Consider the following 57,671-nt stretch of genomic DNA (forward strand, 5'->3'; position numbering starts at 1 on the left):
GCGACGTACCGCGGCAAATGCCGATGCCCACGGCGCAGCCTCCGTTGCTGCGGGACGAGCCCGCCGCCTCGATGCCGGCCGTGCCGTCGCTTGGACCGGCCTCGGACTTGCCGCCGCTAATTCAAACGCCCGGCCAGCCGCAACCGGACTTTCAGCAACTCGACCAGTTGCCGCGCATTCCAGCCGATCAGGGCGGTGGCGGATACGGACCCGCTACGTCGGTTCCGCCTGCACAAACGGTGCCGTCCGCGCAGCCACGCATGCCGGGAGCTCCGGGGGCGCCGGGTGCTTCAGGCACTCCCGGCACTCCCGGCACGCCCGCAAGCTCAGTGCAGCGTGGGCCCTGACTTGCCGCCTTCGTCGTCTGCCTCGTCGTCTTCGTCGAGAACTTCGAGGCCGTCGGCGCCATGCGCGTGTTCATGCTGGATTTCGTCTTCGGTCGCGGGACGCACGTCTTTGACCGTCAACGCAAAACGCAGCGCCATGCCGGCTAGCGGATGGTTGCCGTCGAGCACGACTTTGTCTTCCGCGACGTCGGTCACGACGTAGACAAGCGAGTCGAGGTCTTCGTCGCCCTCTTCCGGCGTGCCTTCGAACTGCATGCCGACCTCGAGCGGTTCCGGAAAGCGATTACGCGGCTCGATCTTCACGAGGTCCGGATCGTACTCACCGAATGCATCTTGCGGCTCGAGCTGGATCTGGGTCTCGAAGCCGGCCTCGTGGCCGTCGAGCTCTTCCTCGATCTTGGGGAACGTGCCATCATAGCCGCCGTGCAGATAGACCATCGGCTCGTCGCTCTCTTCAATCAGATTGCCCTGCGCATCCGACAGCTTGTAGGCGACCGACACGACGGTGTTCTTTGCGATTTTCATTCGATTCTCCAGAATACAACTCACATTATACGATGCCCAAGCGGCCCACTGACCACCCGGCCGAAGCAGCTTCGGCACGCAATTCGTCATCGGCTAAAAAGCCGGCTACCGCGATTCTTCCGCCTTCGCCCGACACCCCCACGCCGTTGCTCGGCAACCTTTCGCCGTCGCAATTCATGCGCCGGTACTGGCAGAAAAAGCCTCTACTGATCCGCCAGGCAATTCCTGATGTCGAGTCGCCGCTCTCGCGCGACGAATTCTTCGAACTGGCGGACCAGGATGAAGTCGAAGCACGCCTCATCACGCACTTTCGCAATAAGTGGCAGCTTGAACACGGACCTTTTGCGCCGGACGAACTGCCGTCGCTGAAGCAGCGCGCGTGGACTCTGCTCGTGCAGGGCGTCGATCTCTACGACGATCGCGCGCGTGCCCTACTGGACCGCTTCCGCTTCGTCCCCGATGCGCGTCTGGACGATCTGATGATCTCTTATGCGACAGACGGCGGCGGCGTAGGCCCACACTTCGATTCCTACGATGTGTTTCTTTTGCAAGTAAAAGGCAAGCGGCGCTGGCGCATCAGTTCGCAGAAAGATCTGACGCTGCAGGCAGGACTGCCGTTGAAAGTTTTACAGAATTTCGAAGCGGAACAGGAGTGGGTGCTCGAGCCGGGCGACATGCTGTATTTGCCGCCTCACATTGCCCATGACGGCGTCGCCGAAGGCGAGTGCATGACGTGCTCGATCGGCTTTCGCGCGCCGTCAGCCGGTGAGCTGACGGCCCAGTTTCTCTACCATCTGGCCGAGCGCGGCGAAGAGAACGGTCAGGCGGGAGCGCTTTACCGCGACCCACAGCAACCTGCTGTGGACCGGCCGGCGGAACTGCCTGCCGCGCTGGTGGAACGCGTTGGCGCAATCCTTGCTGGCATCAAATGGAATGAGCAGGACATTGCGTCGTTCCTTGGCACGTACCTCAGCGAACCCAAGCCGAGTGTCGTCTTCGATCCGCCGCAAAGGCCGCTCAACGAAGCACGTTTCATTAGCCAGGCGTCGCGCTCAGGTGTGCGACTCGACCGCAAGACGAATATGTTGTACAACCGCCGTTTTTTCTTCGTAAATGGAGAGAAAACGTCGATCGACGGCGCGAAAAAATGGTCGTTTGATCTCGCCGATCACCGGTGTCTGAGTGCGAAACGCTTTGTAACACTCTCACACGATTCGTCGGTGACAGCACGGCTACACGAGTGGTATTGTGCGGGCTGGATACGGATGGGCGAGCTTGCCTAGCCTCGCGTGTCTGTTATACACAGTACATTGAAATTTTGTATGAGAAAGACAACGTATTGACCCCGGATTTATGGATTGTCAGTACGAAAGTGCATATAATTTCCGCCCAAGCCGTAGGGAAGATTCCTGCTCGTCAAAAGAGCGTCTCCACCAGCGGCCCAGGTCGGTGTTGGAGCACATTACCGGTATTATTTTGCGCTGTTGCTTACCTTTAACCATAAAAGGACGTGATCATGAAGAAATCCCTCCTCGTAGCATCCCTGTTGGCAGCTGTGGCACTGGCTGCATGCAACAAGAGCAACGACCAAGCCGCTGCCCCGGCTAGCGACGCAGCTGCCGCTTCGGCACCGGCTGCTGCTGCAGCTTCGGATTCGGCTGCTGCTGCTTCGGGTGCGGCTGCTGCTGCGAGCGACGCTGCTGCTTCGGCTACGACCGCTGCTTCGGACGCAGGCGCTGCTGCTTCGGCTGCTGCTCCGGCTTCGGGCGCAAGCCAGTAAGCTGTCGCGTAGGGTTCGCCTTAGGGCGAAAACTGCATCGGGAAATCGTCTCGGTTTCCCGAGCAGTAAAACAAAACGCCACGGGCTCACGTCCGTGGCGTTTTGTCATTCAGGCGCCGATTTCGTTAAAGCATTAGCGCAATCGAAGCCGCTTATCGCAACGACATTCGGCTTTGAAGCGCCGCTATTGAAGCGCGGCTATTGAGCAGCCTGGCCGCTCTCCTCGAAAAACTCACGCACCACCTCGATTTCACGTGTGCGCTTGAACGGCGGCAAGCTTTGCCAGATTCGGCGTCCATAAGGTTTATCAACGAGACGCGTGTCGCAGATCATCAAGACGCCACGGTCGGTTTCCGCGCGGATCAGTCGGCCGGCGCCCTGCTTCAGCGTAATAACAGCCTGCGGCAGCTGATGAACCGCAAACGGACTCAGACCTTTCTTCGTCAGCGCGTCGAGACGCGCCGACAGAACCGGATCGTCGGGCGGCGCAAACGGCAGCTTGTCGATGACGACGAGCGACAGCGCGTCGCCACGCACGTCGACACCTTCCCAGAAGCTCTGACTCCCCACCAGAATCGCATTGCCATACGCGCGGAAGCGGTCGAGCAATTCCGTACGGCTTGCGTCGCCCTGCACGAGCAGCGGATAGTTCCAGCCGCGCGCTTCGATCACATCTCGCAGCTTGGCGGAGATTCGGTCCACGGCGCGCAACGTCGTACACAACATGAATACGCCCCCACCAGACGCTTCGATCGCCGGCAAGGCTGCGTCGAACACAGCGTCGGTGAATGTGGGCGACGACGGTTGCGGCAAATTGCGCGGCACATACAGAAGCCCTTGCGACGGGTAGTCGAACGGGCTCGGCAACGTCATAGAACGTTTGGCGTTGAGTCCCATTTGCGCGGCGTAGTGCGTGAAGTCGCCGCGCACCGACAACGTGGCCGACGTGAAGATCCACGCACGCGGCACACCTGCGCGCTGCTTGGCGAAGATCGGCGCGACCGAGAGCGGCGTTTCGTGCAACTGCACGGTATGCGCGAATACTTCGATCCAACGCACCTTCTCGTTAGGATCGGCACGCTCGCCCTTGCCTTCCGCGGAGCCGTTCTGAGCCGCATCGACCGTCTGACGTTCCAGCTCGGTAGGCGGCGTCGTCCAGCCGGCGAGCACGCCCTGCAGCTCGCGAGCGCGGCGCAGACACGCGCCGATCGACTCCGCGCGTTCGGCTTGCGTTGCGAGCGCGGCAGTCAGCGCGTCAAGTTCGGTTTCGAGCGCTACGAGCGCATCAAACAACGGATGATCGTCCGGCAACTGACCGATCGACAAACGCACGGAGTCTTCCTTGAACGCGAGCCGCACGTCACGCGCGGCGCGTTCCACCGTGGAGCCGAGTTTGACCCAGTCGACTGCGTCACGTGCATGACCCAAACCTTCGGCGACGCAATCGCGCGCGAGCTCCAGAAACTGCGCGGTGGAAAGCGTCTCGCCGAAAAACAGCGTGGCGGTTTCGGGAAGCTGGTGCGCTTCGTCGAAGATGACCGTGTTGGCCGTGGGCAGCAGTTCCGCCATGCCGGTATCGCGCAACATGATGTCGGCGAAAAAGAGGTGGTGATTGACCACCACGATGTCGGCCTGCTGCGCTTCGCGGCGCGCCTGCATTACGAAGCAGTCCTTGTAATGCGGACACTCCTGGCCGAGACAGTTATCGCGCGTGGACGTGACCATCGACCACACCGCCGCGGTTTCCGGCACGCTCGCGAGTTCGGCCTTATCGCCCGTGCGCGTGATCTTTGCAAACCGGACGATGTCCTGCAGATACGACGTTTCCTGTCGCGACGGCAAACGGCCGTTATCCGCCGTGCGCTGCAGATAGTAATGACACAGATAGTTCGCGCGGCCTTTGAGCATGGCGACCGACACCGGCACCGCAAGCGCGTCGCGCACGGTCGGAATATCGCGCTGAAAGAGCTGGTCCTGCAGGTGCTTGGTGCCCGTCGAAACGATCACCTTGCCGCCCCACAACATGGCCGGCACAAGATACGCATAGGTTTTGCCGGTACCCGTGCCTGCCTCGACGATCAGCGTGTTCTCGCCGCCGTCCAGGGCCTGCGCTTCGTCGGCTTCTACCGTGTCGGCTGCGGTCTCGGCGGCGCCCGTTTGCAGGCGCCGCGCCGGACGCTTTTGCGCCTCGAACATGGCGGGCTCGGGCATTGCGCGGCCCGACGCTTCCATCGCGGCCGCGACGGCGCGCGACATTTCGATCTGCGACGCGCGCGAGCGATAGCCGTCGATTTGCCTGGCCAATAAACCGTTATCGGCGAAGATCTCGTTGAGCTCCGCGGCGCGGCGTGGATTGAGCGATGCGCTCAGCGCGGACGCGGCCGGACGCGGCGCGGGTGTGCCGGTTTGTGATGCCTCGTCGGCGGCCGACGCGCGGCGGGAAGTTTCAAGCGGTGAATTCAAGGCAAGCGTTTCCTGCAAAATCCGGCTCGCGCGGCGCGCGCCCGGCGCCTGCCAGGCCGCGAACTCAGGCGCGTACGTCCGGTTCGAGCTGCAATTGCAGCAAGATGATGGTGTCCTTGACCTTGAGTTTGCGCTTTTTCAGGCGCTGCAACTCGAAGTCGTCGATGCCGGGCTCATCCGACATTCGGCCGATCAAACGGTCGAGCCCACTGTGCTCCGATTCCAGTTGCAGAATCCGGTCGCGAAGTGTGTCCGCGTTGATGACGTGATGTTGATCGCGCATGCTCGCCTCCGCTCGACTATTGCGTGGGCTGCATGTTCGCCATGTTCAGCCCGTTGCCTGAGGTTGCTGTCCGGCTTAAAACGCGCTACGACTACCTGCACCGATGCGTGCACTACTGCGATACTACAACCGCGCAGGCGCCCGCCACACGAGCGCTACGTCGCGCGCGGCTTACTGTTGCTGCTTCTGCTGCTCTTCGAGTTGCTTCTGCTGCTTCAACTGGTCCTGACGTTTCTGCTCCGCTTTTTCGGCTGCCTGCTTCTGACGCGCCTCGACGTCGGCTTTGTGCTGAGCCGCTTCGGCCTGCTTTTTCTCGAAGCTCTGCTGCTTCTCTACGCGTTCCTGAGCCTTCTGCGCGCCCTGCTGACGAGCTTCGTCGAGCTTGCGTTGGAAGTCGGCCTGCTTCTGATCGTAAGCCTGCTGATTGGCCGCGGCCTTCGACGGGCTGATGCCGCGCTTCGCCTGGTCGATCGCGTGCTGGCGTTGCTTTTCCTCATAGGCCTGCGCGTTCGCGGCGCGCTGCGGCGCCTCTGCATTGCGCTGTGCCTCGTTCAACTGATGTTGACGCTGTTTCTCTTCATAAGCCTGGGCGTTGCGCGCGTCTTCGGCGGCGCGCTGCGGCGCGCCAGCTTCCTCCTGCGCGCGCTTGAGCTCCGCCTGCTCGTCACGTTTGCGGGCGCGTTGCGCGCGCTCTTCGCCGTCCAACGCGAGCTGTTCCTTGCGAATCTGCGCCTGCACCGTGCGCATCTGATCGCGTGCCTTGTTCAAGCAGTGATTGACGAAGAACGTGCTGTAGCAATTATGCTCGGCGACGCCATAGCGGTAGTTGTTTTCGTCGCTGCGCTGGTTCAGCACCTTCTGCCGCGCGTCGAACTCGCTCTCTCCAGAAGTGGCGCTGTCGCCGCTCGCTGTGCTATCAGCTCCGGCATTCACTGAGCCATCCGCTTCGCCACTGACGCCATTGCCTTGATCCGCCGACGCTGCGCCTCGGGTCACCGAGCCCGCGGGCTTTCCGGCAGGCGCACTAGCGCCGCTTTCAGGCGCCACCGATTGCGCCGAAGCAGGCGCCGATAACACGAGCGCGGCAGCCATCACACACGCCGCACACGACACCGCGAACGCTCTGCCCGAAACCGGCGCGCTCGCTTCGACGCCGCGCGTCACCCGTCCACGGAACGTGAACGGCCAGCGCACTGCGGACAGCGGCAAATGTGGCGTACGGGAGACCGGGTTCGAGCTCAGGCGGTTGAAAGAAAAGGAGATTGGCAACGTCGTAGAGGGGCAACGGAACATGCCCGAAATTCTATCACCCCCGGCGGTTGAGCCCTTTGGCATTTGTGGCAAAATGCCCCGCTCTAGCAACCTGGTCGCAGCGCGCACGCACTGCGTGCCCGGCGCCGCAAGGCGCCGCCGGCGCACGGCCCTTGACCGAGTCCGCAGGAAACCCAAGAGCTTATGACGGAAACCGTAGCACTCAAGATCGTACAGCGCATCGCCGCCGAACTGTCCGTACAGCCGCGCCAGGTCGCGGCCGCGGTGCAACTCCTCGACGAAGGAGCGACTGTTCCGTTCATCGCCCGCTACCGTAAGGAAGTGACCGACAATCTCGACGACACGCAGTTGCGTAATCTCGAAGAACGCCTGCTGTATCTGCGCGAACTGGAAGACCGGCGCGCGGCGATCGTCGCGAGCATCGACGAACAGGGCAAGCTCACCGACGAGCTGCGCAACGCGATCGAAGGCGCCGACAGCAAGCAGGTGCTCGAAGACCTGTATCTGCCGTATAAGCCGAAGCGGCGCACCCGCGCGCAGATCGCTCGCGAAGCCGGCCTGCAGCCGCTCGCCGACGCGCTGCTCGGCAATCCGCTGCTCGACCCGCAAACGGAAGCCGCCGCGTACGTGGACGCGGAGAAAGGCGTCGCCGACGTCAAGGCCGCACTCGACGGCGCCCGCGACATCCTCTCCGAGCAATTTGGCGAAACCGCTGATCTGCTCGGCAAACTGCGCGATTACCTGTTCAATCAGGGCGTAGTGTCATCGAAAGTGGTCGAAGGCAAGGAAACCGCTGAAGAAGAAAAATTTCGCGACTATTACGACTATGCGGAAACGATTCGCACGGTGCCGTCGCATCGTGCGCTCGCGCTTTTCCGCGGCCGCAATGCGGGCGTGCTGATGATCAAGCTGGGTCTCGGCGAAGAACTCGACGCACAGGTGCCCCATCCGGGCGAAGCGCTGATCGCACGTCACTTCGGTATTGCCAATCAGAACCGTCCGGCCGACAAGTGGCTTTCCGACGTTTGCCGCTGGTGCTGGCGCGTGAAGGTTCAGCCGCACATCGAAAACGAACTGCTGACCAACCTGCGCGACGAAGCCGAGCACGAAGCGATTCGCGTATTCGCGCGCAATCTCAAGGACCTGCTGCTGGCCGCACCCGCGGGACCGAAGGCCGTGATCGGCCTCGATCCAGGCATGCGCACCGGCGTGAAGGTCGCGGTGGTCGATCGGACCGGCAAGGTACTCGTCACCGACGTGATCTATCCGCATGAGCCGCGCCGCGACTGGGACGGCTCCATCGCGAAACTCGCGCGCATCTGCGCGCAGACGCAGGCCGAACTGATCAGCATCGGCAACGGCACGGCGTCGCGGGAAACGGACAAGCTCGCGAGCGAACTCATTGCGCGCCATCCGGAATTCAAGCTGCAGAAAATCGTCGTGTCCGAAGCCGGCGCGTCGGTCTACTCGGCTTCCGAACTGGCCGCGAAGGAATTCCCCGACATGGACGTATCGCTGCGCGGCGCGGTGTCGATCGCGCGGCGGCTGCAAGACCCGCTCGCCGAACTCGTGAAGATCGAGCCGAAGGCGATCGGCGTCGGGCAATACCAGCACGACGTGAATCAGCGCGAACTCGCGCGCTCGCTCGACGCGGTCGTCGAAGACTGCGTGAACGCCGTGGGCGTTGACGCGAACACGGCGTCGGTCGCCCTGCTCGCGCGCGTGTCCGGGCTGAACGCCACGCTGGCTCGCAACATCGTCGATTATCGCGATGCAAATGGTCCGTTCCCATCGCGCGACCATCTGCGCAAGGTGCCGCGTCTCGGTGACAAGACGTTCGAACAGGCTGCGGGTTTTCTGCGCATCAACAACGGCGAAAATCCGCTCGACCGCTCGTCCGTGCACCCGGAAGCGTACCCGGTCGTTGAACGGATCCTCGCGAAGATCAACAAGCACGTTGGTGAAGTGCTCGGCAATCGGGATGCGCTGCGCGGCTTGTCGCCAAGCGAATTCGTCGACGAACGTTTCGGCCTGCCGACCGTGCGTGACATTCTGCTCGAACTCGAAAAGCCGGGCCGCGATCCGCGCCCGGAGTTCAAGACGGCGACGTTCCGCGAAGGCGTCGAAAAAGTCAGCGATCTGACGCCGGGTATGGTGCTCGAGGGCGTCGTCACGAACGTCGCGGCGTTCGGTGCGTTCGTCGACATCGGCGTGCATCAGGATGGGCTCGTACACGTGTCGGCAATGTCGACAAAGTTCATCAAGGATCCGCACGAGGTCGTCAAGGCCGGACAGATCGTCAAGGTCAAGGTGCTCGAAGTCGATGTGAAGCGTCAGCGTATCGCGCTCACCATGCGCCTCGACGACGAGTTCGGCGCGGCGGCGGCCCGCAGTGGCGGCGGTGCACAGCAGGATCGCGGCAACTTTGGCCGCTCGGGTGGCAATGGACGCGGCGCGCCGCAACAGCGCTCACGCGAACCGGAAGCAGGCGGCGCAATGGCTGCGGCATTCGCGAAGTTGAAGCAAAAGTAAAAGTCTCTGTGTTCAGTGGACGAAGCGCTTATGCACCACTGAACACGCACCTTCTACCACGCGTCAGCCAATAAAAAACCCACGCATTTGCGTGGGTTTTTTGTTTCCGCAGAAGCATTCTGCGATGCAAACGGGCAAGGCACGCCCTGCGCCGTCATATCTCGATCTTCGTACCCAACTCCACTACGCGATTAGCCGGAATACTAAAGAAGTCCGTCGGCTTGGCGGCGTTCTGGTGCATCCATGCGAAAACACGCTCGCGCCACACCGACATGCCTGGCAATTGTGTCGGCACCACCGTTTCGCGCGCGAGGAAAAACGACGTATCCATCAACTCGAAGGTCATGTCGTGCGTACGGCCGATTTCGGTGAGCACTGCTTTCACGTCCGGCGTTTCGTTGAACCCGTATGCGGCCTTGACCAGAAACAGACCACCGTCGATATTCTTCACCGTCACCCGCTCGGCGTCGTTCACATACGGAATGTCGCGCGTGACGAAGGTCAGGAAGATCGTGCGCTCATGCAACACCTTGTTGTGCTTCAGATTGTGCAGCAGGCTGACCGGCACCAGCGAATCGCTGCCCGTCAGATAGATCGCCGTACCCGACACACGATGCGGCGGGTGCGCGAGCAGACCCTGCAGGAACGGCATCAACGGAATACCGTCGGCGGCCGTGCGCTCCTTCACGATCATCCTGCCCTTGAACCATGTCATCAGCAGGAAGAACAGCAGCGCGCCGATGCCGAGCGGTAGCCAGCCACCCTCTTCCACCTTCAGCAAGTTCGCACCGAAAAAGCCTAAGTCGATCGTAATGAACACGGCGATGATCAGCCCGACGAGGAACTTGTTCCAGTTCCACACCTTCACCATCACGACACAAGCCAGAATGGTCGTGATGACCATGGTCGCGGTCACCGCGATGCCGTATGCGGCCGCGAGATTGTCCGAGCTTTTGAACGCGATCACGATGCACAGAATGATGAACAGCAGCATCCAGTTCACCACCGGCACATAGATCTGGCCGATTGCGAGTTCGGATGTGTGCAGGATCTTCATACGCGGCACGTAGCCGAGCTGGATCGCCTGGCTCGTCAGTGAATACGCGCCTGAAATCACCGCCTGCGAAGCGATCACGGTCGCGACCGTCGACAGCACGACCAGCGGCAGCAACGCCCATTGCGGCGCGAGCAGGAAGAACGGATTCTCGATCGCTTTCGCGTCGTGCATCAGCAACGCGCCCTGGCCGAAATAGTTCAGCACCAGCGACGGCATGACCAGCACGTACCAGCCCATGCGGATCGGCTTGGCCCCGAAGTGGCCCATGTCCGCGTAGAGCGCCTCAGCGCCGGTCAACACCAGCACCACCGAACCAAGCACGACATACGCTTGCAGCACATGCGCGGCCATGAAGGTGTACGCGTAATACGGGTTCAGCGCACGGATCACGTTCGGCGATTGCACGATATGCCACAGCCCGAGCGCAGCAAGCACCACGAACCACACCAGCATGATCGGGCCGAACAACCGGCCAACCGTGGCCGTGCCGTGCCGCTGGATCCAGAACAGAAGCACAAGGATCACCATGGTCAGCGGCAATACGAGATGCGACAGATGAGGCGCCGCAATCTCCAGCCCCTCGACTGCGGAAATCACGGAAATGGCCGGCGTAATGACTGCGTCGCCATAAAACATGCAGGCGCCGAAGATGCCGAGCATCATCAGCAATCCGGCCATTTTCGATTTCTCGTCGAGCGAACGCAGCGCCAGCGCCATGAGCGCAAGCACGCCACCCTCGCCGTTGTTGTCCGCGCGCATCACGAACAATACGTACTTGATGCCCACCACGATCACGATGGCCCAGAACAGCAGCGAGATGACGCCCAGGATGGATTGATCGGTAAGCGGGATGCCATGCGACGGGCTGAAGGCTTCTTTCAGCGCATACAACGGGCTCGTGCCGATATCGCCGAACACCACCCCGATCGCGGCGACCGCGAGGGAAGGCAGTGGCTGTTTGTGCACGTGATTGTTATCTGTCATAAACGCGAGGAAATCCGTTCCCAGGGCGGAAAAAGCGACCGCTATTCTAAACCGCCTGTCTGAAGCCGCCCGGCTTGTTGTGGATACACCACGTGGATGGTCCGCGCAGTGTAGCACTGCGGTATGTGCGCGTCTGCTGTACGAATTGCTATGCGGCGGATGTCATCGCAGGCTGCGAAGCGTAGGTGCCGGTGACTGCGCGCACATAAAAAAACGGAGCCCAATCGGGCTCCGCTTTTGGATGCGTTGCATAGCACGGTGCAGCGCTGAGTGCCGCTAAACGTTGCGGTGCCCGCTCAATTTCCCGAGGACTCCTGTGCTTGCGCGACGCCGCGCTTGATCCACGCGCCGAGGTTATGCGGACGAACCGTGTCCCACTCCTCGAACGGCTGATGAATCCACGGATTCGTAGGCAGATACTGCACGTGATAATCGGGCTTCACTTTCGAGCAGCCTTTGTACCAGAGCACTGCGGAACGCACTGCCGTGATCGCCGGGTAGCGCTCTTTCAGATGCTGCTGAACCCGTGCGAGCGTGACGCCCGAATCGACGAGATCGTCGACGAGCAGCACGTTGCCGTGCAGTTCACCGCGCGTCATCGTGATGTATTGCGCGATGTCCAGTTCGCCCTGCTCCGTGCCGGCCGCTTCACGATACGAACTCGTGGCGAGAATAGCCAGCGGCAGATCGTAGATACGCGAAAGCTGGTCGCCCACGCGCAAACCGCCACGCGCGAGGCACAGGATCTTGTCGAACTTCCAGCCTGATTCATGCACCGCCATGGCGAGCAATTCGATCAGCCGGTGATATTCGTCCCAGCCGACCCACAGGTTCTTGTCGTCGTTGCGCGGATCTTTCATCGCAATCATGGGGAGACCTTGCACCATCGCTTAAGCCTTGAACGGATGACGAAGCAGAATGGTCTCGTCGCGATCCGGACCCGTGGACACCATGTCGATAGGAATGCCCGCCACTTCCTGGACGCGCGACAGATACGCACGTGCGTTCGCCGGGAGCTTGTCCCATTCCTTGATGCCGACGGTGCTTTCCTTCCAGCCCGCGAAGGTTTCGTACACCGGCTCGCAGCGCGCGACTTCCGACGCGCCGCGCGGCAGCAGATCGACGTTCTTGCCGTCCACCGTGTAGCCGACGCAGAGCTTCACTTCTTCGAGACCGTCGAGCACGTCGAGCTTGGTCATGCACAGGCCCGACACGCCATTGATCTGGATCGAGCGGCGCAGTGCTGCAACGTCGAGCCAGCCGGTGCGGCGCGGACGGCCGGTAACCGAGCCAAATTCCTTGCCGACGGTGGCGAGTTCCAGACCGATCGCTTCCTGACGCGCGGCGTTGTCCGCGTCGTACAGTTCGCTCGGGAACGGGCCCGAACCGACGCGTGTGCAGTACGCTTTGGTGATGCCGAGAATGTAGTTCAGCTTCTGCGGACCGACGCCCGCACCCGCAGTCGCTGCGCCCGCGACGCAATTGCTCGACGTGACAAACGGATAGGTACCGTGGTCGATATCGAGCAGCGTGCCTTGCGCGCCTTCGAACAGCAGGTTGCTGCCGGCGGCGTTCGCGTCGTACAAACGGCGCGACACGTCGGTGACCATTGGCTTCAGACGGTCGGCATAGCCCAGCATCGTGTCGAGCGTTTGCTGGAAATCGACAGCGGCGACGCCCAGGTACTGCGTCAGCACGAAGTTGTGATAGTCCAGGTTTTCGCGCAGGCGTTCAGCGAAAGTCTCCGGCTCGAAGAGGTCCTGCACGCGCAAGCCGCGGCGCGCCACCTTGTCTTCGTATGCGGGGCCGATGCCGCGGCCGGTCGTGCCGATTTTGCTCGCACCGCGGCGCGCTTCGCGGCCCTGGTCGATAGCAATGTGGTACGGCAGAATCAGCGTGGTGGCTTCGGAAATGAACAGGCGTTTCTGAACGTCGACGCCGGCGGCTTCGAGCTCGCCAATTTCCTTGAACAGCGCTTCCGGCGACAACACGACGCCATTGCCGATGTAGCACGCGACGCCGGGATGCATGATGCCCGACGGAATCAGACGCAAGATGGTTTTCTTGCCGCCGATGATAAGCGTGTGACCGGCATTGTGACCGCCCTGGAAGCGAACGACGCCGTGGGCGTGGTCCGTCAGCCAGTCGACGATCTTGCCCTTGCCTTCATCACCCCACTGGGTCCCCACGACGACGACGTTACGCCCGGGGTTCACATTCACTGCGCTGGCAGACATGTTGTTTCGTAAGCTGGTTAAAAACGTATTCTACCTAGGTTCGCGGAAGCATCCGGAATTTTTCCGTTTCCGCTCAACGGTATGCACGTTATGGTGGGTATCGCGAAGAAGCGCGGTTCGTATCGGAGCGCGCTCAGGAACGCGGTTCAACCGTCCATGCGCCGTTGCGCTCGACCAACACGCGGTCGAACGCGAATTCATCCAGGTCGTGCTCGTGGCCAGGCAGTGCCTGAATCACCACTTCGCCGGCATCGCGCAACGCGGCGACGCTCACACGCAACGCGTCGTCGTGCTGCCACGGCGCGAGGATCGCGCTGCTGCGCGCTTCGACAGGCGAGATGCGCGCCACTTCGCGCAGATCGAGCGAAAAGCCGGTCGCCGCCCGTGCGCGCCCATAGGCCTGCCCGACATGGTCGTAACGGCCGCCGCGCGCCACGGCATTCGGCACGCCGTCCACGTAGGCCGAGAACATGACGCCGCTGTGATACGCGTAGCCACGCAGATCGGCGAGGTCGATCATGACTTCGGCGCCTTCCACCTGGCTCGCGAGGAAGGCGAGGTCGTCGAGCGCACGCGCGATAGCGGGAGCATTCGGCAAGCGGGCGCGTGCCTCCTCGAGCACCGAGGCGTCCCCGTAAAGCGAGGGCAGCGAGCGCAACGCATCGCGTGTCACGGCCGTGAGGTTCGCGGTCAATTCAACGAGCCGCGGCACGTCCTTGCCCGCCAGCGCGTCGTACAGCGATTGTCCCAGCTCGGCCGCCGCCGGTTCTGCTTCGATCAATGCGGCGAGCACGCCCGCGTGGCACAGGTCGAGACGCACCTTGGCAAGGCCCGCGAGACGCAGCGCATCGAGCATTAGCTGCTGGATTTCGAGATCGGCCTCGAGCCCCGCATGACCGTAGATTTCGGCGCCGATCTGAATCTGCTCGCGCGTCGCATGCAAGCCGCGCGGCCGCGTGTGCGCGACATTTCCGGCATAGCAAAGACGCGTGACGCCCTGGCGGTTCAGCAGATGCGCGTCGATACGCGCGACCTGCGGCGTGATGTCGGCGCGCAGGCCGAGCGTGCGTCCGGACAACTGATCGACGAGCTTGAACGTGCGCAGATTGAGGTCGTGCCCGCCGCCCGTCAGCAGCGACTCGATGTATTCGAGCATCGGCGGCATCACCATCTCGTAGCCGTACGAGCGGAAACGGTCCAGCAGATGGCGCCGCAACTCTTCGATCTTGCGGGCTTCCGACGGCAGCACGTCGGCAATATTCTCGGGAAGTAACCAGGTCGACATCGATACAGTCCTACGACGTTGAACACGGCGGCTGAGTGCGCCGGTAAGTGAGAGTGTTTGGCGGGCCAGGGCTCGATTCTGGCGAGTTCGGCGGCTTTCCGGATGCGCCCGGCTTGCGTGGGACCGGCAGTGCGCGTTTCACAGCGAGCCGCCGCGCAAATGTGCGACCTTGGTCACACCCGAACTCGCGCCGCACGCGGCATCGCGCTAACCGGCGTGCTGTCTCAGGTCACGAAAAACAGCAGAATCAGCCCGAGCAGCATCACGATCAGCCCGCCGACACGAATCTGATGCGCCGGTCGTTCCGCTATTCTACGGAACGTGTCGCGCCAGGCGCTCGGAAAAACGAACGGGAACATCCCCTCGATAATCAGCATCAACGCGATCGCGAGCAGTAACGAGCCGACTATATCCATGCTAAAGAAGGGGGCCGCGATGCGAATGCCGCGGCGTTCCGGGTTATTAGTGTTTGCGCGGAGCCGCGGAAGCGTCCGGGGCGAGGCCGCCGGTCGAACTACGCATGAAGCGGAAGAACTCGTTGCTCGGATCGACCACGATTACGTCGCCTGGCTTGAAGGTCTTCCGGTACGCCTGCATGCTTTGGTAGAACTGATAGAACTCCGGGTCGCTGCCGTACGCTTGCGCGGCGATCTCGGCGGCGTTTGCGTCGCCCTCGCCCTTGATGGTTTGCGCCTGACGGTAACCGTCCGCGAGAATCGCCTGTTGTTGCGCGACCGCGTCCGCCCGGATCTTGTCGGCCTCGGCGGCACCCTTCGCGCGCTCGTCGGCCGCGGCCTGCTCGCGTTCGGCGATCATCCGCTTGTAGACCGAGTCAGCCATCGAGGCCGGAACATCGACCCGCGTCAACTGGACATCCACGACCGACACGCCCAGCGACGCCGCACTCTTCGCCATCGCGGCCCGGGCTTCGTCGGCGAGTGCCTGCTGTTTGGCCAACGCGTCCGATAACGTGTACTTGCCGAACGCGTCGCCGAGCGCACTGCGCGCAACGAGGGCAATGCGGTCCGGCAGGCTCTGCACGTCGCCCTTCGTTTCGGTCAGCAGCTTCAGCGGATCGGTCACGCGATATTTGACGACAGGGTTCGCGAGCAGATCGTTCTTGTCCGACGTGACGTAGCGATCTTCGTCCGGCGCGTCGAGCGACTGGATGCGGTTATCGACGAGCGTCACCGTTTGCAACGGCGGCGGCAACTTCACGTGCAAGCCTGGACCGAGCAAGGTGGGAGCGGCGTCGCCACGCGGGGACAACACTGCCATATGACGCTGGTCGACAACGAATACCATCGACGAAGCAGCAAACAGCACGATGACAACGGCAATGACGAGCGCAATGATCTTGTTCATGATGTGCGCCCCTTATTGAACGTCGTCTTCACGCGTACGGCTGCGGAAGGAATCGCGTGAGCGCAGCGCGTCGCTGCTGGCCGCCGCCCGGCTGGCGGGTGTGGCGGCTGAGGCAGACGCAGACACTGCAGGCGCTGCCGCCGTCGATCCGCCTGCGGCGGGCGCATTGGAAGTCGCTACCTGCGGCGCGCTGGCGGCCACGCCGCCCGATGCCGCCGTGGCGGCTGCAGCAGCATCGGCCACCCGTTGACGAGTCTGCTCGACCAGCTTGTCGAGCGGCAGATACAGCACATTGTTGCCGCTCTTGCTGTCCACAAAAACCTTTGTCGTATTCGAATAGATCTGCTGCATGGTTTCCAGATACATGCGCTCGCGAATCACCGCGGGCGCTTTCGAGTACTGCGCATAGACCTGTTTGAAGCGTTCGGCGTCGCCTTGCGCCTCAGCCACCGTTTTGTCGCTGTAGGTTTTCGCGTCGTCGATCTGGCGCGCCACATCGGCTTGCGCGCGCGGCAGCAGATCAGCGGCGTACGCCTGCGCGTCGCGCTTCGCACGCTCGTTCTCCTGCCGGACCTTGGCAGCGTCGTCAAACGCGGCCTGCACCCTGTCGGGAACCTGCACGCCCTGGATCGTCACACCGGTGACAGCGAGGCCGGACTGATACTCATCGAGCGATTGCTGGATCGCCGCCATTAACTGCTGACGAATTACTTCGCGATCCTGACCAAGAATTTCGTCTGTGCTGCGCGCGCCGACGATGCCGCGCACCGCCGCCTGCGCGGCCTGCATCACGCCCTGATCGGGATCGACGCTGCGGAAAAGGTAATCGGTCGGCTTGCGGATCTGGTACTGCACCGCAAAGCGCACGTCGACGATGTCCGCGTCGTGCGTGAGCATGGACGCGTCTTTCACATTCGCGAGACGCACCACGTTATTGCGGCCGATTTCCACCTGGCGAACCTGGCCGATATTGACGAGTTCATGCGCTTCGAACGGATAAGGCAGGCGCCAGTGCACGCCTTGCCCTGCCGTGTAGCGATATTTGCCGAACTGCATCACAACGCCGGCCTGGCCGTCTTGCACCACGAACACACCACTGCCGAGATAGATTGCGATCAGCACGCCGATGACGATGCCCACGCCGATGCGCGCGCCACGGCCGTTGTCGGGACGCCCGCCGCCGACACCGCCGCCCTTGCGGCCGAACATGCGGCTCAGACGGCGGTTGAAATCCCGCCACATCTCGTCGAGATCGGGGGGACCTTCACCTTCCTTGGTCTGAGGACGCTTGGGCTCACCCGGCCGCTGACGCTCGCCATTGCCGTCGCCACGGCCCCAGCGGGGATCGTTCAGTGAAAACATGGCGCGCATGCGCAGCCAGATACTCCGCTCGTTGTAATCGTTCACCTGTGTTCGTTCACCAGAGTAGACAGCGGGTATGCAATTGGAACGGGTCAGTGCCCGAGTTCTGAGACCTTGCGCTCGTCGCGCGGTGCCGCCGACCGGTCTTCTTCCGAGGAGTCATGCGGCGTGTCGGACAGAGCTTCCGCAGTAGCGATCTCAGCGATGGCAGCGCGCAATGTATCCAGCCCCTGCCCCGTGCGCGCGCTCAAAAAGACGCGCGAAATATTACCATACTCGTCCCGCTCGACCGCGTCCCCGCGGGCCGCCAACTCCGGCACTGCGTCGATTTTGTTGAACACGAGCACCTGGCGGATTGTGTCCGCACCGATCGCGTGCAACACCTCGTTGACCTGATCAATCTGGTCGAGTCGCACCGCGCTCGACGCGTCGACGACATGCAGCAGCAGATCGGCGTGAATTGTTTCCTCGAGCGTGGCGCGAAACGCCGCAACCAGTTGGTGGGGCAGTTCGCGAATGAAGCCGACCGTGTCGGACACCACCACCTGCCCTGCTTCGTCGCCGAGATAAACGCGACGGGACGTCGTGTCGAGCGTGGCAAACAGCTGGTCGGCCGCATACGCCTGCGCCTTCGTGAGCGCGTTGAAGAGCGTGGACTTGCCCGCGTTCGTATAGCCGACCAGCGACACCGACATGGTCTGATTGCGCGAGCGCTGGCGGCGCTGCGTGCCATGCTGACGGCGCAGTTTTTCGAGCCGCGTCTTGAGCGCCTTGATACGCTCGCCGATCAGCCGGCGGTCGGTTTCGAGCTGCGTTTCGCCTGGACCGCGCAAGCCGATACCGCCTTTTTGCCGCTCGAGGTGGGTCCATGCGCGGATTAGCCGCGTCGACAGATACTGCAATTGCGCGAGTTCCACCTGCAGCTTGCCTTCATGGCTGCGGGCGCGTTGCGCAAAAATATCGAGGATGAGACTCGTGCGGTCGACCACGCGCCGATTAAGCGCTTGCTCCAGATTGCGCTGCTGGGCAGGCGCAAGAGCGTGGTTGAAAATAACGAGTTCGATGTCGTTCGCCTCACACGCGAGACGCAGTTCTTCGGCCTTGCCGCTGCCGACGAACATCTTCGCATCGGGACTGGCCCGGCGCCCGGTGAGGGTGACTAGAGGATTCGCGCCCGCGCTTTGCGCGAGCAGGCTGAGTTCTTCGAGACTGGCTTCGAAATCGATCTTACCGAAGTCGATGCCGACAAGCGCTGCATTGATCAAATTGGAGGGTATCAAAATGAGGCGGCCGGAGGTGATCGCCAACGGGCGACGCTACGCCGGCCGCGACGGGGGTTTAGGACTGTTCAGAATCCGGGTGGAAATTCACCGGACGGGCTGGCACGACAGTCGAGATTGCGTGCTTGTAGACCATCTGGGTGACCGTATTCCGGAGCAACACGACGTACTGGTCGAACGATTCAATGTTCCCTTGAAGCTTGATGCCGTTGACCAGGTAGATCGACACCGGCACATGCTCTTTACGCAGTGCGTTCAAAAACGGGTCTTGTAACAATTGCCCTTTGTTGCTCATAGCAAACTCCGTATTTTTTTGCAGGTTGACTAAATTGACGACAGAAGAAAAAGGTATCCGCCGTCAACCGCTACACTATAGCCGATTTTCGTTTTCGCGCGGGCACCCTGCCCAAGCGGCCAAACCCAACGCACATGCGGGTTTCAGCCTTTGTCCGCGTAAGGGTTGGTCGACGATCTGAACTCTATTCGCAATGGAGTCCCGGTCAGCTTGAAAGTTTCACGGAAGCGGTTTTCAAGGTAGCGTTTGTACGTTTCGGTGATCGCATCGAGTGCGTTGCCATGAATCACAATGATCGGGGGATTCTGTCCACCCTGGTGCGCGTAACGCAATTTCGGCCGCACCGGACCACGGCGACGCGGCTGCTGAAACTCCACTGCATCGATCAGCGCACGCGTGAGCTTCGGCGTGGGCAGCTTCGCCATTGCCGCGGCGTACGCGTCGTCCACCGAGCGCATCAGCGGACCGATACCTGTTTTTTCCGCTGCAGAAATGAAATGGAACTTGGCGAAGTCGAGGAATTTTAGTTTGCGTTCGAGATCCGCTTTGGTGCGCTCGCGCACATGCGAATCGAGCCCGTCCCACTTGTTTACGCCGACGACCAGCGCACGACCTTGCTCCACCACGAAGCCGGCGATATGCGCGTCCTGTTCCGAAATGTCCTGACGCGCGTCGAGCAGCAGAATCACGACATTCGCGTCCGAAATCGACTGCAGCGTTTTCACCACCGAGAACTTCTCGATCGCTTCGAACACCTTGCCGCGACGGCGCAAGCCCGCCGTATCGATCAGCGTGTACGGCTTGCCCTGGCGTTCAAAGTCGACGTAGATCGAATCGCGCGTAGTGCCCGGCATATCGAACGCGATCACGCGCTCTTCGCCGACCAGTGCGTTGATCAACGTCGACTTGCCGACGTTCGGACGGCCGACGATCGCGATCTTTACGCCGCGCGCTTCCTTCTCGTCGTCGCTTTCTTCGGGCTGGCCCGCGTAAGCGACGCCGAGCGCCTCATTGATCATCTCCGTGACGCCGTCACCGTGTGCAGCCGAAATTGCGCGCGGATCGCCGAGACCGAGCTCGTAGAAGTCGGCGGCGACCGTGCTGTACTTCATCCCCTCGGCCTTGTTGACGACGAGGAAGATCGGCCGGCCGGTCTTGCGCAAGTAGTCGGCAATTGACTTGTCTTGCGGCGCAAGGCCATTGCGACCGTCGACGATGAACACGACGATGTCCGATTCCTCCACTGCCTGGCGCGTCTGGCGCGCCATTTCATGGAGAATGCCGTCTTTCGCGACGGGCTCGAAACCGCCGGTATCGACGACCAGGTACGGCCGCTCGCCCGTACGCCCTTCGCCGTAGTGGCGATCGCGTGTGAGGCCGGGCAGATCGGCAACGAGCGCATCACGCGAACGCGTGAGACGATTGAAGAGCGTGGATTTCCCCACATTGGGGCGCCCTACGAGGGCAATAACGGGTTTCATCAGATGTTGTTCACAGTGAAACGCGGATCGGAATCGACCGTCCGCGTTGCGACGCCATTGCGCCGCTAGACGGCAGCGTTTGACGAAAATTATCACGAATTCGGCCAGCCCCGGCTGCGCTGTCCATATGCGCGCCGAGGCGGACGGGGGTTTGACTGTATGCGCAGCGCGGCGAGGCTACGAGGCTTCGTTTTGCTGCGGGCAGTTCGCTCGCGAATTGCGCTGCCCGTCTTGCAACGGCCAAGAACGGCGCCGCGAGCGGTGAACAAGCCACATTGGGCGTTTCTGTTGGCCCGTGTGCGTCACCGCTGTACGCTGCCACTGGTCGCCGCTTTGTTTGCCGCCTTCGCTGAGTGGCTTTCGCAGCTGGGTTTCTCGGCCGCGTTGGTCGGCCGCTGTTTTTCAGCCGCCGCTTGTAGCCGCTTCATTGGCCGTTTTCGTTGGCTGCTTTTGCCGGCCGTTGCCGTTGGCCGCTTTCATTGGCCGCTTTCATTAGCCACTTCATTCAGCCGTTCTTGTCGGCCCGCCGACCCAGCCAGTGCGGCGGAATTCCATTTCCATACTGACTTGCAATGCCGCCTTGCGGGACAACACGTTCGCCGAAGAACGCAAAGAACACGGCACCTGCATTCGTCACAAAAAAGCGCTCGGCCGGTAAAGCCGGGCCGCCAGCTTGGGCGGCGTTCCCGCAAAATCAACGCGGACGATAACCGTACAGGTCGCCGTCGCGCGTTTGCACGACGAGCGTCTCGCCGGCCAGCACCGGTGCCGCCGAAATCGCGCTGCCGTCAGTCTTCATGCGCGCGACTAGCGTTCCGTCGTCGCGCGACAGGAAGTGCACGTAACCCTGGTAGTCTCCGAGCACGGCCGCATGACCGAGGATGAACGGCACGCCCAGTTCGCGATTCTTAAGCTTGTCGTTCTTCCACAACTGCGTGCCATTCGTGACGTCGAACGCGGATACGACCGACCAGTCGTCCGCCGCGACAACCGCGCGGTCGTCCTGCGCGAGACCGCTCGCGCTCGAGAACGCCTTTTCCCACAGCGCACGGCCAGAGTTCGCATCGAAACAGCCGATCTGCCCTTGGAACGTCACCGCACAGGTTTCCGAGCCGACCAACGTGGGCGGTCCGGTCACGTCGTTGATGCGCTCCACTTCGGTCACGCCCTTCGGATAAGAAACCGGCGTTTGCCAGTAGTTCTCACCCGTCTGCAGATTGATCGCGGCAAACGCGCCGCCGGGGAACCCGGCCAGCACAGCGGCGTCGCCGGCGAAAGTCATACCCGAGGACACGCGCAGGTTGAGCGGCACCGCGCGGTTGCGGTAGTTCCACTTCTGCTCGCCGGTTTGCGCATTGAATGCGACGATCTGTCCGTCCACGGTACGCACGACCACCAGACCGTTGCCGACGAGCGGCGGCGAAATGATTTCGCCCGGTGCCTTGGCCGTCCACAATTGCTTGCCGTCCGCGCCGAGCACATAAACGTCGCCCTTCAGGCCGCCGACCGCCGCCAGCGTGCCGTCGCTGCCGACACCTGCGGAAATGTCGTCGTGCAGCTTGACTCGCCAGATGTCTTTGCCGGTTTGTGCGTCGATCTTCGCGACCGAGCCGTTTTGGCCGGCCGCATAGACGGCGTCGCCGACCGCAACCGGCGAGAACAGATAACGACCTGCCTTACCGACGCTCGTCTTCCAGGCTTGCTGCACGTCGAGCACGGGTTTGAACTCGGTGAGCGGCGTCGGCACGCGGCGCTCGTCTTTCGTGGATGAGCATGCCGCGAGAGCGAGGACGGTCATCGCACAGACAACGGGCACAGCGTAACGTTTCAGCAGATTCATCGGTGGACGAAGCATTCAGGAAATAGGTTAAAGAAAGACCGGTTGGTCGTTGCACGCGGTGCACCGCACCCGGCGCTTAGCCGCCCAGCGCGTCGAGCTTGAACTGGATCAACTGACGTGCGGAGCTGTCATTCTTCGACAGCGATTCGAGCGCGAGCTTGTAGGCCGCGCGCGCGTCGTCACGCTTGCCCTGAGCGGCGAGCAGATCGCCGCGGCCGTTTGCGACGATGCCTTTGAACGCATCGGACTGCGGCTCGGCGAGCAGTGCGAGACCCTGGTCGTAAGCCTTTTCGTCGAGCAGCAGCGAAGCGAGCCGCAACTTGGCGATCTGCTTGAACTCGTCGTCCTTCGCGTGATCGATGGTCCACTGCAGCTGGGCTTTTGCCGCGGCTTCGTCGCCTGCCGCATAGAGCGCCTTGGCGGCGCCGAGTGCGGTCATTTGCGCGTAGGCCGTGCGGCTGAACTTGTCTTCCATGTCTGCAGCGACCCGCGTGATCTTCGCCTTGTCGCCCGACGCCACAGCCTGCTGCACCTGGTCATACAACACCGCGGCTTCCGCTGCCTGACGCCGCTGCCAGAAATTCCAGCCGTTCCAGCCTGCCGAGACGACCAGCGCCACTAGCACGATCCATGTGGTGGCATTACCCCATTGCGCCCACCAAGTCTTCAGACCTTCAATCGATTCTTGTTCGTCGTGGTAACTCATTGCCCGGCGATTTCCTCTTTCTTGCTACGTGTGCGTGTCGAGCCTGATTGATCACCAACCGGCTCGACGACATCGCGATCAGTCGTCGCCGTCTTCGGCGGTTGCAACCATCGCATTGATTAGAAATTCGGTCAAGTCTTCGGCGGGCACGTTTTGTTGCTCGTTTTTACCGCCGCTCGCCTGCGTATCTCGCAGCGGTTTGACCCCGACCGTACCGTTCGCGATCTCATCTTCGCCGAGCACCACCGCGAACGCGGCGCCGCTTGCGTCGGCGCGTTTCATCTGCGATTTGAAGCTCGCCGACTGGCCGTCAGCGCTGCAATGCAGGATCACATCAAGGCCGGTGTCGCGCAGCCGCTCGGCGATAATGAAAGCCTGCTCGCGCGCGGCGTCGCCTTGATGGACTACATAGACGTCGCAACCTTCGTCTTCAGGCACGAGCTTATCTTCCTTCAGCAACTCGAGAATTCGCTCGATGCCCATCGCCCAGCCGCAAGCCGCCGTGGGCTTGCCGCCTAGCTGCTCGATCAGCGGATCGTAACGGCCGCCCGCCGCGACGGTGCCCTGCGCGCCCAGCTTGTCCGTCACCCATTCGAACACGGTCAGATTGTAGTAATCGAGACCGCGCACGAGACGCGGATTGATCTTGAACGGAATGTTGTTCGCTTTCAGAATGCGCTGCAAACCTTCGAAGTGCGCGCGCGACTCTTCGCCGAGGAAATCGATCAGCTTCGGCGCGTTCTGCGCGACTTCCTGCAGCGCCGGATTCTTCGTGTCGAGCACGCGCAGCGGGTTCGTGTAGAGACGGCGTTTCGCGTCTTCGTCGAGCACGTCCATGTGCTTTTCGAGGTAAGCGATCAGTTCCACGCGATGCGCCGCGCGTTCTTCCGCGAGACCGAGCGAATTGATTTCGAGCTTGATGCCAGTCAAGCCCAGGTCGTCCCACAAGCGCTGGCACATCATGATGATTTCAGCGTCCGCGTCCGGACCGGCAAAGCCCAACGCTTCCACGCCGACCTGATGGAACTGGCGATAGCGGCCGCGTTGCGGACGCTCGTGACGGAACATCGGGCCGATGTACCACAGGCGCTTCGGGCCGTCGTACAACATGTTGTGCTCGATCGCCGCGCGCACCACCGCCGCCGTATTTTCCGGGCGCATAGTCAGATTCTCACCGTTCAACGCGTCGGTGAAGCTGTACATCTCTTTCTCGACGATGTCGGTCACTTCGCCGATGCCGCGCGTGAACAGCTGCGTATGTTCCACGATCGGCGTACGAATATTCTGGTATCCGTACGAACGCAACATCGACTTGACGGTGGTTTCGAAAAATTCCCACAGCCCGGCGTCCTGCGGAAGGATGTCGTTCATGCCCTTCACGCCCGACAGCTTTTCGAGCTTTTTCTTCTGTTCAGTCATCTGTATCCGATAGCCGATGTTTAGTTGAGCGCCTCGGCGCGGCCGTACCGGCGCTCGACGTAGTCACTCACGATTTGCTGGAATTCTTGCGCAATGTTTTCGCCGCGCAGCGTCTTTACCTTCTCGCCGTCGATGAACACCGGCGCCGCCGGGTTCTCGCCCGAACCAGGCAGGCTGATACCGATGTTCGCCTGCTTCGACTCGCCCGGACCGTTGACGATGCAGCCCATCACCGCGACGTGCATTTTCTCGACGCCAGGATACTGATCGCGCCACACCGGCATCTGCGTGCGCAGATACGTCTGGATTTGCGACGCGAGTTCCTGGAACAGCGTGCTCGTCGTGCGGCCACAGCCGGGGCACGCGATCACCATCGGCGTGAATGAGCGCAGGCCCATGGTCTGCAGAATTTCCTGGCCGACGATGACCTCGCCGGTACGCGACGCGCCCGGCTCCGGGGTCAGCGAGATACGGATCGTGTCACCGATGCCTTGCTGCAGCAGCACCGACAGCGCCGCCGTGGACGCGACGATGCCCTTGGAGCCCATACCCGCTTCCGTCAAGCCCAGGTGCAGCGCGAAATCGCAACGGCGCGCGAGTTCGCGATACACCGCGATCAGGTCCTGCACGCCGCTCACTTTGCACGACAGAATGATCTTGTTGCGTGAAAGGCCGAGTTCAACCGCGCGCTCGGCCGAGCCGATCGCCGACTGGATCAGCGCTTCGTACATGACGCTTTGCGCTTCCCACGGCGTCGCGCGGGCAGCGTTTTCGTCCATCATTTTCGCGAGCAGATCCTGGTCCAGACTGCCCCAGTTGACGCCGATGCGTACCGGCTTGTCGTACTTCACCGCCGCTTCGATCATCTGCGCGAACTGGGTATCGCGTTTCGCGCCGTGCCCAACATTGCCAGGATTGATCCGGTATTTCGACAACGACTCCGCGCACGCGGGGTAATCACGCAGCAGCTGGTGGCCGTTGTAGTGGAAATCGCCGACGAGCGGCACCGACACGCCCATGCGGTCGAGCTGCTCGCGCACCGCCGGCACGGCCGCGGCGGCCTCCGGCGTATTGACCGTGATACGCACCAGTTCCGAGCCGGCTTGCGCCAGCTCCTTGATCTGGATGGCCGTGCCAATCGCGTCGGCGGTGTCCGTGTTCGTCATCGACTGGACGCGCACGGGCGCATCGCCCCCGATGGTGACGAGCTGGCCACCCCAGCGGACGTCGACCGCATGCGACTTGCGCCGCGCAGCCTGTCCGCCGAACACCGGCTCGTTTGACACGATCTTGCTACTGGATTGGGATTGAGCTTCGGATTGCATCGAAAAACCCATTTACGCCACGCGCGTCACACAAAGATGCGACGCCTCAATTGAAAAAGCGCCGCGGTCCGGTTGGCCGCGGCGCACACCGTCTGTATCAAGGCAGCGCAAAGCGCGCCACATTGCCTTTCGCCGCCGCATATTTCGACGGGTCGACCGGCTGACCGTCCAGCGTCAACGACTCAAGACCGGCCTTGTTGCCAACCGTGACCTTGAAAGGCGCCTCGCCCGTCACTTCCTTTGTATCGCCAGCATGCACGAGGCCGGAGAACACTTCTTTGCCGTCCTTGCCGCGCACACTGAACCAGCTATCTTTGGTCACGCGCAGCGCAATGATTGCGGACCCCGCGACCGGCGCCGATGCTGCCGCCGCCTTCGTCGAGTCACCGGCGACAACCGCCGGAACGCTAGCAGCAGGCGCCGCCGTGACGGGCGGCGCGGAAGCCGGCGCGGTCCCGGCCGCAAGCGGCACGGGCATCGGCGTAGCCGACGCTCCGCTCTGGCCGGCAGCCTCCGCCTCGGACTCGGACGCAGCCTCTTGCGAAATTGCTTCGGAACCCGCTGCCGGACCTTGCGCGACAGTGCCCGACGCGCCCGTGGCGCCACCGGCCCCACCATTCGCGCTCGCCTTCAGGCGCGCGAGCCATGCTGTTGAATCCCCCCCGTTGGTGTGCCACATGGCGAGCGAAATCACCGCGACGATCACCGCCGCCACGCCCCACAACCACGAGCGGCTTTTTTGTGCGCCGCCGCCAAGCGACAGCGACACCCGGCCGCGCGGCAAGTCCTTGCCTGAGGATGCGGGCATTGACAGGTCCGGCGCCGCCACACCCTTCTCGCGGCGCAATGCCTGCGTGAACGGAGCAGGATCGGCGCCGAGCATCTTGGCGTAACTGCGCACCACGCCGAGAGCGAAAGTGGTGTCCGGCAAGTGGCTGATGTCGCCCGATTCGAGCGCGCGCAACTTGGCGGGCGCCACTTTCAGCCGGGCCGACACGTCTTCGATCGACCAGCCCTTCGACTCGCGCAGTTGCGTCAAGCGCGCGCCAACCGCCGCAAGCGAGTCGAGGCCCGGCTGAGCAACAGGCTGTACGACAGGCTGCAGCGCCGCCCGCGCGGCAGATGCCGGGTGGCTCTCGTTCGTGTCTGTGTCCTGCGGCTGCGGGTGCTGCGGCTCACTCATCCCAAATCCTTTCGCGTCGATTCTTTTTCACTCGTGCGACCGGACCGGTCCAAACTTCATGTCCGAATCGCAGACCGTTTATAACAAAATGCGCGGCCTCATGTGCCGCTTCCGATCGATTCTGCAAACTTTCTTTTCAATCGCCGGCATGCCTGGCGCTTTAGAGTATTGACGGGCATTTCGCGCCCTAATACCCGCAGGCGCCGCCCTTGCGACCTACACGGCACGAACTTCAATGATCTTCGCTGCCTTCCCGGTGCGCTCAGCAAGGCGCGTGCGGTCTTTCACCGCACCGGCCAACTGACCACAGGCAGCGTCGATATCATCGCCGCGTGTTTTACGCACCGTGGTGACGACGCCCGCGTCCATCAACACTTGTGCAAACCGCTTGATCTGTTCCTGTTTCGAGCGCACGAGGCCCGACTCGGGGAACGGATTGAACGGAATAAGGTTGAACTTGCATGGCACGTCGCGTGTGAGTGCCAGCAGCTCGCGCGCTTGCGCTTCGCTGTCGTTCACGCCGTCGAGCATGCAATATTCGAAAGTAATGAAATCGCGCGGCGCGACTTTCAGATAGCGCTGGCAAGCCGCCATCAATTCGCGCAGCGGATATTTTTTGTTCAGCGGCACCAGCATGTCGCGCAACGGATCGCTCGGCGCATGCAGCGAGACAGCCAGCGCAACGGGCAGATCGGCGCCAAGCCGGTCCATCATGGGCACGACGCCCGAGGTCGACAGCGTCACGCGCCGGCGCGACAAGCCGTACGCGTTGTCGTCGAGCATCAGGCGCATGGCAGGCACGACCGCGTCGTAGTTCAGGAGCGGCTCGCCCATACCCATCATCACGACATTCGTGACGACGCGCTCGCCTTTGCCGTCGCCACCCGAGGCGCGACCCCCGTCCACCCCACGCGACGCCCGCAGCGCGAACTCGGCCATGCGCAACTGGCCGATGATCTCGCCAGTCGTGAGATTGCGGGAGAAACCCTGCTTGCCGGTCGAACAGAAGCGGCAGTTCACCGCGCACCCCGCTTGCGACGACACGCATAGCGTGCCACGCGTTTCTTCCGGGATGAAAACGGTTTCGACTGCATTGCTGTTGCCGACGTCGATCAGCCACTTACGTGTGCCGTCGGTCGAAATATGGTCGCTGACGATGCCCGGCATCGAGATCGTAGCGCGGCCTTTCAGCTTTTCGCGCAAGGACTTCGCAAGATCGGTCATGCCGTCGAAGTCTGCAGCGTTGTACTGGTGGATCCAGCGCTGCAATTGCTTGGCGCGAAACGGCTTCTCGCCCAGGCTGTCGCAATAGGCGACGAGCCCTTGGGCGTCGAGGTCGAGAAGGTTGACGGTGGAACTGCTCGTCATATCGAATCCTGCCATTTCAGTGCGAGACTGCGTTCATGCAACAAGCTGCATGAACGCAAAGCCGTTCGCGCCCATCCCTGCTGCTTTTACCTTACTACTTTGCCCAGCGATTCGTGTGACTAAACGAAACCGGCTGCACAACCGCCGGGGCAATCCAGCATTAGCGCGAGTAGACGTTCACTTGCGGGAAGAAAAATGCAATTTCAACTGCAGCCGTTTCAGCGGCGTCGGAGCCGTGCACTGCGTTTGCGTCGATGCTGTCAGCGAAGTCGGCGCGGATCGTGCCCTTTTCCGCCTTCTTCGGGTCCGTTGCACCCATCAGGTCACGGTGCTTCAGGATAGCGTTTTCGCCTTCCAGCACCTGAACGGCCACCGGGCCCGAAATCATGAATTCGACCAGGTCCTTGAAGAACGGACGTGCAGCGTGCACCGCGTAGAACTTCTCAGCGTCGGCGCGCGACAGATGAACCATGCGCGAAGCCACGATCTTCAGGCCAGCGTTTTCGAAACGGCTGTAGATCTGGCCGATCACGTTCTTGGCCACTGCGTCCGGCTTGATAATCGACAGGGTGCGTTCGATCGCCATAAAAACTCCAAAAAATTAAGAGGTTACAGATTCAAATGAATCCGCTATTGTAGCATGTTCCCGTGTATGATTGCGATTGAACCCTTACAGCATTGAAAGACTCAAAGCAGGAGTTTCTGAATACTGGTAGCGTAGGCCTCGTGAGCACTTTTTAATGCACTTTAAGTTGGTAGACGGCATTGAAACTCCCTGCCGCCGCACCGATCATAGGAACGAGTAGTCCGCGACCGGGGCGAAAAGCTTCCGGCACGGCCCGCTGCAAGAGCGCTGGATAAACCGCTGATACCACCACGCAACACGCTTCTGACGTAAGGAGAGACCATGAACGATCATCCGTATAGCTTTGGCCGCACTGGCGCGGTCAGCACGGTGGAAACGCGTAACCGCGTGCTACGAAACACCTACTGGCTGCTCGCGCTGTCCATGATTCCGACAGTGCTTGGCGCGTGGGTAGGCTTGGCCACTGGGTTCTCGCTGTTCGCCGCCACAAGTCCTGCCATGAGCATGCTGGCGTTCTTCGCGATCGCCTTCGGTTTCATGTTCGCGATCGAGAAAACGAAGGAGAGCGCCGCCGGCGTATTCGTGCTGCTCGGCTTCACCTTCTTCATGGGCTTGATGCTGTCGCGCATTCTTGGCTTCGTGCTGGGATTCTCCAACGGCCCGTCGCTGATCATGCTCGCCTTCGGTGGCACCGGTGTGATTTTCGCGTCGATGGCAACCATTGCGACCGTCAGCAAGCGCGACTTCTCCGGTCTCGGCAAGTGGCTCTTCATGGGCGTGATCGTGCTGCTGCTGGCGTCCGTCGCGAACGTGTTCCTGCACCTGCCGGCGCTGATGCTCACGGTTTCCGTCATGGCCATCGTGATTTTCTCGGCGTACATGCTGTTCGACGTCCAACGCGTCGTGAACGGCGGTGAGACGAACTACATCACGGCAGCGCTCGCGATTTATCTCGACCTGTACAACGTGTTCGTGAACCTGCTTGCGCTGCTCGGCATCTTCGGCGGCAACCGCAACTAAGTTCTACGCGCCGAACCTAGGCGCGGCATTGCTTGGCCCCACCAGCCGCCGCGCCGTAGAAAAAGCCCATAACGATTGCTCGTTATGGGCTTTTTTCTTTGGGCAATACCGCGACGCTCACAAATCGAGCCACTCAAACCCTTCGGCCTGCGACGCCACTACGACGTCAGTCGGCGCCGCGCCCAACACGCTTGCCATGGCAGCCCGCGCCAGTTCCGGCAGATTGTTCTGCTGACTTAAGTGTGCGGCCACCAGATGGCGCAGTCTGGAGCGATCGAGCGAAGCCAGAATTTCGGCTGCGGCGTCGTTGTTCAAATGCCCATGATTGCCGCCGATGCGCGCCTTCAGCGATTGCGGATAGCGGCTGCCGGCAAGCATTCGCACGTCGTGATTGCATTCGAGCACGAGCGCGTCGCAACCGCTCAACACGGAACTGATATGCGGCGTGGAAGTGCCCACATCCGTCAATACGCCAAGGCGGCTCGCGCCATTTGAGAACACGTATTGCAACGGCTCGCGGGCGTCGTGAGGAACCGTGTACGGAAGAACGCTCAGGTCGCCGATCGCCACAGCCTCATCGCCCCACAGCACTTGCAGGTCGACATTGGCCTCGTCGGCACCCACTGCGCGGGCGGTGCCCCAACTCATGTACAGCGGAATCGACCACTTGCGCGCCAGTGTCAGCGCGCTGCCGATGTGGTCGCTGTGTTCGTGAGTGATCAGGATGGCGTCGAGACCTTCGGCGCTACAATCGAGCCGCGTCAGGCGCCGTTCGACTTCCTTGGCGGAAAAGCCGCAGTCGAGCAGCACGCGCGTGGTGGTCGCACCGCTTTGCGCTTCCACCAACAGTGCGTTGCCCTCACTGCCACTGCCAAGACTTGCGAATCGCACAGCCCGTTAGTTCAGTTGCGCGTGCAGGAGCGTCACGATGCGCTGCGCGTCGGATGAATTGTCGATCTGCCCGTTCGCGTCGAGCACCGCCACTTGCGTCACCGTGTCACCCTTCGGGCGCACGTTGACGAGAAACTCCTGCCCCGGTTTCTTCGACGAATTGCCGCTGTAGAACAGCTTACCGAGGAGGCCTTCTTTCTTCAGTTCCTGCATCGAATCGGCGTAACGCACGTAGTAAATGCCCTTCGCGCGGTCGCGGTTGTCGACAGTGAAATTCGTGCGGTCAAGCGCGAGGCCGACGCGCAGCCATGCACGGTCGAACGATTCCTGCAGATCCAGCGTGGAAGTGCCCGCGCTCTTGTCGAGCGTAGCCGGCGCGGTGGCCGGGTGCGCCTCCGTCAGCAGCTGCTTCGACTGCGCTTCGGTCAGGCCGAATTTCTGCATCAGCTTGGTCAGAAACAGCGCTTCCAGCGCCGGATCGCGCGGACGCTCTTCCCAACGCGACGACGTCTTGTCCTGCCCCGTCAACACCTCTTCCATTGCGCTATGCGTGACGGAAATGTCGGTGGTGTCTGACGGACCACGCGACACGAGCGTGCGGAAACTGTCGCGGGTGCCCGACGAATAAGCGAAGTCGATCACCTTGCCGACCGTACGGCGGAACCAGTCGTCGGGAATGTTGGCGCGATTTTCAGCCCAGTCGGTCACCATGATGCCGGTGGCCGGCGCGTCGGTCTTCAGCGCGAAGCCGTTCTCCTGCCAGAACTCCTGCAACTGCGGCCAGAGTTGTTCCGGCGAGCGGCCGTCGACCACCAGCCAGCGGCGGTCGCCGTCGCGCTCGATGTGCATGCCATACGGGTCCTGCGCGGTCGGCTGACCTTCCGTGGAATTGCCGGCAGCCGTAACCGCGCGCTGCGTGGCGCCGCCCAGCGCCAGATTAGCCGGAGGTGCGACGTAGCGCTGATCGGTCGGCGTGGTGGTCAGATCGCCGGGCACGGCCAGCGGCGGCGCACTGCCCGCGCCTTTGTAATTCACGCGATCGGAGGCAAACCAGTCGTTCAGGGTGTCACAGCCGGCGAGCGTCACCAGGGCAAGCGTCAGCGCCGCCATGCGGGTTGCGTGGAGGGAAAGTGCGGAACGTTTCATGAGGTCCTTCGTGATGCTGGAACGCGGTGCCTGGTTCTGTGTGCCGGGAACGTGGGCTGGATCGACGTCGGTTAAGGGAATGCCAGTGGACTGGGTGAGCGCCGAGGGTACGCGGACGGGCCGCCTAGCCGAGCAGGCCCGCTTCGCGCAGCGCGCCGCGCACCACCTCATGGTATTGCGCGTCGAGCGGCGTAAGCGGCAGGCGGATTCCGCCCTGCACACGACCCAATTGCTGCAGTGCCCATTTCGCGGGAATCGGATTCGATTCAACGAACAGGTTCTTATGCAGCGACAGGAGCTTCAGATGAATCTCGCGTGCGGTCTTTGCGTCCGCAGCCAGCGCGGCCTTGCACAGTTCGCTCATGGCGCGCGGCGCGACGTTCGCGGTAACCGAGATATTGCCGTGACCGCCGAGCAGCATCAACGCGATTGCCGTGGGGTCGTCGCCGCTGTAGATGCCGAAGTGAGCCGGTGCCGACTTGATCAGATGCGCGGCCCGATCGATATTGCCCGTCGCTTCCTTCACACCGATGATGCCCGGCACCTGCGCGCAACGCAGAATCGTCTCGTTGCTCATGTCCGCGACCGTGCGGCCCGGCACGTTATACAAAATCACCGGAAGGTCTACCGTTTCGGCGATTTTTGCGAAATGGCGATAGATGCCTTCCTGCGTCGGCTTGTTGTAGTACGGCACGACCTGCAGCGTGGCGTCGGCCCCCACTTCCTTCGCCTGGCGCGTGAGTTCGATCGCCTCAGCAGTCGAGTTGCCGCCCGAGCCCGCGATCACCGGAATCCGGCCCGCTGTGTGCTCCACCGCAGTCTTGACCATGAGCACGTGTTCTTCGACCGACAACGTAGCCGACTCGCCGCTCGTGCCGACGACGACCAGCGCATTCGTGCCTTCCGCGACGTGCCAGTCGATCAGTTTGCGAAATGCCGGCAGATCGAGGCTGCCGTCTTCGACCATCGGGGTGATGATGGCAGGAATGCTGCCGCGAATCTGAACGCCGTCGTTGCCGCGCGGGTTGCCGGATTGATTGCCGTTAGTCATGAAACGCCATGAATTTGATCAGGTAAACCGCGATTGTAGCGGATTAGCCGGGCAACTCGTAACAAGGCGGGGGCGCCGCCTGTGTGGAGTCGTCTGAGCAATCCGCCTCCAGAATTGCGCAAATGCGCTGGACGTAAGCCGGGCGTGGCTGCGCGACAAACCCGTCCTGAAAGGCCACCACCCGCAACCGGGCGCGCACCACGTCGAGCAGCTCGCCAGGCGCGAGCAGGAACGCCGGATTAGAGGGCTTGCCCACCCTTTCGTTTCCTTGCGCGAACGTCTCGTAAACCAGTACGCCGCCGGGCGCGAGTGAGCGAATCAACTGGGGAAAAAGCGGCCGGTGCAGATAGTTAGTGACGACCACTGCGGCGAACTGTGCGTCCGCTGCCAAAGGCCAACCCGCGTTTTCGATGTCGGCCGATATCTGCGTAACGAGCGGCTCGTCGGCCAGAGCGTTCAGCGCGGCCGCGTCGCGGTCGATTGCCGTTACCGGGTGGCCGAGCGACGCAAAAAAGCGCGCGTGCCGTCCCGCGCCAGAAGCGACGTCGAGCACCGCACCGTGCGCCGCGACCAGATGCGCCCATTGACGCACCCAGCGCGACGGCTCGCCCAATCCATGCAAGACAGCGGTCGTGCTCATCGCTTTGGCGCAGTCGTTCAGTTGTACGACAGGCCCATGGCCTCGCGCACGTCGCGCATCGTTTCCGTGGCGAAGCGGCGGGCCTTGTCACAGCCGTCGGCGACGATCGCGCGCAGCAGCGACGGATCGTCCATGTACTTCTGCGCCCGCTCGAGCATCGGCTGCTGTTCGCGCAGGATGCCTTCGATCACTGGCTGCTTGCATTCGAGACAGCCAATGCCCGCCGAGCGGCAACCTTTCTGAACCCACTCGTGCGTGGCTTCGTCGGTATAGACCTGATGCAGTTGCCACACCGGGCACTTGTCCGGATCGCCCGGATCGGTGCGGCGCACGCGCGCCGGATCGGTGGGCATGGTGCGCACTTTCTTCGTGATGGTCTCGGCATCTTCGCGCAGACCGATCGTGTTGCCGTACGACTTCGACATCTTCTGACCGTCGAGGCCAGGCATACGCGACGCTTCGGTCAGCATGGCCTGCGGCTCGACCAGAATGATCTTGCGCGAACCTTCCAGGTAGCCGAACAGACGCTCGCGGTCGTTCATCGACAGGCTCTGCGATTCCTGCAACATGGCGCGCGCCTGTTCAAGCGCTTCGTCGTCGCCGTCCTGCTGATACGCGTTGCGCAGTTCGTGATAGAGCTTCGCGCGCTTGCCGCCAAGCTTCTTCGCGGCTTCGTTGGCCTTCTCTTCGAAGCCCGGTTCACGGCCGTACAGGTAATTGAAACGACGCGCGATTTCGCGCGTCATTTCGACGTGCGGCACCTGGTCTTCGCCCACCGGCACGAGCGAGCCGCGATACAGCAGAATGTCCGCCGCCATCAACACCGGATAGCCGAGGAAGCCGTACGTGGACAAATCCTTGTCCTTCAGCTTTTCCTGCTGCTCCTTGTAGGTCGGCACGCGTTCGAGCCAACCGAGCGGCGTGCTCATGCCGAGCAGCAGCGCAAGCTCCGCATGCTCCGGCACCTTGCTCTGGATGAACAGCGTGGCCTGCGCCGGATCGATGCCCGAAGCGAGCCAGTCGATCAGTACGTCCCACACGTTCTTTTCGATCACCTCGGGCGTTTCGTAGTGAGTCGTCAGCGCGTGCCAGTCGACCACACAGAAGAAGCACGGGTACTCGGACTGCAGCCGCACCCAGTTTTTCAGCACGCCGTGATAGTGGCCGAGGTGCAGCGACCCGGTGGGCCGCATGCCGGAGAAGATACGGTCTGGGAACATGGTTATTTAGAAAAGCGAAACAAGTGGAGTCAGGATTGCGGTGATCGCGCTATAACCGAGGGTAACGAGCGGGCCGAGCCAGTATCGCGTCAGCGTGCCCGTCATGACCAGTGCCATGACGATGAAAAAGCCATACGGCTCGAGTCGCGACAACGTGATGGCCTGGCGCGGCGGCAATAACGCCATCAGCACGCGACCGCCGTCGAGCGGCGGCAGCGGAAACAGATTGAGCACGCCGAGCACGAGATTGACGCCGACGCCGGCGCCCGCCATGCGCGTGAAAAACGGTTCGTCGACGGCCATCACCGCGAGCGCTACGCCGAAGAGGCCCCAGATAAGCGCCTGCACGAAGTTGCACGCGGGACCGGCAGCGGCGACCCAGAGGCTCCCCCAGCGCGGATTGCGCAGGTTGCCGAAGGCAACGGGTACCGGCTTCGCATAGCCGAACATGAACGCGCCGCTCGTCGCGAAGTAAAGCAGCAACGGAATCGCAATCGTGCCGAGCGGATCGATGTGCCGCATCGGATTGATGGAAACGCGACCGAGCACATAGGCCGTGTTGTCGCCGAGCCAGCGCGCGACGTAGCCATGCGCGGCCTCGTGCAGCGTGATCGCGAAAATCACCGGCAACGCGTAGACCGCGATGGTTTGTATCAGGGAAGAATCCATAACTCGCTATTGTAACAATGCGATTGCGTGCGTCTGTCCGCTTTCGCTCATGCCGTCTCTTCGAGACCGAATGGCGCGAGAGAACCGCGCCCTGCCCGCACCAGCACCGGCTCGGCGCCGGTCAGATCGATCACCGTGGACGGCTCGCACACGCAGGCGCCGCCGTCGATCACGAGATCCAGTTGCTTTTCCAGCCGCTCGCGAATTTCCTCGGGATCGTTCAGCGGCGCGGATTCCCCCGGCATTATCAACGTGGAGCCGAGCAGCGGCTGACCAAGCTCTCCGAGAATCGCGAGCGTGATCGCATGATCCGGCACACGCAGGCCGATCGTCTTGCGCGACGGATGCGACAGGCGCCGCGGCACTTCCTTGGTCGCCTGCAGCACGAAAACGTAGGGTCCCGGCGTCACGGATTTGATCAGCCGGTACTGGCGGTTGTCCACCATCGCGAAGTTCGCCAGTTCCGACAGATCGCGCACGAGGAGCGACAGCAGCTGCTTTTCATCCAGCCCGCGAATCCGGCGCAGGCGTTCAACCGCGTCCTTGTCGTCGAGATGACAGGCAAGCGCGTAACTGGAATCGGTCGGCAACGCGACTACGCCGCCGTCGTTGATGATCTGCACCGCCTGTTTGACGAGGCGCGGCTGCGGATTGTCTGGATGAAGCCGAAAGTATTGGGACATGGCGGCTAACGATGGCTGAGGATCGACGGCAAATTATGGCGAATCGGCGGGACGCGCGCGCAGACGGCCGGCTCCCGCACGCGACGTGCCGCATGGGCACGGCGCGCGTTCACAGCCAGCGTTCCCAGACGGGTTTGAGATCGGAAGGAAGCGGCGGCAACGTGCCGAGTTCGACGCGGCCCTCGCCGGGCGCGTGGAAGTCGGAGCCACGCGACGCCTCGAAGCCGAAGCGGCGGGCCACGTCGGCGTATTCGCGGTATTGGTCGGGCGTGTGGCTGCCCGTCACGACCTCGATCGCCTTGCCGCCCAAGTCGATGAATTCGGCGAAAAACGCGTCGAATTCGACCGGCGAGTACGCGTAACGCCCCGGATGCGCGATGATCGCCTCGCCGCCCGCGGCCTTGATCCAGCCGACCGCGTCCGCGAGCTTCGCCCAGCGGTGCGATACATAGCCGGGCTTGCCGTCGCCGAGATAGCGGTTGAACACGTCTTGCGTGGAACTGGCGTAGCCGCTCTCGACCATGAAGCGCGCGAAATGGGTGCGCGAGATCATGTCCGGGTTCGACACGTATTTGAGCGCGCCCTGGTAAGCGTCGGGAATGCCGAGCGTGGCCAGTTGCTCGCCGATGGCTTCCGCCCGGGCGGCCCGCCCGTTGCGCGTGCGAGCAAGGCCGTCGATCAGCACGGAACTCGTGGGATCGATGCCGAGCCCGACGATGTGCACCGTACGCGCCGCCCAGGTCACCGAAATTTCCACGCCGCTGACATAGCTCATGCCGAGTTCCGCGGCGGCTTCACGCGCTTCGCGCTGGCCGGCGAGTTCGTCGTGATCGGTCAGCGCCCACAAGGTCACGCCCCCCGCATGCGCACGGCGCGCGACATCGGCCGGCGCAAACTGGCCGTCGGAAACGGTGGAGTGACAGTGGAGGTCGGCGTTCATCATCGTCTGGAGAAGGTTCTGCAGTCCATTTTACTGCAACGCAGTAAGTGGACGCAGGGCAATCTCTCGTCGCCGCTTTCCGCTGGCTTGCGGCGCGCGCCCCGCTTTGCTTGCGCGCTACGCGCAGAATCCCTGGATCAGCGCCGCCACCTGCTCCGGCTGGTCGTGATGCACCATGTGCCCCGCCTCGTCGATGATCTTTTCGCGCCAGTCCGGAAACGCCTGGAAACGCGCCTTGAATTCATCAAGCGGAATTTCGCCGGCAATCGCGGCGAGCGTCGGCGAATGGGCGGCTTCGACGTGCAGTACTTTGGCGCTCACCTTGCGCCAGACGGCCATGACCTCGTCGAGCCGGTACAGCGTCGGGCCGCGCAGCTTGTGCGCCGGGTCGGCAAGCAGCATGAAACGCCCTTCACCGTCGGGCTTCGACCAATGCTTTGCAAGAAACTGCGCGCGCGCGGCAGCCAGACGTGGATTGGTCTTGACGAGGCGGCCGGCTACTTCGTCGAGCGACGCATAGCGCTTGAGCTGCGGCGGATCGCGCAACTCGTCGAGCCAGTTTTGCAGACGTTTCGGCGCCTGCGCCGCATGCGACGGCGCAAGTCCAAAGCCCTCGAGGTCGACCACGCGACGCACCCGCTCCGGCCGCACGCCTGCGTACAGGCAGACGATATTCGCGCCGAGGCTATGCCCGACCAGATTGACCTGGCCGGTCGGCGCATAGTGATCGAGCAATGCGTCGAGATCGGCGAGGTAATCGTGGAACCAGTAGTGACCGCCGCCGCTTTGCGCCACCGGCCAGTCCGACAGGCCGAAGCCGCGCATGTCCGGCGCAATGACCTGCCAGTCGCCGCCCATTGCATCGACGACGAACTGAAATGACGCCGCCACGTCCATCCAGCCGTGGAGCATGAATAGCGCCGGCGCGTCGGGGTTGCCCCAACGCCGCACATGCAGACGGACGCCTCGCGCGGCGACAAACTCGGAGCGAGAAGTGTTCATGATCGGTCACACAAAAAAGAATGATCGTTCGATTATAACGAGATAACCGTACGGCAGACCTGAGCCGGGTCGAGACAAACCTCAGTCCGGGGTTCCCTGATCGGTCTGCGCGCCGCCTGCGTCGATGCCCGCCAACGCGGCCAGGTCGGCGAGCTCGGTGTCGTCGAAACCCGCGTCGCGGCGCGCCTCGAAATTGAACGGGCCGCGCAATTTCGGCGCGTGATACTGCTCGGCGAGGCGCGTGTAAGTGGCGTGCGGATCCAGACCGCCCTTGTCGCAGAGATAACGAAACCACCGGTTGCCGATCAGCACATGACCGATTTCGTCGCGCAGTATCACGTCCAGGATCGACGCCGACGCGTCATCGCCCGCCTGCTGCAAGCGCGCGCGGATAGGCGGCGAGGCGTCGAGCCCACGGGCTTCGAGCGTGCGGGGAACCAGCGCCATGCGTGCGAGCACGTCGCCACGGGTTCGCTCGCACATGTCCCATAGGCCGTCGTGCGCGGGAAAGTCGCCATAGGCACGGCCGTACTCGGCAAGCCGCGCCGTGAGCAGCGAGAAGTGATACGCCTCTTCGGCTGCGACCTTTAACCAGTCTGTGTAGAACGCGGCGGGCATGCCGGCGAAGCGCCAGACGGCGTCGAGCGCCAGGTTGATCGCGTTGAATTCGATGTGCGCGAGCGCGTGCAGCAGCACCGCTCGCCCTTGCGGCGATTGCATGCTGCGCCGCCCGAGCTTGCGCGGCTCGACAAGTTCAGGCCGTGCGGGACGGCCCGGAAGTTCGGGCGGTTCGTCCAGTTCGAGTTCCGCAGGGCATGGCGCGCTGCCGTCGATCACGGCGGCATACAACGCGCGCGCCGCGGTCGCCTTGGTGACCGGATCCGCTTCGCGCAGCGCGGCGAGCGCGGCGCGGCGCGCACACTGCGGCCGGCTGATCGAGCCGGACGCGGGCTCGTCCACCGAACCGGACAGCGCGAAAGAAGTTGGCGGGACGGAGGAAATCATCAGATGTGAATCGCTGAAGAAGTTGGGAATGGCGACGAGGACGTGATCCAGCAAGCGCGGAATGGCCTCGCGAGGCCTAAGCGTGATAACCACACAACCGTTTACAATACTCGATTCGACAATTGCGAGCGCCAGCCGCAACGACGAAGAGCCACCAGCCACGCATGGGCGCGGCCCCTTTTCGCCGCCGGCGTCCGGCGACCGATCCACGAGGAGACAACGTGACCATTTACAAGCTTGGCGACGCCGCACCGACCATCCACGAAAGCGTATTCGTCGCGGACTCCGCGACCATCATCGGCAATGTGACGCTCGCGGCAAATTCGAGCGTCTGGTTCGGCGCAACGCTACGCGGCGACAACGAGCCGATCACGTTGGGCGCGGGCAGCAACGTTCAGGAAAACGCGGTCTTGCATACCGACCCTGGATTTCCGCTGACCATCGAGCCGAACGTCACGATCGGCCACCAGGTAATGTTGCACGGCTGCACGATCAAGGAAGGCTCGCTGATCGGAATTCAGGCGGTGGTCTTGAATGGAGCGGTGATCGGCCGCAACTGTCTGGTCGGAGCGGGCGCCATCGTGACCGAAGGCAAGGTATTTCCCGACAATTCGCTGATTCTCGGCGCGCCCGCCAAGGTGGTGCGCGAATTGACCGAGACGGATATCGCCAACATGCAGCGCGGCGCGGCAAGCTATGCCGAGCGCCGCGAGTATTTCAAGGCGCAGCTCGTGCGCATCGGCTGACCGGCCGGGCGCGCAGCGCGCACGGCGCCGGCACGGCATATCGTCGTGGCGCGCCATTCGACTGAGGAAAAGTTGTGAGCGACCAGTTGCAAAAATTCATGTTCAGCGCGGCGCCGGTGCGCGGCGAAATCGTTTCGCTGCGCAATACGTGGCAGGAAGTGCTGACGCGCCGCGAGTACCCGGCGCCGGTGCGGACCATTCTCGGCGAGATGATGGCTGCGTGCGCGCTGCTGTCGGCGAATCTGAAGTTCGACGGGACGCTGATCATGCAGATTTTCGGCGACGGCCCGGCCAAGATGCTGGTGGTTCAATGCAGCTCCGATCTGTCGATGCGCGCTACCGCCAAGCTTTCCGGCGACGAAGGCACGATCGGCGACAGCGCCTCGCTGGTGGAGCTGCTCAACGCAAGCGGCCACGGTCGCTGCGTGATCACGCTCGACCCGCGCGACAAGAAGCCTGGCCAGCAGCCGTATCAGAGCATCGTGCCGCTGTCGGGCGTCGACGGTCCGCTCAACTCTATGGCCGAAGTGCTCGAGCACTACATGCATCACTCCGAGCAGCTCGACACGCGCCTGTGGCTCGCGGCGAATTCCGAGCGTGCGGTCGGCATGCTGCTGCAAAAGCTGCCGGGCGACGGCGGCATCGTCCCGCATCCGGGCGAACTGGACGCGGACACCTGGGAGCGCGTCTGCACGTTGGGCGGCACGCTCTCGCAAGACGAGCTGCTGAAGGAAGAACCGGAAACGGTGTTCCGGCGGCTCTTCTGGCAGGAAAACGTTCAGCATTTCGAGCCCGCCGCCGCGCGTTTCGAGTGCACCTGCTCGCGCGAAAAAGTCGGCTCGATGCTGAAAATGCTCGGCCGGGAAGAGGTGGACAGCGTGCTCGAAGAGCGCGGCCACGTCGAGATTCATTGTGAGTTCTGCAACCAGCGGTACGAGTTCGACCCGGTCGACGTGGCGCAACTTTTTCTCGTGAACGCACTCTCACAAGGTGTGACGCCGGCTGCTGGGCAACGGCACTGAAGCGGCTGGCCGCCGCGAGCGCATTGCGCGCTCGCGGCGGCGTCCGAAGTTGGGCTGAGCACGCGTGTCACCGCTTTTCATTGCCATTGAGTGTGCGCCCCACCCGGGCTTTTACAGACACAGGCGGCGCGGTATCTTTGACATTGTGGCGCTGTACTTCTTGGAGCCGCTGTAGATGTTTTACTTAGGTATCCGACTGATCGAGACCGAACATGAGCATTTCTTTCTCGCTGCTACGTCCCGCGCGCACGCTCGCCACCTTGACGGCGCTGGCGGGCGTCACTGCGTTAGCCGGTTGCATGATGGACCCGCCGGGACCGTCGCCTATTTACAGCCGGCTGCCCGCCGACCAGTCGGTCATGGCCAGTACCGCGCAACCGCTCACGCCCGCTGAGCGCGAGCGTTACAACGCGATCGATCAGCAGGTCATGGCGGAGCAAAACCAGGCAATCGCTGCCGAAAACGCCGCGCAGGCGTGGTCGCGCTATTACAGTCCGCCAGTGCCGGTGAGCGTTTACGGTAGCTACTACGGCGGTGGATGGGGGCATGGCTGGGGCACCGGCGTGGGCATCGGCTACGGTCCTTGGGGCTGGTGATTGACCGAGCGCGCTGAGTAGCACTGGAAGCGCCGGCGATCAAAGCATTCCGGCCGCCGGTTTCGACTGTTAAATGCTCATTGATGTAAAAAAGGCGCGGGTCAATCGACACCGCGCCTTTTTTTCGCCTTCCCAACGAAGCGCCGTCAGCGCTCAGTGCGCGGGCTTCTTGTCTTTCGCTGGCTTGCCGCCGTGCTTGCGCTCTGGCTTAGCGCGTGACTCCGGATTCGGCACGACATGCAGCGGTGCCGACGACACTTCGCCGCGAGTCGAGGTGGAAGCCGAAGGCGCGTTGGCCGTCGGCAAAGGTGCATTCGGCGAAACGAATTGCACGAACACTTCACCGTCTTTGACCATGCCCATTTCGTAGCGGGCGCGTTCTTCGACGGCAGCGGTGCCGTTCTGCAAGTCCTGCACCTCGCCCTGAATCCGCTCGTTACGCAGTTTCGCGTCGGTATTCTTTTGCATCTGCTGCGCGAGCTGCTGCTGCAGTTCGTGCACGCGCAACCAGCCGCCATGGCCCCACCAAAGCGGATACTGGATCAACGCCAGCAGAACGATCAGTACAGCAGTGACGAGCCGCATGAAGTAAGCACAATAAATACGCGCCGCCCTGCGCTAAACGCAGGGCGGCGAGGTCAATCAGACACGAAGAAAAACCGGCTCATCGGTCAGCGCTAGAAACAGTCCAATCACAACGAATTAGCGCAGATTGTAGAACGCCGACTTGCCCGGATAGCTGGCGATATCACCGAGGTCTTCCTCGATGCGCAGCAACTGGTTGTATTTCGAGATGCGGTCCGAGCGCGACAGCGAACCCGTCTTGATCTGGCCGGCGTTCAGGCCCACGGCGATGTCCGCAATCGTCGAATCTTCCGTTTCGCCCGAACGATGCGAGATCACAGCCGTGTAGCCAGCCCGCTTCGCCATCTCGATCGCGGCGAAGGTTTCCGTCAGCGTGCCGATCTGGTTGATCTTGATGAGGATCGAGTTCGCGATGCCTTTCTCGATGCCTTCTTTCAGGATGCGCGTGTTGGTCACGAACAGGTCGTCGCCAACCAGCTGGATTTTCTTGCCGAGCTTGTCGGTCAGGAGCTTCCAGCCTTCCCAGTCGCTTTCGTGCATGCCGTCTTCGATCGAGACGATCGGGAACTTGTCAGCGAGCGTAGCGAGGTAGTCGGTGAATTCCGCCGACGACAGTTGCAGGCCTTCGCCCGCCAACTGGTACTTGCCCTCGTGGTAGAACTCGCTGGCCGCGCAGTCGAGCGCGAGCAGCACGTCTTCACCGGCGCGATAGCCGGCTTTTTCGATCGCTTGCAGGATGGTCGACAGGCATTCGTCGTTGCTGCCGAAGTTCGGCGCGAAGCCGCCTTCGTCGCCCACCGCCGTGCTCATGCCGCGGTCCGACAGAATCTTCTTCAGCGCGTGGAACACTTCAGCGCCGCAGCGCAGTGCTTCGCGGAAGGTCGGCTGGCTGACCGGCACGATCATGAATTCCTGGATGTCCAGGCTGTTGTTCGCGTGCGCGCCGCCGTTGACGATGTTCATCATCGGCACCGGCAATTGCATTGCGCCCGAGCCGCCGAAGTAACGGTAGAGCGGCAGGCCGGCTTCTTCAGCAGCGGCCTTCGCGACGGCCATGGACACGGCCAGCATCGCGTTCGCGCCGAGGCGCGACTTGTTGTCCGTGCCGTCGAGTTCGAGAAGGGTCTTGTCGAGGAAAGCCTGCTCGGAAGCGTCGAGGCCCATGATCGCTTCGGAGATTTCGGTGTTGATGTGTTCGACGGCCTTCAGCACACCCTTGCCGCCGTAACGGCCAGTCTCGCCGTCGCGCAGCTCGATCGCCTCGCGCGAACCGGTGGATGCGCCCGACGGCACTGCGGCGCGGCCCATGGTGCCCGACTCGAGCAGCACGTCGCATTCGACGGTGGGGTTGCCTCGCGAATCGAGAATCTCTCGACCGATGATATCTACGATAGCACTCATGGTTTCCTCAAGAAATGACGATAAATTCTTTACTGTGACACTGTATCCCGCAGGTCGATCGGAGTTAGCGGTTTAGCGCTCACCCCGTCTACAGAGCACACGAATGCGGAGCTGGCCTTCAGCGCTCGTTCCGGTTCGTGCGGAGCATGGCCTCCCGACAGACAAGCTACGCGACGATACGTTCGACCACCATTGTGCACGTTCGCCGCGCACTCCCACTTGAATGGGCGGCTCAACACGCGAGCCAGCATGCGGCGAACGGCTGAATCAGTTGAAATCGCTTTCGAGGAACGGCGCGCGCTTGACGGCCTGATCGAGCGTGACAAGCGTCTTGAGCAGATCGGCCATGCGGTTGAGCGGCACCGCGTTCGGACCGTCCGATTTGGCCTGCGCCGGATTCGGGTGCGTCTCCATGAAAAGACCCGCGACGCCGACCGCGACCGCGGCACGCGCGAGCACCGGCACGAATTCACGCTGCCCGCCCGAGCTCGTGCCCTGCCCGCCTGGCAACTGCACAGAATGCGTGGCGTCGAAAACCACCGGCGCATTCGTTTCACGCATGATGGCAAGCGAACGCATGTCGGACACGAGGTTGTTATAGCCGAACGACACGCCGCGCTCGCACGCCATGAAGCGGTCTTCCGACAGACCAGCCTCGCGTGCCGCGTCGCGAGCCTTGTCGATCACGTTTTTCATGTCGTGCGGCGCGAGAAATTGGCCCTTCTTGATATTGACCGGTTTGCCCGACCGTGCGCACGCGTGAATAAAGTCAGTTTGACGGCACAGGAAAGCCGGCGTTTGCAGAACATCGACCACTGAGGCGACCTGTTCGATCTCGTGCTCCGCGTGAACGTCGGTCAGCACCGGCAGGCCGAGCTGACGCTTCACTTCCGACAGGATGCGCAGCCCTTCGTCCATGCCCAGACCGCGAAACGATTTGCCGCTACTGCGGTTGGCTTTGTCGTACGACGATTTGTAGATGAACGGAATGTTCAGCTTTGCGCAGATTTCCTTCAGCCGGCCCGCCGTGTCGATCGTCATTTGCTCCGATTCAACGACACAGGTGCCCGCGATCAGGAAAAACGGCTTGTCGAGCCCGATTTCGAAATCGCCCAGTTTCATGCTTTCTCCCCGACTTCGTTCGTGACGCGCGACTGCTGACGCGCGAGCGCAGCCTCGACGAACGACTTGAAAAGCGGATGGCCGTCACGCGGTGTGGACGTGAATTCCGGGTGAAACTGCACGCCGACGAACCACGGGTGCATGCTGCGCGGCAGTTCCATCATTTCCGGCAGATCTTCGCTCGGAGTACGAGCGCTGATGATAAGACCGCCGGCTTCGAGTTGGGGCACGAAGCGGTTATTGACTTCATACCGGTGACGGTGACGCTCGTTCACGTCCTTGCCGTAGATCTCTTCGGCCATGGTGCCGGGCTTGATCGGGCAACGCTGCGAGCCGAGGCGCATGGTGCCGCCGAGATCCGATTCTTCGGTGCGCTTTTCGACACGGCCTTCGCGGTCGTACCACTCGGTGATCAGCGCGACCACGCGGTTTTCGGTTTCCTGATCGAACTCGGTGCTGTTCGCGTTCTTCAGCCCGACCACGTCGCGCGCAAACTCGATGACGGCCAGTTGCATGCCGAGGCAGATGCCGAGATACGGCACCTTCGCTTCCCGTGCGTAGCGGATCGCCGCGATCTTGCCTTCGGTACCGCGACGGCCGAAGCCGCCAGGCACGAGCACCGCGTCGAGATGCTTGAGACTTTCGACGCCCTGCGTCTCAATCTCTTCAGAATCGATGTACTCGATGTTCACGCGCGTCGCCGTATGCATGGACGCGTGGCGCAGTGCTTCGATCAGCGACTTGTACGATTCGGTCAGATCGACATATTTGCCGACCATGCCGATGGTGACCTCGTGTTCCGGGTTCTGCAGCTTCTCGACGAGGTCCGCCCACATGGACAGATCGGCGGGCTTCGGCGTGAGCTTCAACTCTTCGCAGATGATCGCGTCGAGACCCTGATCGTGCAGCATCTGCGGAATCTTGTAGATGCTGTCCGCGTCCCACACCGAGATCACGGCGTCTTCCGGGACGTTGGAGAACATGGAAATTTTCGCGCGTTCGTCGTCCGGAATGCGGCGGTCGGCGCGGCACAGCAGCACGTGCGGCGAAATACCGATTTCGCGCAGCTTCTGCACGCTGTGCTGCGTGGGCTTGGTTTTGAGTTCGCCGGCCGTGGCGACCCAAGGCACCAGCGTGAGGTGGACGAAGCACGCGCTGTTGCGGCCCATGCGCAGGCTCATTTGACGCGCGGCTTCGAGGAACGGCAGCGATTCGATGTCGCCTACCGTGCCGCCCACTTCGACGATAGCGACGTCCGGCTCGCCGCAGGTGGCCGACGCCGCGCCACGCTCGATGAACGCCTGGATTTCATTCGTGATGTGCGGAATAACCTGCACCGTCTTGCCGAGATAATCGCCGCGGCGTTCCTTGCGGATTACCGATTCGTAGATCTGGCCCGTGGTGAAGTTATTGGCCTTGCGCATCTTCGTGCTGATGAAGCGCTCGTAGTGGCCGAGGTCGAGGTCGGTCTCCGCTCCGTCTTCCGTCACGAACACTTCACCGTGTTGGAACGGACTCATCGTGCCGGGGTCGACGTTGATGTAGGGATCGAGCTTGAGAAGGGTGACTTTAAGACCGCGCGATTCGAGGATCGCGGCGAGGGAAGCGGCGGCAATACCCTTGCCGAGGGAAGATACTACGCCGCCGGTGACGAAAACATATTTGGTCATCGCTGGATGCTCGCGGGAAAAACGGATTATACCGTAAAGCAGGGTCTCAACCCAGCAAAATGCGAGCGGCCCGGGCACCCATGCGCGCCGCGCAAACCACCGGTGACCGGCGCGCGCAGCGTCAGCCGCGCTGCTCCAGTTCGCGCAACATCCGCTGCACGGCACGCGCGGTTTCGATCGGCTTTTCCATCGGAAAGAGGTGGCTGCCCTCGATCCATTCCACATGGCCGCCGGTAGCACGGCGCGTGGCGCGCAAGCCGACCTGACGGATTTCTCGCGACCGGGTGCCGGCGATGAATCCGACCGGCACCGGTGCGCCGCGCGCGAGCCGCGCGCCGAGCGTATGCGGCAAAGTCCGGTAGATCTGATATTCGATACGGCGATCGAACGCGAGGCTGCGCGAGCCGTCGTGCGAAACCTGCGGAATGCCGAACTCGATGTAGTCGGACAGCATGCGCTCGTCCCAGCGCGCGAACGCTGGCTTCGAATGGAAATGACGCCACGCCTCTTCGCGGCTTGCCCAGTGAGTGCGGCGCTTGCGCGTGGCCGCTGCGGGCGAAAGCCGCTCGTCGAGCCCGGTCCATTGCGACACGCGCAAAATGCTGCTGCGCCAGCCTGCCACCACCGGAGAATCGAGCATCACGACGCCCCTCACCCACTGCGGTTTCTTCAGCGCCGCCATCAGCGACACATAGCCTCCGAGCGAATGTCCGACGAGCCACACCGGCTGCTCGTAGGTCCGCCCGATGTCGTCGAGCAACTGCTCGACGAGATGCGGCCAGTCCTGAGTCACCGGATAGCGCGGATCGTGTCCGATGCGTTCGATGTGCCGCACTTCATAGTCGTCGGCGAGTTCCGCAAAAATCGTCCGGTAAATCGACGCTGGAAAACCGTTTGCGTGCGAGAAGTGAATGATGTTTTTCAACTGCGGCTATCTCCGTTCTGTTTATTCGCGGCGGGTGAAGCCTGGCGGTGTCTCGCGGTGCTGAATGTTGCGGTGTGGCTGTGGCGGTGCTCCGCTGTGAAGCTTGAGTACGATTCCCATTAAGCGGCTTCGCTTTGCCGCCCGCTCATTGCCTCTCTTCTACGGCGCTCTACGAGTTGCCTTCAGCGCACTTCTTTTGCGGCTGCTCCTCTCGCGTAGCGTCAGCCGGCGATCGGTTCAGCGATCCATCCAGTAACGCCGGCGTGTGTCGCGATAACGCTCGATGGTCAGCGCGGTATCGCTTGCATGCGCACCTCGCCGCGTGGCGAAATCCGGGTCGATCAGGACGCGCACCGCGCCATCCGCATCGCTGCGTCCAAGTTCGATATGCCGCGCCGAATAACGCGCCAGCACGCCCGCACTGGGATGATGAAACCGGTTGCGATAGCCTACCTGAAATAGCGCGACGAGCGGGTCGATAGAATCGAGGAACGGCTCAGTCGACGACGTCTTGCTGCCGTGGTGTGGGACCACCAGCACCTGAGCACGCAGCATCTCGCGATCGCGCGACAACAGCACGCGTTCGGCAGGGGCTTCGATGTCGGCGGTCAGCAGCGCGGCAAGGCTCGTGGCTTGCACGTGCGCGTCCGGCGCGTCAGCCGACGGGCGATTCGCCGCGCTTTCCGTTGTACTCTTCAGCGCACGATGCAATCTGCTGCCCGACGCATGCTCCGCCGCGCTGGCCGCTCCACCATCCTTCACGCCACCTGCCGTACCCTCCGCAAGCGAAGCTTCTGCACTTCCCTCTCCCGGGTTCGCAACCGCACCCGGCGACGTGCTCACCCGCAGCACACAGCAATGCGCGTTCGGCTTGCCCTGTAGCGGCCCGGCGTCGGGCCAGAGCATCGAGAATTCGACGCCGTCCCACTGCCAGCGCTGTCCCGCCGCGCAGGGCAACGTCTGCGCGCCCCGTTGCCTCGCATTCGCCCATAGCGCATTGGCCGGCGCGAGAGCGGCGACCATCTGACGGACCTCGATCGCATCCAGCACGGCCGGCGCGCCTCCCGAGTGGTCCGAATCCGCGTGGCTAACAATCAGCGTGTCGAGGACGTTGACGCCGTGCGCCTGAAGATACGGCACGACGACTCGCTCACCGGCGTAGGTCGATTCCGGGCCTGGCCCCGTGTCGAACAGCAGCACGTGGTGCGCCGTCTCGACCAGCACCGACGTGCCCTGCCCAACGTCCAGCGCGGTCAGCCGGAAGCTGCCGTGAGGCGGCCCGGACGGCGCCGGCGCAAGTAAAGGCAACCACGCGAGCGGCGCCGCCCAGCGCAGCGGCCAGCCGCGCGGTGCGAGACACCACAGCACGCCGGCCGCGGCCGCAGCGAGCGTCCATCCGTCCGGCTGCGGCAGCCACCACAGCGCCCACCTGGGTCCGGAAAGCCAATGCAGTCCGGCAATCATCACGTCGAGCAGCGCGTGCGCCGTACGAAACGCGTAGGCAGCGAGCGGCGCGGGCAACACGACACCTGCCAGCACCGAAGGCGTCACCAGCAGGCTTACCCACGGAATCGCAAACGAGTTCGCGAGCGGCCCGATCAACGGAATCTGAGCGAACCAGTAGACGGTCAACGGCGCGAGCGCGACGGTGACAGCAAGCTGAACATGCGCGGCGCCGCGCAGCCGTTCACCGAAAGCCTGAACGCGGCGCGCGGCGGCAGCGCGCAGGCGCGACAATCGACTGAGCGTGCCGCCCTGTTCGTCCGTCTCGTGCGTGCGCTGTTCGTGATTCTCCACGCGAGGCCGCCCCGACGTGGCGAAGAGAATCGCCGCCACCGCGCAGAACGACAACCAGAATCCCGCCGAGACAACCGCCCACGGGTCGATCAGCAACACGAGCCCGAGCGCAGACGCGAGCACGGCCGAGCGCGGTACATTGCGCCCGCTCAGATACGCGAGCGCCACGACGCCGGCCATCCACAGCGCGCGCTGCACGGGCACGTTGAAGCCGGCCAACGCAGCATGCAACGCGGCGAAGAGCGCGCCGCCCGTCACCGCGACGAACTGCGCGGGAACGTGCAGCGGCCAGTTGCGGCCGATCAATCCCGAGCGTCGCCAGCACGCGCCGCAAAGCCATGCCGCGAGACCCGCGGCAAAGCCGATATGCAATCCCGAGATCGCCACCAGATGACTGGTGCCGGTGGCGCGCATCAACTGCCAGTCGGCGGCGCTGACTTCGTCCTGCGCGCCGATTGCCAGCGCGACGACGATGCCGCGATGCGGCGAGTCCGCCAGCACCGCGTCGATGCGCGCACCCAGCGCCGCACGCCAGCGGTCCACCGTCACGCTCACGCCGTGCGCATCCGGGCGCAACCGCACGGCCTGCGTTGCCGCGCTCACGTAACCGGTGGCCCGCACGTTCCGCGCAAGCAAGCCGGCTTCCGTGTCGCGCACGCCGAAGTTCGCATTGCCATGTGGCCGTTTCAGCCTCGCACGCAGACGCCATCGTTCACCAGGCTCAAGCGGTGGCGGCGGCGCTTCGTCGGCGATCCAGGACAGTTGGACGACGCGGGGAAACCTGACCGGCTCGCCCTGTGCCGCGCCGACGGCAGGTGCGTCGACCGACTCCACGTCGAAAAGAAAGCGAACGCCTTTATCGTCGCGCGAGGGCAATCCTTTGATGTTGCCGGTCAGCTCGATGTCGCGGCCTTCCCACGCAAGCGGCAAGCTCGCTGCGAGCCGTGCTTCCGCACGCAACGCCGCGTAGCCGAAGCCGACGCACCATGCCGCGCATGAGAGCGCGCACCAACCGGCGAATGAGCGCACACGTCGAAGCGTCCAACTGGAAGGCACGCTCTGCTCGCAATCCGCGATGTGCGAACACCCACGCAAGGCCCACACTGCGGCAGCCGACGCCGCGCAGCCGAACAACACCAGCGCGCACCAACCGCCCCAACCGGGCAACGCCGCCTGCCGCTGCAGCCAGACGACGCCCAACCCGAATCCACACCACCATGCACGCATGCGCCCTCCGCCCGCCACTGGCTGTACGCGGGACGAGACGACGCAACGCACGGCGCAACGCGCAAGCATGCCGCCGGACGTGTGTCTCGCCCGGCGCAAACCACTCGAGAATCAACGAGACAAATTATGCAGAGGAAAGCGCGAGCCGCGGCAGCGCGGCGAGCGCGTTAGCCGTTGTGCCTAGGGCGGCTTCGTCTACCGCCATGCCACGCAACTGCGCGAGTCCGGCGCCGATGGCCGGAATCTGTTCGGGGGAGTTGCGCTGCTTGTAAATCCACGAAGGCGCGATGTCCGGCGCGTCGGTCTCGACCACGAGCGCGTCGAACGGCAGCTGTTCGGCAAGCCGGCGAATCTGCCGCGCGCGCTCGAACGTCAGATTGCCGCCGAAGCCGAGATGCATGCCCTGGTCGATATACGCCTGCGCCTGCTGGAAGCTGCCGTTGAATGCATGCGCGATGCCGCGATGAATCTGATGCCGGCGCAAGCCTTTGATCACCTGATCCTGCGATTTGCGCACATGGCAGATCACCGGCAGATCGAATTCCCGCGCGATCTGTAGTTGACCGTTGTAGAAGAATTGCTGCCGGGCGTCGTCGAGACCGTCGACGAAATAATCCAGCCCGATCTCGCCGATGCCGATGAAGCGCGGGTCGTCGAGGCTCGCCTTAATTTCCGCGCGCAGCAGTTCAAGATCCTGTTCCTGCGCGGATGGCGTGAAGAGCGGGTGAATGCCGAGCGCATATGCGCCGCCGTCGAAGCGATGCGCCAGCTCGCGCACGGCCGCGAAGTTCTGCCGGCCGATGGCCGGAATGACGATACGCCCCACGCCCGCACTCTTCGCCGCCGCAGCGACGTGCTCGCGATCGGCGTCGAATTCGGAGGCGTCGAGATGGCAGTGCGTATCGATCCACATGGGTTGCCTCGCTGACAAGTGGACTGAGTGGACTGAGTGGATTAAGCAGATCAGGCGGCCGGTACGTCGAGCCATTTCCGGCTCTATTCCGCCTCGCCGCGCTTACACCGGAACCGGCGGCTCCTCATGCAAGATCCCGTCGCGCAACCGCATGATGCGGTCGCACCGCCCCGCCAGTTGGGGATCGTGCGTGACGATCACGAAGCTCGTTTCGAGCGTTCGGGACAGTTCGAGCATCAGATTGAAGACCGTGTCCGCAGTGCCGCCGTCCAGATTGCCGGTTGGCTCGTCGGCAAGCACGCACGCAGGCCTCGTGACCAGCGCCCGCGCAATCGCCACACGCTGACGCTCGCCGCCCGACAGTTCGCCCGGCCGATGTTTCGCGCGATGCGCCATGCCGACGCGCTCCAGCACCGCGAGCGCTTCACGACGCGAGGCTTCGGTCGTCATGCGGCGAATCCGCAGCGGCATGGCGACGTTATCGAGCGCGGAAAACTCGGGCAGCAGATGATGGAACTGGTACACGAAACCGAGTGCGCGATTGCGCAAGTCGTTGCGTTCGCGTTCGGAGAGCTTCGTGAACGGCTTGCCCATCACCGAGACGTGGCCCGCACTGGGATCGTCAAGGCCGCCGAGCACATGCAGCAGCGTGCTCTTGCCCGAACCGGACGCGCCGACAATCGCGAGCTTCTCGCCGCGCCGCACGTTCAGTTCGGCGTTGTTGAGCACCTGCACATTCAGGCCGCCCTGCACGAACGACTTCGAAATGCCGGTTGCTTCCAGCACGTACGGATGAGGCGTCAGTTCCTGAGCGGCCATGGGTAGAGTTGCGGAACGGTCATTCATAGCGCAGCGCCTCCGCGGGACGAACTTTGGCACCGCGCCAGCTCGGGTAAAGCGTCGCCACCGCCGACATCAGGAACGCAATGATGCCGATTCGCGCGACGTCCGCAGGAATCAGCTCAGACGGCAGTTCGCTGATGAAATACACCGACGGCGGCAGGAACTGCACGCCGATCATATGCTCGATCATCGGCACGAGCCATGGAATGCTCCACGCGATCAGGCAGCCCAGCGCAACGCCGGTAGCCGTGCCAATAAAGCCGATCGTCACGCCCTGCACGACGAAAATCTTCATGATCGAACCGGGCTGCGCGCCGAGCGTGCGCAGAATCGCGATGTCGGCCTGCTTGTTGGTCACCGTCATCACGAGCGACGACACGAGATTGAACGCCGCGACCGCAATGATCAGCGTAAGGATGATGAACATCATGCGTTTTTCGATCTGCACCGCCGAGAACCAGGTCTTGTTCTGCTGCGTCCAGTCGCGGATATATAGGTCGCCGGAGAGGCTGCGCGCAAGCTGATGCGCGACTTCCGGCGCGCGCTGCATGTCGGTGAGTCGCAACCGCACGCCGGTCGGCGCGGGTAGCCGGAACAACGCCTGAGCGTCCTTGATATTGATCAGCGCGAGCGTGCTGTCGTATTCGTAATGCCCCGACTCGAAGATGCCCACCACCGTGAACTGCTTCAGACGCGGCAGCATGCCGGCCGGCGTAATGGTGCCTTCGGGCGCGACCAGCGTGATCTTGTCGTTGACGGTCACGCCGAGATTGGTCGCGAGGTCCGCACCCAGCACGATGCCGAAGTCGCCAGGCACGAGATCGGTGAGCTTGCCGCCTTTCATCTCCTTGCCGATGTCGGATACCTGCGGCTCGAGCGTCGGCTCGACGCCGCGCAACGCGACGCCGCTGACCGCATCCTGGCGTGTGAGCAGCGCCTGCGCTTCCACATAAGGCGCGGCGCCGATCACTTCCTTGTTCCGGCGCGCTTCGTCGGCCGTGAGTTGCCAGTTAGGCATCGAGCCGGTCGGCGAGAAGATTTCGACGTGCGCAAGCACCGACAGCATGCGGTCGCGCACTTCCTTCTGGAAGCCGTTCATGACCGACAGGACCACGATCAGCGCGGCGACGCCAAGCGCGATGCCCGACATCGAAACCAGTGCGATGAAGGAGATAAAGCCGTTGCCGGTCGTGCGTTTGCCGGCGCGGGTATAGCGCCAGCCGATCTGCCATTCGTAGGGAAATTTCAAGCGAGTCCTTTTCTGCGTTCTTCGGCTACCCGGGCTGCGTGCGGCGTCTTGCGGCTGGCGACGCGTCTGGCGATGCGTCCGCGGATAAGCCCGCTGTTGCATCTGCCTTCGCGTCGCGAGTCCGGCCCGAGTGTCCTGATCATTGGTGTCGCGGCAATCCGGATGGTTCCTGCCGACGTCGCGGCGCAAACCCGCCCCGCATTGCCGATGCCGCCACCGTCAACCAAGCGCGAAGTTTGCCATACAATGCCGCGCCGCCGCATAAAGGGACTGCCGGTAGAGCGGCTGGTGGGACTGCTGGACAGCCCGCTGCGGGACCGCTGCGTGGATAGCTCGATGCAACTGCCGACGCAACCGCCGACGCGACGGCGACCCATTGCCGTCCGACGCCGACCCGCGCCATCCCGCGCCAACCGGCCGAACCTATCGAAACCGCAGCGCGCTTTGCCCTACAATGCGCAGCATCATGCACGCCGACCGCCTCCATCTTCTGCTTCCTTTCGCGCTGCCCGCCGCAGCCGACGCCTCCACCGCCCTACACGACATCAGCAGCCCTGCACTCGACCGGCTGGTCGCGCGCGCGACGCTCGTCGAGCGTGTGATCGGCGAGGATTTCCAGCGCACGCTGCCGCATGAACGGTGGATCGCGCGTCAGTTCGGCGCGCTATCCAACGCCTCCACCGCCTCGACGGGCGCGGCGGCCGCCGACGAAGCCCCGCTCGCGCCTTACATGCTGCGCGCCGACGGCGGCGAGCCGGGCGACGCGACGTGGGCCTGCGTGCAGCCGGTGCACGTGCGCATCGCGCATGACCATCTGGTGCTGATCGACCCGGCGTCGCTCAATCTTTCCGATGACGAAGCGACCGCGCTGCTCGAGGTGGCCCGGCCTCTGATCGAGGAACTCGGCGTGCGCATCGAGGCGCCGAAGCCCGCGCGCTGGTACCTGTCGGGCGACGGCTTCGGCACGCTGGCCGGTGCATCGCCGTTGCGCGCGAGCGGCCGTAACATCGAAATCTGGTTGCCGCACGAAGCGCATTCCGGCGAGCGTTCGCGGGCGTGGATGAAGCTGCAGAACGAAGTGCAGATGGCCTGGTTCGAGCACCCCGTGAACGAAGCCCGCGAGGCGCGCGGCCTGCCCGCCGTCAATTCGATCTGGTTTCACGCGCAAGGTGCGGCGCGGCCTGTGCGCAGCCCGTTCTCACGCGTCTTTTCAGACGCCGCAGCCACGCGCGGTCTCGCACTCACAGCCGGCGTGCCCGTTGGCGCTCCGCCCGCTTCGTTCGCGGCGCTGTCCTCGCTGGAGGACCGCGGCGGCACCAATGCAGGCGACCAGGCAACCCGTTCGAGCGCGGCGAACGATGTGCACACCGCAGCACACGCACGAAACACCACTCTTGTGGAGCTGGACCCGTTCTCGGCGCCATACATCGAACAGGACTGGGCACGCTGGAACGAGGCCTTCGCGGCGCTCCAGGACGACTGGTTCGAACCGGCGCTCGAAGCACTGCGATCGGGTGCACTTGCCGAACTCGGCCTGACCCTGTGCGGCGACACAGGGTCCGTCACGCTCAGCATCACGCGCGGCGATCTGCGCAAGTTCTGGCGACGGCGCCTGCTCGCCTCGCTTTTCATCGAATGATCGATTGCATGACCGACCCTACAGACGGCCTTTCAGAATGACCCGAATCGTTACGCGCGCCTGTTCTCCCGTCGACGCTGAAATTCTTGTGCGCCACGGCCTGCATCCGGTGCTCGCGCGTCTGTATGCGGCGCGCGGCGTGTGCCTGCCCGATGAAATCGAAACCGGACTTGCGCGCCTCGTGCCGCCCGCCGCGCTGAAAGGCTGCGAAGACGCCGCTGCGCTGCTCGCCGACGCGATCGGGCAAAAGCGCCGCATGCTGGTCGTGGCCGACTACGATTGCGACGGCGCGACCGCCTGCGCGGTCGCGGTGCGCGGGCTGCGCATGTTCGGCGCCCAGATCGATTATCTGGTGCCGAACCGCTTCGAATACGGCTATGGCCTCACGCCCGAAATCGTCGCGCTGGCCGCGCGCAACGCATCGGGCAAACCGGACCTTCTGCTTACGGTCGACAACGGCATTGCGAGCGTGGACGGCGTCGAGGCAGCCAACGCTCTTGGCATCGACGTGCTCGTCACCGATCACCACCTGCCCGGCGACCAGTTGCCCGCCGCCCGTGCAATCGTCAATCCGAACCAGCCGGGCTGCGAATTTCCCAGCAAGTGCATCGCGGGCGTCGGCGTGATGTTTTACGTGCTGCTCGCGTTACGCGCGGAATTGCGCCGCCGCGGCGCGTTCGGCGACGATTTCCCGGAGCCGCGCCTGGATGGCCTGCTGGATCTGGTCGCGCTCGGCACCGTCGCGGACGTCGTGAAACTCGACGGCAACAACCGCGTGCTGGTCGCGCAAGGTTTGCAACGCATCCGCAAGGGCAAGATGCAGCCGGGCATTGCCGCCCTCTTTCGCGCCGCCGCGCGCGACGCCCGCAGTGCGTCGGGCTTCGACCTCGGCTTCGCGCTCGGTCCGCGCCTGAATGCGGCGGGACGGCTGTCAGATATGTCGCTCGGTATCGAATGCCTGACGACCAACGACGTCGGCCGCGCGTGGGAGCTCGCGCAACAACTCGATGCGATGAACCGCGAGCGTCGCGAAATCGAAGCGGGCATGCAGCAACAGGCGCTCGACGACCTCTCGTCGATCGACCCCGACGGCGCGGCCACCATCACGCTGTTCAATCCGGCCTGGCACCAGGGCGTGATCGGCATCGTGGCCGGACGGCTCAAGGAAAAATTTCACCGGCCTTCGTTCACGTTCGCACTCGCCGACGACAGCGGCCAACTCGTCAAAGGCTCAGGCCGCTCGATCGCGGGGTTCCATCTGCGCGACGCGCTCGATCTGATTTCGAAGCGCGAGCCCGGCATGATCGTCAAATTCGGCGGCCACGCGATGGCGGCAGGCCTGACGCTCGCCGCCGCCGACGTGCCGCGCTTCACCGCCGCGTTTGAAGCGGTCGGCCGCGAGTGGCTCACCGAAGAAGCGCTCTCGCGCACCGTCGAAACCGACGGCGAACTGGAAGACGCGTACTTCACGCCGCAGTTCGTCGAAATGCTCGACGCCGCTGTCTGGGGCCAAGGTTTCCCGGCGCCGGTGTTTTCCGGCGAATTCGACGTCGCGTCGCAAGCGCTCGTGAAGGACAAGCACCTGAAGCTGCAACTGATGCGCGGCCGCCAGCGCTTCAACGCAATCTGGTTCAATCACACCGACACGCTGCCCGCACGCACCACGGTCGCGTACCGGCTTGCGAGCGACACGTGGAACGGCGTCTCGCGCGTGCAGCTGATCGTCGAGCACGCGGCGAGCTAGAGCGACTCCACCGGCGTCACCTGCGCCGCTGCGCGAAGCTGCCGCGGCGCCGAAAATCTCCGCAAAATCAATCCCAAACCCGCGCCGGATCGCTCGATCGACTCCGGCGCACGGCGCCGATCGGCTATAATTTCCCCTTTTTACGAAGCTATAAAAGATCGACATGGAAGCGGAACGTCTCAACGCGATCGAAGCCTCTCTGGCGGACCTGCGCAAGCGCGCGGCCGACCTACGGGGGTATCTTTGACTACGACGACAAAGCACTGCGTCTAATCGAAGTCAACCGGGAACTCGAAGACCCGGACGTCTGGAACGACTCGAAACACGCCCAGGCACTCGGCCGGGAGAAGAAACTACTCGACGACACCGTCGGCAAACTCACGTCGCTCGACAACGACTTGCGCGACGCGCAAGACCTGTTCGACATGGCGCGTGAAGAAGGCGACGACGAAACGCTGATCGCCTGCGAAACCGACGCACAAGCGCTCGAACAGCGCGTCGCCGACATGGAATTTCGCCGCATGTTCGCGAATCCGGCCGACCCGAACAACGCGTTCCTGGATATCCAGGCCGGCGCGGGCGGCACTGAGGCGTGCGACTGGGCGTCCATGCTGCTGCGTCAGTACCTGCGCTACTGCGAACGCAAGGGCTTCAAGACCGAAGTGCTGGAGCAGACCGACGGCGACGTCGCGGGCATCAAGAACGCCACGATCAAGATCGAAGGCGAATACGCTTACGGCTTCCTGCGCACCGAAACCGGCGTGCACCGCCTCGTGCGCAAGTCGCCGTTCGACTCGTCGGGCGGACGTCATACGTCGTTTTCTTCGGTGTTCGTGTATCCGGAAGTCGACGATTCAATTGAGGTGGACATCAACCCGGCCGATCTGCGGATCGACACGTACCGCGCGTCCGGTGCGGGCGGTCAGCACATCAACAAGACCGACTCCGCG

At 63.0% G+C, this 57,671-nt stretch carries 51 protein-coding genes (2 of these 51 running past the window's edge); 11 read left to right on the plus strand and 40 right to left on the minus strand.

Features of this window, described 5'->3' with window-relative positions:
- Window positions 1–347 carry the 3' end of a hypothetical protein gene (locus J2W46_RS20030; RefSeq protein ID WP_310355667.1) on the plus strand. 1,069 nt of this gene lie to the left of the window's left edge, so 347 of the gene's 1,416 nt are visible here — the last part of the coding sequence; its start codon lies beyond the left edge, outside the window; it ends in the stop codon at window positions 345–347.
- On the opposite strand, the gene J2W46_RS20035 is transcribed toward J2W46_RS20030, so the two are convergent.
- A complete protein-coding gene (locus J2W46_RS20035) occupies window positions 327–872 on the minus strand; it encodes an FKBP-type peptidyl-prolyl cis-trans isomerase (RefSeq protein ID WP_020065559.1) in 546 nt (181 codons plus the stop codon). The two genes, J2W46_RS20030 and J2W46_RS20035, sit on opposite strands and share 21 nt — an antisense overlap.
- Before the next feature lie 32 nt (window positions 873–904).
- Here J2W46_RS20035 and J2W46_RS20040 point away from each other — a divergent pair, with 32 nt between their 5' ends.
- Window positions 905–2,155 carry a cupin domain-containing protein gene (locus J2W46_RS20040; protein WP_310355668.1) on the plus strand — a complete coding sequence of 417 codons (1,251 nt, stop codon included), beginning with the start codon at window positions 905–907 and terminating at the stop codon, window positions 2,153–2,155.
- 233 nt (window positions 2,156–2,388) lie between these two features.
- Window positions 2,389–2,652, plus strand: a complete 264-nt coding sequence (locus J2W46_RS20045) for a hypothetical protein (RefSeq protein WP_084166713.1) — start codon at window positions 2,389–2,391, stop codon at window positions 2,650–2,652.
- A 198-nt stretch (window positions 2,653–2,850) separates the two neighbouring features.
- On the opposite strand, the gene J2W46_RS20050 is transcribed toward J2W46_RS20045, so the two are convergent.
- From J2W46_RS20050 to J2W46_RS20060, 3 genes are all read right to left on the minus strand, one after another.
- On the minus strand, window positions 2,851–5,115 hold the full coding sequence (locus J2W46_RS20050; protein ID WP_310355669.1) for a helicase C-terminal domain-containing protein: 2,265 nt from the start codon (window positions 5,113–5,115) through the stop codon (window positions 2,851–2,853).
- Between the two features lie 64 nt (window positions 5,116–5,179).
- The gene (locus tag J2W46_RS20055) at window positions 5,180–5,398 is read right to left on the minus strand and encodes a DUF465 domain-containing protein (protein WP_020065556.1); all 219 of its coding nucleotides are present in this window, start codon (window positions 5,396–5,398) and stop codon (window positions 5,180–5,182) included.
- Window positions 5,399–5,569: 171 nt separating this feature from the next.
- On the minus strand, window positions 5,570–6,607 hold the full coding sequence (locus J2W46_RS20060; protein WP_310355670.1) for a hypothetical protein: 1,038 nt from the start codon (window positions 6,605–6,607) through the stop codon (window positions 5,570–5,572).
- 246 nt (window positions 6,608–6,853) lie between these two features.
- Between J2W46_RS20060 and J2W46_RS20065 the strand changes: the two genes are divergently transcribed.
- Window positions 6,854–9,202, plus strand: a complete 2,349-nt coding sequence (locus J2W46_RS20065) for a Tex family protein (RefSeq protein WP_310355671.1) — start codon at window positions 6,854–6,856, stop codon at window positions 9,200–9,202.
- 154 nt (window positions 9,203–9,356) lie between these two features.
- Here the strand turns inward: J2W46_RS20065 and J2W46_RS20070 are convergent, their stop codons facing one another.
- The 17 genes from J2W46_RS20070 to ndk all read right to left on the minus strand — a co-directional run bounded on the left by J2W46_RS20070 (window position 9,357) and on the right by ndk (window position 28,975).
- Window positions 9,357–11,243: a potassium transporter Kup gene (locus J2W46_RS20070; protein ID WP_310355672.1), complete on the minus strand. Its 1,887-nt coding sequence runs from the start codon at window positions 11,241–11,243 to the stop codon at window positions 9,357–9,359.
- Window positions 11,244–11,539: 296 nt separating this feature from the next.
- A complete protein-coding gene (locus J2W46_RS20075; protein WP_020065552.1) occupies window positions 11,540–12,130 on the minus strand; it encodes a phosphoribosyltransferase in 591 nt (196 codons plus the stop codon).
- Between the two features lie 3 nt (window positions 12,131–12,133).
- Complete coding sequence (locus tag J2W46_RS20080) at window positions 12,134–13,480, minus strand: adenylosuccinate synthase (protein ID WP_020065551.1); 1,347 nt, start codon at window positions 13,478–13,480, stop codon at window positions 12,134–12,136.
- Between the two features lie 133 nt (window positions 13,481–13,613).
- On the minus strand, window positions 13,614–14,765 hold the full coding sequence (locus J2W46_RS20085) for an ATP phosphoribosyltransferase regulatory subunit (RefSeq protein ID WP_020065550.1): 1,152 nt from the start codon (window positions 14,763–14,765) through the stop codon (window positions 13,614–13,616).
- 224 nt (window positions 14,766–14,989) lie between these two features.
- Complete coding sequence (locus J2W46_RS20090) at window positions 14,990–15,181, minus strand: DUF2065 domain-containing protein (protein WP_020065549.1); 192 nt, start codon at window positions 15,179–15,181, stop codon at window positions 14,990–14,992.
- A gap of 46 nt (window positions 15,182–15,227) precedes the next feature.
- Window positions 15,228–16,130, minus strand: coding sequence for a protease modulator HflC (hflC, locus tag J2W46_RS20095; protein WP_020065548.1), 903 nt, complete (start codon window positions 16,128–16,130; stop codon window positions 15,228–15,230).
- Between the two features lie 12 nt (window positions 16,131–16,142).
- Window positions 16,143–17,537 (minus strand): FtsH protease activity modulator HflK, encoded by a 1,395-nt coding sequence (gene hflK / locus J2W46_RS20100; protein ID WP_310355674.1) that lies wholly within the window; start codon window positions 17,535–17,537, stop codon window positions 16,143–16,145.
- Window positions 17,538–17,584: 47 nt separating this feature from the next.
- Complete coding sequence (gene hflX / locus J2W46_RS20105) at window positions 17,585–18,757, minus strand: GTPase HflX (protein ID WP_033379419.1); 1,173 nt, start codon at window positions 18,755–18,757, stop codon at window positions 17,585–17,587.
- A gap of 73 nt (window positions 18,758–18,830) precedes the next feature.
- A complete protein-coding gene (gene hfq, locus J2W46_RS20110; protein ID WP_006051315.1) occupies window positions 18,831–19,067 on the minus strand; it encodes an RNA chaperone Hfq in 237 nt (78 codons plus the stop codon).
- 143 nt (window positions 19,068–19,210) lie between these two features.
- On the minus strand, window positions 19,211–20,548 hold the full coding sequence (gene der, locus J2W46_RS20115) for a ribosome biogenesis GTPase Der (protein WP_027775398.1): 1,338 nt from the start codon (window positions 20,546–20,548) through the stop codon (window positions 19,211–19,213).
- Window positions 20,549–21,242: 694 nt separating this feature from the next.
- The gene (gene bamB / locus J2W46_RS20120; protein ID WP_027775399.1) at window positions 21,243–22,388 is read right to left on the minus strand and encodes an outer membrane protein assembly factor BamB; all 1,146 of its coding nucleotides are present in this window, start codon (window positions 22,386–22,388) and stop codon (window positions 21,243–21,245) included.
- Window positions 22,389–22,464: 76 nt separating this feature from the next.
- Window positions 22,465–23,094 carry a YfgM family protein gene (locus J2W46_RS20125; RefSeq protein WP_020065542.1) on the minus strand — a complete coding sequence of 210 codons (630 nt, stop codon included), beginning with the start codon at window positions 23,092–23,094 and terminating at the stop codon, window positions 22,465–22,467.
- A 78-nt stretch (window positions 23,095–23,172) separates the two neighbouring features.
- The gene (hisS, locus tag J2W46_RS20130) at window positions 23,173–24,513 is read right to left on the minus strand and encodes a histidine--tRNA ligase (RefSeq protein WP_087752281.1); all 1,341 of its coding nucleotides are present in this window, start codon (window positions 24,511–24,513) and stop codon (window positions 23,173–23,175) included.
- Window positions 24,514–24,533: 20 nt separating this feature from the next.
- Window positions 24,534–25,850, minus strand: a complete 1,317-nt coding sequence (ispG, locus tag J2W46_RS20135) for a flavodoxin-dependent (E)-4-hydroxy-3-methylbut-2-enyl-diphosphate synthase (RefSeq protein WP_310355677.1) — start codon at window positions 25,848–25,850, stop codon at window positions 24,534–24,536.
- Between the two features lie 85 nt (window positions 25,851–25,935).
- Window positions 25,936–27,021 (minus strand): RodZ domain-containing protein, encoded by a 1,086-nt coding sequence (locus tag J2W46_RS20140; protein WP_310355679.1) that lies wholly within the window; start codon window positions 27,019–27,021, stop codon window positions 25,936–25,938.
- A 216-nt stretch (window positions 27,022–27,237) separates the two neighbouring features.
- Window positions 27,238–28,389, minus strand: coding sequence for a 23S rRNA (adenine(2503)-C(2))-methyltransferase RlmN (gene rlmN / locus J2W46_RS20145; RefSeq protein WP_088174746.1), 1,152 nt, complete (start codon window positions 28,387–28,389; stop codon window positions 27,238–27,240).
- Between the two features lie 160 nt (window positions 28,390–28,549).
- Window positions 28,550–28,975, minus strand: a complete 426-nt coding sequence (ndk, locus tag J2W46_RS20150) for a nucleoside-diphosphate kinase (RefSeq protein ID WP_020065537.1) — start codon at window positions 28,973–28,975, stop codon at window positions 28,550–28,552.
- 321 nt (window positions 28,976–29,296) lie between these two features.
- On the opposite strand from ndk, the gene J2W46_RS20155 reads away from it, so the two are divergent.
- Window positions 29,297–29,995: a Bax inhibitor-1/YccA family protein gene (locus tag J2W46_RS20155; RefSeq protein WP_020065536.1), complete on the plus strand. Its 699-nt coding sequence runs from the start codon at window positions 29,297–29,299 to the stop codon at window positions 29,993–29,995.
- A 117-nt stretch (window positions 29,996–30,112) separates the two neighbouring features.
- Here the strand turns inward: J2W46_RS20155 and J2W46_RS20160 are convergent, their stop codons facing one another.
- The 10 genes from J2W46_RS20160 to J2W46_RS20205 all read right to left on the minus strand — a co-directional run bounded on the left by J2W46_RS20160 (window position 30,113) and on the right by J2W46_RS20205 (window position 39,242).
- The gene (locus J2W46_RS20160) at window positions 30,113–30,886 is read right to left on the minus strand and encodes an MBL fold metallo-hydrolase (RefSeq protein WP_310355681.1); all 774 of its coding nucleotides are present in this window, start codon (window positions 30,884–30,886) and stop codon (window positions 30,113–30,115) included.
- A gap of 6 nt (window positions 30,887–30,892) precedes the next feature.
- Window positions 30,893–32,032, minus strand: coding sequence for an outer membrane protein assembly factor BamC (gene bamC / locus J2W46_RS20165; RefSeq protein WP_027804234.1), 1,140 nt, complete (start codon window positions 32,030–32,032; stop codon window positions 30,893–30,895).
- A gap of 124 nt (window positions 32,033–32,156) precedes the next feature.
- Entirely contained in the window at window positions 32,157–33,083 is a 927-nt protein-coding gene (gene dapA, locus J2W46_RS20170; protein WP_310355682.1) for a 4-hydroxy-tetrahydrodipicolinate synthase, read from the minus strand.
- A 43-nt stretch (window positions 33,084–33,126) separates the two neighbouring features.
- Entirely contained in the window at window positions 33,127–33,723 is a 597-nt protein-coding gene (locus J2W46_RS20175) for a class I SAM-dependent methyltransferase (protein WP_310355684.1), read from the minus strand.
- A 17-nt stretch (window positions 33,724–33,740) separates the two neighbouring features.
- Window positions 33,741–34,943, minus strand: coding sequence for a tryptophan--tRNA ligase (locus J2W46_RS20180; RefSeq protein ID WP_027775408.1), 1,203 nt, complete (start codon window positions 34,941–34,943; stop codon window positions 33,741–33,743).
- A gap of 6 nt (window positions 34,944–34,949) precedes the next feature.
- Window positions 34,950–35,612: a site-2 protease family protein gene (locus J2W46_RS20185; RefSeq protein ID WP_020065530.1), complete on the minus strand. Its 663-nt coding sequence runs from the start codon at window positions 35,610–35,612 to the stop codon at window positions 34,950–34,952.
- A gap of 47 nt (window positions 35,613–35,659) precedes the next feature.
- Window positions 35,660–36,295, minus strand: coding sequence for an L-threonylcarbamoyladenylate synthase (locus J2W46_RS20190; RefSeq protein WP_020065529.1), 636 nt, complete (start codon window positions 36,293–36,295; stop codon window positions 35,660–35,662).
- 109 nt (window positions 36,296–36,404) lie between these two features.
- Complete coding sequence (locus J2W46_RS20195; RefSeq protein WP_087754047.1) at window positions 36,405–37,235, minus strand: 3',5'-nucleoside bisphosphate phosphatase; 831 nt, start codon at window positions 37,233–37,235, stop codon at window positions 36,405–36,407.
- A gap of 117 nt (window positions 37,236–37,352) precedes the next feature.
- Window positions 37,353–38,237: an alpha/beta fold hydrolase gene (locus J2W46_RS20200; RefSeq protein ID WP_310355686.1), complete on the minus strand. Its 885-nt coding sequence runs from the start codon at window positions 38,235–38,237 to the stop codon at window positions 37,353–37,355.
- 81 nt (window positions 38,238–38,318) lie between these two features.
- Entirely contained in the window at window positions 38,319–39,242 is a 924-nt protein-coding gene (locus tag J2W46_RS20205) for a ferritin-like domain-containing protein (protein WP_374726855.1), read from the minus strand.
- A gap of 221 nt (window positions 39,243–39,463) precedes the next feature.
- Between J2W46_RS20205 and J2W46_RS20210 the strand changes: the two genes are divergently transcribed.
- The 3 genes from J2W46_RS20210 (at window position 39,464) to J2W46_RS20220 (ending at window position 41,606) form a co-directional block, all read left to right on the plus strand.
- Window positions 39,464–39,988 carry a gamma carbonic anhydrase family protein gene (locus J2W46_RS20210; RefSeq protein WP_310355689.1) on the plus strand — a complete coding sequence of 175 codons (525 nt, stop codon included), beginning with the start codon at window positions 39,464–39,466 and terminating at the stop codon, window positions 39,986–39,988.
- A 74-nt stretch (window positions 39,989–40,062) separates the two neighbouring features.
- Window positions 40,063–41,010 (plus strand): Hsp33 family molecular chaperone HslO, encoded by a 948-nt coding sequence (gene hslO, locus J2W46_RS20215; protein WP_027775413.1) that lies wholly within the window; start codon window positions 40,063–40,065, stop codon window positions 41,008–41,010.
- Window positions 41,011–41,222: 212 nt separating this feature from the next.
- Window positions 41,223–41,606, plus strand: a complete 384-nt coding sequence (locus tag J2W46_RS20220; protein WP_310355690.1) for a hypothetical protein — start codon at window positions 41,223–41,225, stop codon at window positions 41,604–41,606.
- A 153-nt stretch (window positions 41,607–41,759) separates the two neighbouring features.
- Here the strand turns inward: J2W46_RS20220 and ftsB are convergent, their stop codons facing one another.
- From ftsB to J2W46_RS20265, 9 genes are all read right to left on the minus strand, one after another.
- On the minus strand, window positions 41,760–42,191 hold the full coding sequence (ftsB, locus tag J2W46_RS20225) for a cell division protein FtsB (RefSeq protein WP_027775415.1): 432 nt from the start codon (window positions 42,189–42,191) through the stop codon (window positions 41,760–41,762).
- Between the two features lie 117 nt (window positions 42,192–42,308).
- On the minus strand, window positions 42,309–43,592 hold the full coding sequence (gene eno / locus J2W46_RS20230) for a phosphopyruvate hydratase (protein WP_310355692.1): 1,284 nt from the start codon (window positions 43,590–43,592) through the stop codon (window positions 42,309–42,311).
- Between the two features lie 267 nt (window positions 43,593–43,859).
- Window positions 43,860–44,714 carry a 3-deoxy-8-phosphooctulonate synthase gene (gene kdsA / locus J2W46_RS20235; protein ID WP_310355694.1) on the minus strand — a complete coding sequence of 285 codons (855 nt, stop codon included), beginning with the start codon at window positions 44,712–44,714 and terminating at the stop codon, window positions 43,860–43,862.
- Window positions 44,711–46,384 carry a CTP synthase gene (locus J2W46_RS20240; protein ID WP_020065519.1) on the minus strand — a complete coding sequence of 558 codons (1,674 nt, stop codon included), beginning with the start codon at window positions 46,382–46,384 and terminating at the stop codon, window positions 44,711–44,713. The genes kdsA and J2W46_RS20240 overlap by 4 nt, the downstream gene beginning before the upstream one ends.
- A gap of 121 nt (window positions 46,385–46,505) precedes the next feature.
- On the minus strand, window positions 46,506–47,309 hold the full coding sequence (locus J2W46_RS20245; protein ID WP_087754024.1) for an alpha/beta fold hydrolase: 804 nt from the start codon (window positions 47,307–47,309) through the stop codon (window positions 46,506–46,508).
- Between the two features lie 237 nt (window positions 47,310–47,546).
- Window positions 47,547–50,333 (minus strand): DNA internalization-related competence protein ComEC/Rec2, encoded by a 2,787-nt coding sequence (locus J2W46_RS20250; RefSeq protein WP_310355695.1) that lies wholly within the window; start codon window positions 50,331–50,333, stop codon window positions 47,547–47,549.
- Window positions 50,334–50,457: 124 nt separating this feature from the next.
- On the minus strand, window positions 50,458–51,246 hold the full coding sequence (locus tag J2W46_RS20255) for a TatD family hydrolase (protein WP_310355696.1): 789 nt from the start codon (window positions 51,244–51,246) through the stop codon (window positions 50,458–50,460).
- A gap of 102 nt (window positions 51,247–51,348) precedes the next feature.
- The gene (lolD, locus tag J2W46_RS20260; protein ID WP_310355698.1) at window positions 51,349–52,092 is read right to left on the minus strand and encodes a lipoprotein-releasing ABC transporter ATP-binding protein LolD; all 744 of its coding nucleotides are present in this window, start codon (window positions 52,090–52,092) and stop codon (window positions 51,349–51,351) included.
- Window positions 52,085–53,338 carry a lipoprotein-releasing ABC transporter permease subunit gene (locus J2W46_RS20265; RefSeq protein WP_020065514.1) on the minus strand — a complete coding sequence of 418 codons (1,254 nt, stop codon included), beginning with the start codon at window positions 53,336–53,338 and terminating at the stop codon, window positions 52,085–52,087. Before J2W46_RS20265 ends, lolD begins: the two co-directional genes overlap by 8 nt.
- 454 nt (window positions 53,339–53,792) lie before the next feature.
- Here J2W46_RS20265 and J2W46_RS20270 point away from each other — a divergent pair, with 454 nt between their 5' ends.
- From J2W46_RS20270 to prfB, 3 genes are all read left to right on the plus strand, one after another.
- The gene (locus J2W46_RS20270) at window positions 53,793–54,977 is read left to right on the plus strand and encodes a regulator (RefSeq protein ID WP_310355700.1); all 1,185 of its coding nucleotides are present in this window, start codon (window positions 53,793–53,795) and stop codon (window positions 54,975–54,977) included.
- Between the two features lie 37 nt (window positions 54,978–55,014).
- Window positions 55,015–56,721 (plus strand): single-stranded-DNA-specific exonuclease RecJ, encoded by a 1,707-nt coding sequence (gene recJ / locus J2W46_RS20275; RefSeq protein ID WP_310355702.1) that lies wholly within the window; start codon window positions 55,015–55,017, stop codon window positions 56,719–56,721.
- Window positions 56,722–56,884: 163 nt separating this feature from the next.
- Window positions 56,885–57,671 (plus strand): peptide chain release factor 2 gene (prfB, locus tag J2W46_RS20280; RefSeq protein WP_123282627.1). Its coding sequence is split into 2 segments (ribosomal slippage): window positions 56,885–56,965 and window positions 56,967–57,671, totalling 1,104 coding nucleotides (it continues 318 nt past the right edge of the window); the frame shifts between segments, so codons are not numbered across the junction.

The sequence above is a fragment of the Paraburkholderia strydomiana genome (genome assembly GCF_031456815.1).
Lineage (GTDB): Bacteria > Pseudomonadota > Gammaproteobacteria > Burkholderiales > Burkholderiaceae > Paraburkholderia > Paraburkholderia caledonica.

What these genes read in the sequence shown, in the direction of transcription:
- J2W46_RS20035 (WP_020065559.1), bottom strand. Translation starts at nt 872, where the DNA reads ATGAAAATCGCAAAGAACACCGTCGTGTCGGTCGCCTACAAGCTGTCG.
- J2W46_RS20040 (WP_310355668.1), top strand. Translation starts at nt 905, where the DNA reads ATGCCCAAGCGGCCCACTGACCACCCGGCCGAAGCAGCTTCGGCACGC.
- J2W46_RS20045 (WP_084166713.1), top strand. Translation starts at nt 2,389, where the DNA reads ATGAAGAAATCCCTCCTCGTAGCATCCCTGTTGGCAGCTGTGGCACTG.
- J2W46_RS20055 (WP_020065556.1), bottom strand. Translation starts at nt 5,398, where the DNA reads ATGCGCGATCAACATCACGTCATCAACGCGGACACACTTCGCGACCGG.
- J2W46_RS20065 (WP_310355671.1), top strand. Translation starts at nt 6,854, where the DNA reads ATGACGGAAACCGTAGCACTCAAGATCGTACAGCGCATCGCCGCCGAA.
- J2W46_RS20070 (WP_310355672.1), bottom strand. Translation starts at nt 11,243, where the DNA reads ATGACAGATAACAATCACGTGCACAAACAGCCACTGCCTTCCCTCGCG.
- J2W46_RS20075 (WP_020065552.1), bottom strand. Translation starts at nt 12,130, where the DNA reads ATGGTGCAAGGTCTCCCCATGATTGCGATGAAAGATCCGCGCAACGAC.
- J2W46_RS20080 (WP_020065551.1), bottom strand. Translation starts at nt 13,480, where the DNA reads ATGTCTGCCAGCGCAGTGAATGTGAACCCCGGGCGTAACGTCGTCGTC.
- J2W46_RS20085 (WP_020065550.1), bottom strand. Translation starts at nt 14,765, where the DNA reads ATGTCGACCTGGTTACTTCCCGAGAATATTGCCGACGTGCTGCCGTCG.
- J2W46_RS20090 (WP_020065549.1), bottom strand. Translation starts at nt 15,181, where the DNA reads ATGGATATAGTCGGCTCGTTACTGCTCGCGATCGCGTTGATGCTGATT.
- hflC (WP_020065548.1), bottom strand. Translation starts at nt 16,130, where the DNA reads ATGAACAAGATCATTGCGCTCGTCATTGCCGTTGTCATCGTGCTGTTT.
- hfq (WP_006051315.1), bottom strand. Translation starts at nt 19,067, where the DNA reads ATGAGCAACAAAGGGCAATTGTTACAAGACCCGTTTTTGAACGCACTG.
- der (WP_027775398.1), bottom strand. Translation starts at nt 20,548, where the DNA reads ATGAAACCCGTTATTGCCCTCGTAGGGCGCCCCAATGTGGGGAAATCC.
- bamB (WP_027775399.1), bottom strand. Translation starts at nt 22,388, where the DNA reads ATGAATCTGCTGAAACGTTACGCTGTGCCCGTTGTCTGTGCGATGACC.
- J2W46_RS20125 (WP_020065542.1), bottom strand. Translation starts at nt 23,094, where the DNA reads ATGAGTTACCACGACGAACAAGAATCGATTGAAGGTCTGAAGACTTGG.
- hisS (WP_087752281.1), bottom strand. Translation starts at nt 24,513, where the DNA reads ATGACTGAACAGAAGAAAAAGCTCGAAAAGCTGTCGGGCGTGAAGGGC.
- ispG (WP_310355677.1), bottom strand. Translation starts at nt 25,850, where the DNA reads ATGGGTTTTTCGATGCAATCCGAAGCTCAATCCCAATCCAGTAGCAAG.
- J2W46_RS20140 (WP_310355679.1), bottom strand. Translation starts at nt 27,021, where the DNA reads ATGAGTGAGCCGCAGCACCCGCAGCCGCAGGACACAGACACGAACGAG.
- rlmN (WP_088174746.1), bottom strand. Translation starts at nt 28,389, where the DNA reads ATGACGAGCAGTTCCACCGTCAACCTTCTCGACCTCGACGCCCAAGGG.
- ndk (WP_020065537.1), bottom strand. Translation starts at nt 28,975, where the DNA reads ATGGCGATCGAACGCACCCTGTCGATTATCAAGCCGGACGCAGTGGCC.
- J2W46_RS20155 (WP_020065536.1), top strand. Translation starts at nt 29,297, where the DNA reads ATGAACGATCATCCGTATAGCTTTGGCCGCACTGGCGCGGTCAGCACG.
- bamC (WP_027804234.1), bottom strand. Translation starts at nt 32,032, where the DNA reads ATGAAACGTTCCGCACTTTCCCTCCACGCAACCCGCATGGCGGCGCTG.
- dapA (WP_310355682.1), bottom strand. Translation starts at nt 33,083, where the DNA reads ATGACTAACGGCAATCAATCCGGCAACCCGCGCGGCAACGACGGCGTT.
- J2W46_RS20175 (WP_310355684.1), bottom strand. Translation starts at nt 33,723, where the DNA reads ATGAGCACGACCGCTGTCTTGCATGGATTGGGCGAGCCGTCGCGCTGG.
- J2W46_RS20180 (WP_027775408.1), bottom strand. Translation starts at nt 34,943, where the DNA reads ATGTTCCCAGACCGTATCTTCTCCGGCATGCGGCCCACCGGGTCGCTG.
- J2W46_RS20185 (WP_020065530.1), bottom strand. Translation starts at nt 35,612, where the DNA reads ATGGATTCTTCCCTGATACAAACCATCGCGGTCTACGCGTTGCCGGTG.
- J2W46_RS20190 (WP_020065529.1), bottom strand. Translation starts at nt 36,295, where the DNA reads ATGTCCCAATACTTTCGGCTTCATCCAGACAATCCGCAGCCGCGCCTC.
- J2W46_RS20195 (WP_087754047.1), bottom strand. Translation starts at nt 37,235, where the DNA reads ATGAACGCCGACCTCCACTGTCACTCCACCGTTTCCGACGGCCAGTTT.
- J2W46_RS20200 (WP_310355686.1), bottom strand. Translation starts at nt 38,237, where the DNA reads ATGAACACTTCTCGCTCCGAGTTTGTCGCCGCGCGAGGCGTCCGTCTG.
- J2W46_RS20205 (WP_374726855.1), bottom strand. Translation starts at nt 39,242, where the DNA reads ATGATTTCCTCCGTCCCGCCAACTTCTTTCGCGCTGTCCGGTTCGGTG.
- J2W46_RS20220 (WP_310355690.1), top strand. Translation starts at nt 41,223, where the DNA reads ATGAGCATTTCTTTCTCGCTGCTACGTCCCGCGCGCACGCTCGCCACC.
- ftsB (WP_027775415.1), bottom strand. Translation starts at nt 42,191, where the DNA reads ATGCGGCTCGTCACTGCTGTACTGATCGTTCTGCTGGCGTTGATCCAG.
- eno (WP_310355692.1), bottom strand. Translation starts at nt 43,592, where the DNA reads ATGAGTGCTATCGTAGATATCATCGGTCGAGAGATTCTCGATTCGCGA.
- kdsA (WP_310355694.1), bottom strand. Translation starts at nt 44,714, where the DNA reads ATGAAACTGGGCGATTTCGAAATCGGGCTCGACAAGCCGTTTTTCCTG.
- J2W46_RS20240 (WP_020065519.1), bottom strand. Translation starts at nt 46,384, where the DNA reads ATGACCAAATATGTTTTCGTCACCGGCGGCGTAGTATCTTCCCTCGGC.
- J2W46_RS20250 (WP_310355695.1), bottom strand. Translation starts at nt 50,333, where the DNA reads ATGCGTGCATGGTGGTGTGGATTCGGGTTGGGCGTCGTCTGGCTGCAG.
- J2W46_RS20255 (WP_310355696.1), bottom strand. Translation starts at nt 51,246, where the DNA reads ATGTGGATCGATACGCACTGCCATCTCGACGCCTCCGAATTCGACGCC.
- lolD (WP_310355698.1), bottom strand. Translation starts at nt 52,092, where the DNA reads ATGAATGACCGTTCCGCAACTCTACCCATGGCCGCTCAGGAACTGACG.
- J2W46_RS20270 (WP_310355700.1), top strand. Translation starts at nt 53,793, where the DNA reads ATGCGCAGCATCATGCACGCCGACCGCCTCCATCTTCTGCTTCCTTTC.
- recJ (WP_310355702.1), top strand. Translation starts at nt 55,015, where the DNA reads ATGACCCGAATCGTTACGCGCGCCTGTTCTCCCGTCGACGCTGAAATT.